The following is a 57,671-nucleotide window of genomic DNA, read 5'->3' as shown; positions in this document are numbered from 1 at the left end:
GCGGTGTAGACGCCCAGCCCGACTCCGATGATGATGGACAGGATCGTCGCGCCCAGGACCAGCTGGCCGCTGACGGCGATCCGATAGGCGACCTGGTCGTTGACGCTGCCCCCGGTCGGCGACTGGCCCCAATCGAAGTGAGTCACGATCCGGGATATCCAGTGCCACCACCGATCCATGATCGGTTTGTCTGGGTTGAGGTTGTAAAGCGCCAGCGCATGGTTGATCTGGGCTGGAGTTCGAGGCGGTCGCAACGCGGTGTAGTTCGACGCAGGTTTGAGGAATGCGTTAGCGAGGAAGTACGTGAGGTTGGTCGCGATGGCGATCATCAAAAACCAGCCGACTACTTTGCGGGCGAGGTAACGCAGCACTGTGAGCCGGCCTTTCGTGATATGAGGCGTATCGGCCCGCACATCCGGTAAGTGGCTGGACACTTGGCCGCGTTGACCGGGCGCCGGGTCGCGGGCGCTCGGACGGGACGTGCGGATCCTCGGGTGGTCAGAAAATGATTTGCGCGAAACCGCTCCGGTGTACGAGCCTGAGGTGTGCTGACGGAGCTGCACGAGTAGGCGAAGCGGGAGTGAGCAGTGCGCCGGGCATGAAGCGACAACCTCGCGTGGGAGTGAGCCAGTTCAAGGCAGCCGCATGATTCAGCAGCGCCGCTGCTGACCATTCCAACTGCCCGTGTGGCACGTCAAGGCTGGTCAGGTCGCGATCCGGTTAAGTCGAAGCCGCATATCGGTCATTTTTCAAGAAATGTTTTCAACGTCGTGGCGGACGTGCGATGAACGATGAAGCTCCGGAGGCTCCAAAAGGTGCAAAACGCGCCTTCGCGCGCATTCGCCTCTTCGTGTGTGATCCAGGACCAGGGTTCTTCCGTGAACTGTCGTTCTGGGAGCGCTGTTGGTGATCGGCCGTACGGGCGGCGTCGACCTCCTGGTGCGGGACTGCAGATCGTTCGGCGCAACTCCCGATCCACGATCCGGCGGGCATGGACGGCGGCAACTCCCGCAACGGCAAACGCTCCAAGACCGTGCGGACCGATGTCGGGCCAGTGGAGACGGCCGTGCCCCGCGACCGGGACGGCTCCTTCGAACCGAAGATCGTCAAGAAGCGGCAGAAGCGCCTGGCCGGCGTCGACGAGATGGTCATCGCGCTGGCTACCGCGCACCTCGCGCTGGGCCCGGACGCGGAGGAACGCCCGCATCGCAGTCTCAGCGCCTACTACACCTCCGGCACCTGCAGACAGGAGAGCATCGAGGGGTTCATGAGGCAGTGGGCGGACGGCGCGTTCGCTGCCCGCAAGGGCTCGGAGGTAGCCTGAAGCCAACCGCTCCCGCTCCCCAGCGCCGGGGAGGTCACATGACCACAGGTGACAGCCTCCGCCCCTGCAGGGCCGATGCGCCACGCTACATGCCCATCGCCGATCACGGCCTGATCGGTGACCTGCGCACCGCCGCCCTCGTCGGTACGAACGGCACCATCGACTGGTACTGCTGCTCGCGCTTCGACGCGCCCAGCGTCTTCGCGGCGATCCTGGACGCCGACCGCGGTGGGGCGTTCGAGCTCGCACCGGACGTACCCGCTCGGACGAAGCAGTTCTACTTCCCCGACACCAACATCTTGATCACCCGGTTCTTCGCGGACAACGGTGTCGGCGAGGTCCAGGACTTCATGCCGATCGTCGACGACTCGCGCGAGGCGGGCCGCCACCGTCTGATCAGGCGGGTCCTCTGCGTGCGCGGGTCGATGCCGTTCACCGCGCGCGTGGCTCCCCGGTTCGACTACGGCCGGCGTACGCACACAGTGTGTATGCAACACGGTCACACAGTGTTCGACTCTCCGGATCTCACGCTGGCACTGACGTCCAGCGTTCCGGTCGAAATCGACGGTCGGGACGCTGTTTCGTCTTTCACGCTGGACGAGGGAAAGGCCGCGGTTTTCGCGCTCGACAGGATAGGCGGCAGGGTGGAGCCGCGGTCCTGTCCCGTGCTGGAGGCGGAGGAACTGTTCGGCGCCACGGTGCGGTACTGGCGCGCCTGGCTGTCGCACTCCCGTTACCGGGGGCGCTGGCGGGAGATGGTGCACCGCTCCGCGCTCACCCTCAAGCTCCTCACCTACGCACCGACCGGCGCCATCGTGGCTGCCCCTACGACCAGCCTGCCCGAGCAGGTCGGCGGCGAGCGCAACTGGGACTATCGATACGTGTGGGTGAGGGACGCCGCCTTCTGTATCTACGCGCTGCTCAGGCTGGGTTTCACCGACGAGGCCGAGGCCTTCGTACGCTTCCTGTCCGGAAACATCTGCCTGAAGGAGAGCTCCGGCGGCCCGCTCCAGATCATGTACGGCATCGACGGCCGCAGTGAACTTCCCGAGCAGGAGCTCCCCCACCTGGAGGGTCACCTGGGATCGGCTCCTGTCCGGGTCGGCAACAACGCCGTCAACCAGCTCCAACTGGACATCTACGGGGCCCTCATCGACTCGCTCTACCTCTACGACAAGTGGGGACAGCCCCTGTCCAGTGAACACTGGGACACCGTCGGCACCCTGGTCGACTGGGTCTGCGACAACTGGGACCAGCCGGACGAGGGCATCTGGGAGACCCGTGGCAAGATCCAGAACTTCCTGTACTCGCAGTTGATGTGCTGGGTCGCGATCGAACGGGCGATGCGCATCGCGACCCATCGGGGTCTGCCCGCGGACATGCCCCGATGGGCCCACGCCCGCGACGCGATCTACCGGCGCATCATGCAGCGGGGCTGGTCCACCGAGCGGAGGGCATTTGTCCAGCACGAGGGCGAAGACGTCCTCGATGCCGCCGTCCTCATGATGCCGTTGGCCAAGTTCATCTCTCCGACCGACCCGAAATGGCTCTCCACCCTGGACGTCCTCGGCGAGGAGCTGGTGTCCGACTCCCTGGTCTACCGCTACGACCCCCACAGCAGTCCGGATGGGCTGCGAGGTGAGGAGGGGACATTCTCGATCTGCACGTTCTGGTACGTCGAGGCGCTCACCCGAGCCGGCCGCGTGGACGAGGCCCGGCTCGCCTTCGAGAAGATGCTCACCTATGCCAACCACGTCGGGCTGTACGCCGAAGAGATCGGCCGCACCGGCGAACAAGTGGGCAATTTCCCCCAGGCTTTTACTCACCTGGCACTCATCAGCGCCGCGTTCAACCTCGACAGGGCGCTGGGCTGAGTCCTGCCGTACCCCCGGTCCGCGGCTCGACCGAGCCGCGTGATCCGTCCGACTGCTCCGCACGCGTGGGTCACGTCCGTCGGGGCGGTGTATCGACGGCCACTGGCCGATCCCGGTGTTGAGGCTGTGTGGTCGAGCCCCGCGGGCGCACAGGTGGCCGACCGCCTCGCCGAATACGCAGAGCAAGGCATTACCGAGATGAGATCGTCTACCAGCCGACCGGACCGGACATCGCCCATGAGTTGGAGGCGTTCATCACGGCCGCCCGTACGGTGCGTACCGGCTGAACCTGGTGGGGCTCCGGGATGTTCGGCACGCCAGGCCGGCGGCCCCGGTGCGGGGCTGGCCTCGGCCTCTCCCGTCCACCACTTCCGCCGCACGGCCACGCGTGGCGTCGAACTCGGAGGCAAGCGGATCAAGGAGGGCGACAAGGTCGTCACGTGGTTCGCCGCCGGCACCGGGCCTGCGCCGTCGTCGCCGTCGTCGCCTGCGGTTGTTCGGCGCTGCTGGATCTCGCGCAGCGTCGCCCCGTCTCGGCGAGTTCCGTCGACATCGCCGTGGTCGGCCTGATCGGCGTCCTGGCCCTCGGGGTCAACCTCCTGCTGCGGCGCCAGGGCAGGGACCTCGCGAGGGCCCGGGGCATCGCGGAGGCCGTACAGCTCGCGGTCCTGCCGGACCCGCCACCACGAGCCGGACCGCTCGGCGTCGCCGCCGGATACACCGCCGCGCAGGCCGAGGCCAGGATCGGCGGCGACCTCTTCGCCGTGCAGGAGACCCCCTACGGCGTCCGCATGATCATCGGGGACGTGAAGGGCAAGGGGGTGCAGGCCGTCGCCTCGGTCTCGGTGGCCATCGGCGCGTTCCGGCAGGAGGCCGAGAACGCACCCACCCTCGCAGAGCTGGCCCGGCGGCTGGACGCCGCGCTCAGCCGGGAGGCCGAACGCGGCGGGAGCGATCTGGCCCAGGAGGACTTCACCACGGCGGTGCTGGCCGAGGTGCCCGGCAACGGTGATCTGGTGCGGCTGGTCAACCGAGGCCATCCGGGCCCCTACCTGATCCACGACGGCACGGTCGTACGGCTGGACGCCACCGCTCCGCAGCTCCCCCTGGGCATGGGCCTCGGGACGGTCGCACCACCCGACGGGGCCACGGGCACCGACGTCGTCCCGCTGCCGCCCGGCGCGCTGCTGCTCCTGATCACCGACGGGGTCACCGAGGCGCGCGACCGGACGGGCACCTTCTACGACCCCTGCGCCTCGCCCGTGCTCACCGGAGCCCGTCCCATGGACGCGGACGACCTGGTCCGCGCGGTGATCGCGGATGTCGCCCGGTGGACCGGCAACGGCCAGCAGGACGACATGGCCGTCCTGGCCGTCGTGCGCCGCGGCTCCGGCCCGGGGCCCGGCTGAGCGACACCGGCCCCGGCACCGGCGGGCGGAGCGGCCCGGTGCGGTCGTCGGCCGGGCTACGCGTCGGCCGCGGTGGTCGCGATGGCCAGCCGGTGCGCCGGCGGGTGCTCGATCGCGAGGTCGGGGCGCCAGGCGGCGAGGACCTGGGCCGAGGGGCCGAACATCCGCTCCGGCAGCGCGTCGAGCGCGGTCCACTCCCAGACGCTGATCAGATGCGGCTCCGTCACCCGCGGGCTTCCCGACTCCAGCGTCACCGCGGCGGCCATCGACACCCGGTTGATCCCCGCCACCACGTCGTGGAGCATGGCGAAGACCGTCACGTCGTCCACGCCGACCTCCAGCCCCGTCTCCTCGCGCAGTTCGCGGACGGCCGCCTCGGCGATGGACTCGTGCGTCGGGTCGACCTTGCCGCCGGGGAGCTCCCACGTGCCGCCGTGGCGCATGCCCAGCAGCACGCGGCCCTGGGCGTCCTGTACGACGATGCCCACGCCGAGCGCCGCCTGCGCCACCGGCGGGCGGGAGTCGTGGGCGGGGGAGTCGGCAGGGGTGGTGTGCATGGTGCTCCTCGGGGGCGTGCGCGGGACCGTTCGGGCACGGGGGCGCGGGGCCACGGTGCCCGGCGTCCGTCGGTCGTGCCGGGGGACAAGCCTACGTACATCGCCCGCGGCCCCGTGAACGGGCTTTGATCACGCCCGAGGTGACCGGTCGTACGGGCCTTCGACCCGGGGCGTGCCCCGGTGGCGCGGCCTCAGACGGCCAGCCGCAGCGAGGTGGCGGCGATGCCGAGGCGTACGGACTGACCCCAGGTCAGTTCCAGCGCGTCCGCCTCCATCCCGTCGCCGAAGACCACCATCCGGTCGGACTCGACCGTGAGCCGCAGCCCGTGGCCGCGCTCCAGTTCACCCGCGACCAGTGAGGTGCCGGTCGCGGGCGACGGCCACGCCTCGCGGACGAACCAGAGCAGCCGGGCGTCGGTCGGCGCGGGCAGCCACAGCCCGCTGCTGCGCTCCTGCCACAGCGAATGGATCCAGCCCGTGGCGCCGGTGCCGGTGCCGACCAGGACCCCGGAGGAAGCCTGCGCCTCGGTGGGCCCGTCGGGCGCGTCGGGGCCGAGCCGGTACCGGGCGGTCTGGTGGCCGGGCGGCCCGAGGTAGATCTCGTTGAGGGCGAGGAGGCGCTGGGTGTCGTCGGCGACCGCCTCGACCATGGTCAGGTCGTCCGTCCTGCCGCCCGGCGACACGGCCGCGCGGAGCAGGGCGGCCACGTCGGACGGGCGGTGCCGCACCAGCACCCCCGGATTGCGCCCGGGATCGGTGTCGATGCCCACGACGGGCTGGCCGGACAGGTACTTGGCGGTGTTGGCGACCAGCCCGTCCTGTCCGACGACCACCACCACGTCCTCGGGCCCGAACAGAAAGCGGTCGAGATCGGCGCGCTCCACCCGGGACCGCCGCCAATGCAACGGCACGGCCGCCGCCACGTCGTCGAGCGCCCGCCCGGTGTGCCGGTGCCGCGCGACCACCTCGCCGATGGACCGGCCCCGGCTGGAGAGGAAGAACTCGGCCTGGCCGTGCGTGCCGTGCCGGGCCAGCAACTCCTCGTACTCCGTGGTGCGGTGGACCAGCACCGCGCGCGGCGCCAGACTCATGCCCGCGGCTCCCGGCCGGTCCTGCCGAGCCTGCCGATCAGGTCGGTGAGCACGTCGGGGGAGAGGGTGAGGCTGTCGATGCGCGGCAGGTTCTCCGCCAGTCTCGTCGCCGTCAGGGCGTGCAGCGTCGCGGCGTCCACCTCGCCGTGCACCCGCAGCCAGGCGGCCTGCGACTCGGCGCGGGCGGCACCGACCTCGCGCGCCGCCTCCGCCTCCGCGCGGGCCAGCCGCACCTTGCGCGCCGCCTCCGCCTCGGCGCGCACCTTGTCGGCCGCCGCGTTCTCCTCCGCCTCGCGCCGGGCATTGGTGCCCCGCTGTTCGACCAACTGCTCCTCGCGCCGGGCCAGTTCGATCTGGCTGGCGAGCTCGTTCTCGGCGATGGCCCGTTCCCGTTCCACGGCCACGGCACGGCGCTCGTACGTGGCCCGGTCGGCCTCCTGCTGGATCTGCTCGCGGGCGGGGGTGCGCAGGGCCCGCTCCACCTCCGCCTCGGGGCGGATGGCGACCACCCGGACCGCGACCACGTCGATCCCCGTGGCGGGCAGACGGGGTTCGGCGGCGAGCCCCGTCGCGACCCGGTCGCGTACGGCCGCGACACCGTCGACCAGTGCCTCCGCCAGTGCCGTCCGGGCCAGGACGTCCAGCGTGTGCTGCTGGGCGGTCTCCGTGAGCAGGGTGGCGATCTGCTCCAGCGGTGCGCCGCGCCAGGCCCCGGTGTCCGGGTCGATGGAGAAGTCCAGGCGGGCGGCGGCCTCGGCCGGGTCGCTGATCCGGTATGTCACGGTGGCCTGCACGGTGACGTCCTGGAAGTCCGAGGTGCGGGCATGGAAGGCCATCGCCAACTCGCGGTCGTTCACAGGTACTTCGGAGAGTGCGGCGGTCAGCGGTCGGTACCAGAAGCTCAGCCCGGGACCGTCGTGGGCGAGCCGTCCGCGCCTGTGGTGGCGGATGTGGGCGGTAGGTGCGGAACGCAGATGGCACCAGCCGAGGCGCCGGGTGATGTCGGCCATGTGGAGAACCCCCTAGATTTCGTCATGGAGACGATAAGGGGGTGGGGTCGATATCGTCAAGTAGACGAGAATGATTGTCGCCGGGCATCCGTGCAGGCGGGCGGCGGCGCGCCCTATGTGCCGGGAAAGCCGCCCGCCGGGTCGCCCGGGAGCCTGCCCGGGAGTTCGTCACGGACGGCGAGGAACCTGGCCGGCACCTCGCCCCCGCCGTGCACCGCCAGGTCGGCGCCGTTGACGTACCGGGCCAGGCCGCCCGCGAGATACAGGCAGGCGTGCGCCACGTCGTCCGGCACCGCCATGCGCCGCATCGGGATCACTCCGGCCACCGCGGCGCCCTCGTCCGCCCCGTACACCGACGCCGCGCTCCCGGTGCGGACCGGGCCGGTGGTGATGTGGTTGACGCGCACCTTCGGTGCCCACTCCAGGGCCAGTGCCCGGGTCAGCGCGAGAAGGCCGGCCTTCGCCGCGGAGTAGGCGGCCGTGCCCGGCTGCGGGGTGTGCGCGGAGACGCTGCCGATGTTGATGACCGAGCCGCCCGTGCGCTGCTCCCGCATGACCCGGTTCGCGGCCTGGGCCACGTAGAACGGTGCCAGCAGATTGAGGGCGACGATCTTCTCGACGAACCTCGGTGACACTGTGGCCGCGTCGGCGTCCGGGGAGCCGCCCGCGTTGTTGACGAGAACGTCCAGCCGGCCGAACCGCTCCACCGCCCCGTCGACCAGCGCTCCCGCGGCCTGCGGATCGCGCACGTCCGCCGACAGGAAATGCGCCCGGCGGCCCCCGCACCGCGGCGGCTCGGGGGGTTCGGTGCGCCCGCACACCAGCACCTGGGCCCCGGCGGTGAGGAACGCCCCGGCGATCGCGGCACCGATGCCCTTCGTGCCGCCGGTGACGATCACCGCCCGTCCCGAGAAGTCGAAGGGTCCGTCGCTGTCCATGGTCCGTCCGCCTCTGCCGATGCCGATGGGGGAGCGCCGATCGAGGGGCAATCTACCAATCGTTTGTTCGGTGGGCGAGGGGTGCCGGAGGTGCACGCGGGGAACGCGAGATGCCGTGGAACGAGGAGCGCCGCCGGAACGCGGGCGGCCGGTGGTTCCCGAGGGAACCACCGGCCGCTCGGTTCGTACGCCGCCCCCGTCCCCACGGTGCGGCGCAAGTGGGCCGTCGTCATCCGCTCGGACGACGGTCCACGTCCTCGGGGACCGGGGCGCCGGGGGTGCCCAGTCCGAGTGCGGGGAGAACGGCGCTCTCCACGAAGCGGGTGAGATACGCCTCGTCCGCGAATCTCCCGTCCAGCAGCGGTCGTGCGCGCAGCACGCCCAGCAGCTGCGCGGAGACGTACTGTGCCGCCGCGCTGTCCGCCGGGATCTCGCCGCGCTCCGCGCCGCGCCGCACCATGAGCTCGATCGCCGCGATGTCCGGCGCGATCAGCGCCTCGCGCAGCGCGCACAGCAGGTCGGGGTTCTGCAGTGCGGCGTGGCCGAGCGCATGCATCAGCTGGGTTTCGCGGCCCGAGCCCGCGCCGATGACGCGCGCGGCCTCGCGGAGATCCTCCGCCAGCGTGCCGGTGTCGATGTGCGGGAGCTCCGACCGCCGGGTGCCGCGCAGCGCCGCCACGACGAGCTCCGGCTTCGAACCCCACTGCCGGTAGAGCGTGGACTTGCCGCAGCGCGTCCGCGCCGCGACCCCCTCCATGGTGAGGGCCTCGTACCCGGACTCCCGAAGGATGTCCAGCACGGCCGCGTAGAACTCCCGCGCGCGCTCCGGCGTGATCTTCGAGCGGCGCGGCGGGTGCGCCGGTGCGTGCGCGGTGTCCTGCGACGTCATTGAGGCGTCCTCCCGGCGAGCTGCGACGAGGTCCATCGATACGTCAGTCTACCGAAACGCGCACGTACCGATACGTAAGCGTATCGGTACACTGGCGTATCGATTTGGCGTGGGTCCGACCACGCCGCCGATACACACAGCTTCGTCAGCAAAGGGGCGCCGGGTGATGCATGCCGGTAGCGGGCCCGCGGACCGTGAGCCGGAGGGCTTCGCCCGGCCGTCGCTCGTCCGCGAGCTTCTGCTCGTCGTCGGGTTCTTCGCTCTCTACAAACTCGGCCGGCGGGTCGCGAACGGTCACGTGGAGGAGGCGTTCCACAACGCGGGTCGTGTCTGGGACCTCGAACGGGCCGTACGGCTGCCCGGCGAGGGCGTGGTCCAGGGCCTGCTGCTGCACGACGTGACGCTGGTCCGTCTCGCCGACACCTACTACGCGGTGGTGCACTTCCCGGCCACGCTCCTGTTCCTGGCGTGGCTCTACTGGCGCCGCCCGCGCCACTACGTGTGGTCGCGCCGGGTCCTCGTCGCGCTCACCGGCGCCGCGCTCGCGCTCCATCTGCTGTTCCCGCTCGCCCCGCCCCGGCTGCTGGCCGAGGCCGGGCTCGTCGACACCGGCCAGGTGTACGGACCGTCGGTGTACGGCGCGGACCCGGCGACCGACACGATGGCGAACCAGTTCGCCGCGATGCCCTCGCTCCACTTCGGCTGGGCGGTCATGGTGGCCGTCGGACTGATCGCCGCCACCCGCACCCGGTGGCGCTGGCTGTGGCTGCTGCATCCGCTCGTCACGCTCCTGGTGATCGTCGGCACCGCCAACCACTACTGGCTGGACTCGATCGTGGCCGGCGCCCTCCTCGCGGTGGCGTGCGCGGTCCTGCCGCTGCGCCGCGTCCGGTCGGCGCCGGCACGGCGTCCGTGGCGCGCGTCGGGCGGCACGCGGGCGCCCGACGCCGTGCCCCGGCCCGCCGGACCCGTCGCGCCCGAGGCCCACGCCGCCGTACCGAGCCCCCGTACCGAGCCCCCGTACGTCTCGTCAGGGGTGTGAGGCGTCCGGCCACTGCGCACGCCGAGGGCCGGACCGGCCGACGCCGTCCCGGACGTCCGACACCGCCGGGGCCGTACCCGGCCCCTCGCGCTCGTCCTCGCCCAGGGCACGGGTGAGCCACCCGATCCAGAAGTTCTCCAGATCGATCCCGCCGCGCAGCACCAGATGCCGCAAGCGGTCCGGCTCGGAATCCCGCCCGGGCGGGAAGTCCCGCTCCTCGATCTCCAGATACTCCGCCAGCTGCCGTCGGTGCAGCTCCAGATGGCGGCGCAGCTCCGCGTCCAGCCCCGGGGCGCCGACGACCGCCGCCGCCCGGATCCGCAGCAGCAACGGGTCGCGGACCTGTTTGGGGTCCTCGGAGCGGGCCACCCACGCGGCCAGCTCCTCGCGGCCCGCGGGCAGCACCTCGTACTCCTTCCTCCGGCCACGGGCAGGCTGCTCCGACGGCAGCGTCCGGATCTGCCCGGCCCGTTCCAGCTTCCCCAGCTCGCGGTAGATCTGCTGGTGCGTGGCGGACCAGAAGTAGCCGATCGACCGGTCGAACCTGCGGGTCAGCTCCAGCCCCGACGAGGGCTTTTCGAGCAGGGCGGTCAGGATCGCGTGCGGGAGTGACATGGGGTGCATCCTAGGGAGTGCCGCGCGGGCCCTCCCGCCCGCTCATGGCGGAGCCGGCTCCGTCAGAGCGCGACCGCGACCTCGGTGCCCTGGCGGATCGCGCGCTTGGCGTCCAGCTCGGCGGCCACGTTCGCGCCGCCGATCAGACGCACCCGACGACCCGCCGCGATCAGTTCCTCGTACAGCTCGCGGCGCGGCTCCTGGCCCGCGCAGACCACCACGGTGTCGACCGGCAGGACGCGCCGCTCACCGTCGACCGTGAGGTGCAGGCCCTCGTCGTCGATCCGGTCGTAGGAGGCGCCCGCGATCATCGTCACGCCCCGGTGCCGCATCTCGGTGCGGTGGATCCAGCCGGTCGTCCTCCCCAGCCCCGCACCGACCTTGCCGGGCCTGCGCTGGACGAGGTGGACGGTGCGCGCAGGTGCCGCGCGTTCGGCGGTCCGCAGACCGCCCCGCTCCCGGAGGGCGGTGTCGACGCCCCATCGCCGGAAGAACGCCTCGGGGTCGGCGCTCGCCCCGTCGCCCGGGTCGGTCAGGAACTCCGCTACGTCGAAGCCGATCCCGCCCGCCCCGATGATCGCGACACGGTTGCCGACCGGCGCCCCGTCGCGCAGGACGTCGAGGTAGCCGACCACGCTCGGATGGTCCAGGCCCGGTATCGCGGGGGAGCGGGGCGTGACGCCGGTGGCCAGGACGACCTCGTCGAAGCCTTCGAGCACCTCGGCCGTGGCCCGCGTGCCGAGCCGCAGCTCGACCCCCTCCTCCGCGAGCCTGGTACGGAAGTAGCGCAGCGTCTCGTCGAACTCCTGCTTGCCGGGAACCCTGCGCGCCACGTCGAGCTGTCCGCCGATCCCGTCCGCCATGTCGAAGAGGGTGACCCGGTGGCCGCGCTCGGACGCCGTGACGGCGCAGGCGAGACCGGCGGGTCCGGCGCCCACCACCGCGAGCCGCCTGACCGTCCGGGTCGGTGAGAGGACGAGTTCGGTCTCGTGGCAGGCGCGCGGATTGACCAGGCAGGAGGTGACCCGGCCGCCGAACACGTGGTCCAGGCACGCCTGATTGCAGCCGATGCACGTATTGATCGCCTCGGGGCGCCCCGCGGCCGCCTTCGCCACGAAATCGGGGTCGGCCAGGAACGGCCGGGCCATCGAGACCATGTCGGCCCGGCCCGAGGCCAGGATCTCCTCCGCGAGCTCGGGCGTGTTGACGCGGTTGCTCGTGATCAGCGGCACGGACACGGCCCCGCGCAGCCGCTCGGTCACCCAGGTGTAGGCGCCGCGCGGCACGGACGTGGCGATGGTGGGGATGCGGGCCTCGTGCCAGCCGATCCCCGTGTTGATGATCGTGGCCCCGGCCGACTCGATCGCGCGCGCCAGACGCACGACCTCCTCCGACGAGGAGCCGTCGGGCACCAGGTCCAGCATCGAGAGCCGGTAGATCAGGATGAAGTCGTCACCGACCCGCTCGCGGACCCGGCGCACGATCTCGACGGGGAACCGCATCCGGTTCTCGTACGAGCCGCCCCAGCGGTCGGTGCGGTGATTGGTGGCCGCGACGACGAACTCGTTGATCAGGTAGCCCTCGGAACCCATGATCTCGACGCCGTCGTACCCGGCGTGCCGCGCGAGCTCGGCGGCCCTGACGAAGTCCTCGACGGTCTCCTCGACCTCGGCGTCCGTCAGGGCGTGCGGTGTGAAGGGGCTGATCGGTGCCCGGAGCGCGCTCGGCGCCACGAGATCGGGGTGGTGCGCGTACCGGCCGAAGTGCAGGATCTGCATGGCGATCCGGCCGCCCGCCGCGTGCACGGCGGAGGTGACGACCGCGTGCCGCTCGGCCTCCGTCTCGGTGGTCATCCTGGCCCCGCCGGGCGCGGAACAGCCCCGGGCGTTCGGGGCGATGCCACCCGTGACGATCAGGCCGACGCCGCCCCGGGCACGTTCCGCGTAGAAGGCGGCCATCCGCTCGAAGCCGCCCTCGGCCTCCTCCAGGCCGACGTGCATGGAACCCATCAGGACCCGGTTGGGCAGGGTGGTGAACCCGAGGTCGAGCGGGCTCAGCAGATTCGGGTACGGGCTCATGCGGCGGCTCCTCGCGCGGTGTCGTTGCGCCAGTTGTAGACCACCGGGATGTCATTGTGCAACAAGTTGCATAATGGCGTTCGTCGCAGAGTGGTCCGTGCGCGCGTCCCCCGGACGGCGTAGTACCGGGTCACACCGGCGGCCCGCGCCGCGGAGAGTGGGAGCCGGGGCGGCCGTTCCGTCCGGGAGCTGCCGGCCCCGCTCCGGATTGCCGGACGCCGAATCCCCGAGCCCCCGCGGAGAGTCCCATGTCCCGTCCCGACCGGCGTGACCTCGGTCTGCTCGCCCTGCGCGTCGGCACCGGCGCGGTACTGGCCGCGCACGGCACCCAGAAACTGGCCGGCTGGTTCGGTGGTGGAGGCATCGCGGGAACCACCGCCGCGATGGAGGCCATGGGGTTCCATCCGCCGAAGCACAGCGCGGTCGCCGCGGGGCTCGGCGAGGCGGGCGGCGGAGCGCTGCTGGCCCTCGGTCTCGCGACCCCGGCGGCCGGAGCGGCGGCGGCCGGGGCGATGGCGGGAGCCGTGGCCGTCCACGCCCCGGCGGGGTTCTTCGCGCAGGGCGGCGGTTACGAGTACCCGGCCTTCCTCGGGTTCACCGCCGCGGCGATCGGTCTGGCCGGCCCCGGCCGGTACTCGGTCGACCACGCCACCCGTCATGTCTTCGACCGGCCGTGGACGGTCGCCCTGGCCTTCGTGGGCAGCGCGGTCGCGGCGGCGGCCGTCGTCGGCAGACGTGCCAGGGGGCGGCGGGACGTGATCGACCCCGACACGACCTGACTCCCCGTCCGCCCGCGGCGCCGGACGCGCTCGGAGGCGCCGGACGTGCTCGGAGGGGCCGGGCGGTCCGGGGAGGCAGCCGCCCGGCCCGGCGGCGCTACTTGCGGAACGTCAGCGACGCGGCCGGGGAGGCGTTCCCGTACGCGTCGACCGCGACGACCCGGGCCACGTACCGCTTGCCCGCGACCGCGCCCGGCACCGGGATGTCGAGGCTGTTCGGACGGGGCATGAAGGAGAAGTCCGAGAGGACCTTGGACGAGACGACCGAGGCGCCGGTCGAGGCGTCGGTGATGTCGACCTCGTAGTGGTGGACCATCTGGTCGTCCCGGGCCTGCGCGATCCGCAGGGCCGTACCGCCCTTCTCGTCGGACACCCGGGACAGCGGCCGGTGGGTGGTGAACTTCGGCGCCACGGTGTTGCGGGTGGCGTCCGTGTAGCGGAAGTTGTCCTTGATCTGCTGGTTCGTCGAACCCTTCAGGCGCACCGTCCAGGTGTCCCCGCTCAGGGTGCCGGCGCTCGCGTACGGCGGCTGCCAGTCCGCCGTCCACTTGCCGTCGGTGTAGATGTCGTGCTTGTCCGCGGCCATGTTCACCCGGGCGATCTCCGTGCGGTCCTTGTAGACCTCGACGAAGAGGGCCTGCGCGGTCGGCGACTCGAAGCGGTTGGCGAGACCGTCGGTCTCGACGTAGCTCATCGAGCCGTCGTTGACCGACGTGAAGTCGCGCTGGTGGATCGAGCGGTCGTCATTGATGTTCAGGTGCGAGTGACCGGAGAAGAGGATGGCCTGCGGGAAGGCGCCGAGGTCCTCCGCGAGCCGGGGGTTCGCCGCCTGCTGGCCGTCCATGGTGGTGTTGGTGGTGGGCCGGTGGCCCTGCACCAGGACGGGCCTGCCCGTGTTGGCCGGGTCGGCGGTGATCGCGGTCAGCCGCTCCTTGAGCCAGGCACGCTGGGTCGAATCGGAGTTGTAGGTCTCGGTGTTGACGGTGAGGACGTGCAGGCCCTTCACTACCGACTCGTAGTAGCCGCCGCCCGAGTCGGGGAACCACTCCCGGGGGTACCCGGCGCGTATCGCGGCCAGGCTCGCGTCGTGGTTGCCTTTGGAGATCAGCAGTTCGGTGTTCTTCATGCCCTTGCGGGCGAGGTTGGCCCGGAAGATCTGTCTCTGGCCCGGGTTCGGCGCCCGGGCGGCGCGACCGGTCATATAACGGATGAATAACCGGTCTGTACCGACGACGGTAGGGTCTGCGGGTCAGGCAGTGGTGCGACCCGGTCGACTTCCCGGTGAAGCGCTCATGAACGTCTGTCCGGAACCGCCCCCGGCGCCGCCGTTCGCCCCCGGCGCCTTCCCGGCGCTCGCACTTTCATTCGTATCCCACCTCATCAACGGCTTGTCATACTTCGCTGGCATAATCCCCGCATGTACAAGGGTGAGCCGATCGAATACCTGCGGGACGAGGCGATGGTGGTGATCCCGCCCGGCGACCCCGAGGTGTCGACGGCCTTCGCCGTCTTCGACGACTCGGTGGAGGCGCTGCGCACGTTCGTGCTCGGCCGGCTGGATCGGCTCGGGAGCATGGCCCCGGCCCCCGCGGGCGTGAAGTGCGACGCGCTGGTCCCCGTCGTGGTGAGCCTGGTGCCGCGGCCGGACAACTTGTACGACCGGCGGGCCATCTCGGTCGCCGCGCCGCCCGGGCAGGGCGGTTCGGTGCTGGACCGTCACATGGGCTACCTGTACGACAGTTTCCTTCACCACCAGGGGGCGGACATCCACCGCCTCGCCGAGGCCGCCGGCGCCGCCGTGGGCTGCCACGGCTGGATCGAGCTGAACCGCGTCGACGCGTACGAGTACGAGGAGGACGACGACCACGCCTCCGACGGGGAGGAGGACCGGCTCCCCGACCGGCGCCGGCCGTTCACGCGCGCCGAGCAGCTCGCCGCGGGCCACTGGATCGGGCGCGTGCGGCTGAACCTGCCCGACGCCGACGAACTGCGCTCGCTCGTCACGGACTTCCTCGAAGCCGGGCCCGGAGCCGCGGACACCGATCCGCAACAGGTGCCCTCCGGCACCGACGCGCCCGCCGGGCCTGCCGCCCGTGTGCCTGCCGACGTGTCGACCGGGACATCGGCGGACATCCCGGAGCCGGGCGCCGGGGCGGCGGATTCCGGCCTGCGGGAAGCTCTCCACGGGCGCCTGGCCGCACAGTTGCGCGCGGCACTCGCGGCCCGGGCCGCGTCCGGCACCTGGGGGCGGGAGACCGCCCGGGACCGGGAGCAGGCCCTCCGCGACGAACGGGCGGAGACCGAGCTGCGGACCTGGGCCCGCTACCGCCGACGCCCCCACACGTACGAGGATCTGCGGGCCGTCAGCCGTACCGTCTACGGCACGCACAAGGTCCTCGTACTGGACCGCACCGGGCTGGAGGTCGGGGAGTACCGCCTGCCGGACGGGCCGTTGACACTCATCGACGAACGGGCACGCCCCGAGGCGTTCGTCGCGCTGCGCCGGCACGGCGTCGATCCGCGGGAGCCGTCGGTGCTCGCGGGGCTCGACGAGTACCCCGACGCCACCGTGCTCCCCGGAGAGGTCTGGTCGCTCCGGCTGATCGAGGACGCGGTGGCCGTGCGCGATCTGCCGCAGGCCGGTATCTACGACCCCGCCACGGGAACCCTGACCGTCCACGCCCGCCCGTACGCCGAACCGATGACCGTGCTGCTGCGCCGGCACGGTGTCGAGCCGTCATGGGTGACATGGGCGGCGCCGGACGCGGAGACCGAGCGGCTGAACCGCCGCGACGCGTCGGGGGCGGGGGACGCCGGGCCGTTCCGGTCGCCCTGCCTGCTGACGTCCCGGGCACTGGAACTCGTCCCGCGGCCCCACCGGCAGTGGCTCAACGCGCGGACGGCGGACCCGTCCGTCGCGGCGGAACGCGCCACCGGCCCGGCGGGCGGCGACCCGTACTACCGGCGGGAACTGGAGGCGATGTTCGGCGCGCCCGTCGTGCCGGGCCGGACGGCGCCGTGCAGGCTCTGCGGGCGGCCGGCCCTGGAGGCGCGCGACCGGCTCGCGTACTGCTTCGGGTGCTGTCGGCTCGCCCGGCGCGGCGTGCTCAGGGACAACGGCACGGACGGGCCGTGGACCGACGCCGTCATCCACGCCCTGCGGCGCCTGGTCCGGATCGAGTTCTCGGGGCCGCCGTCGCTCGCGCAGCTCGACCGGGTGACCGTCACCGATCCCCGGGCGGTCGACGAGGCCATGCTGTGCCGGTTCCTGATCCCGCGCCCGGTCACCGGGCTGCTGACCGCCCGCCCCGCCCGCGCGGCGCGATCCTGGGTGCAGTGGCTGCAGTTGGCGGGGGTGCTCGACGACGGTGTGCGCCGGGCGCGCGGCACGCTGACCGTCGCCACCGACGGACACCTGTGCCGCTCCATGCTGGAGCGGCACATCGACGACTTCTTCCACCACCGGGGCGTGGAGCACGAACCCGAACCGCACTACCCCCGCCACCTCGAACTGAACACCACGGGGCTGCGGGCCGACTGGCGGCTCGGCGACGGCACGTTCGTGGAGGCACTGGGGCTCATGGAACAGCGGTCGTACTACGAAAAGGTGCAGCGCAAGACCGAGTTGGCGCGGGAGGCGGGCATCCGCCTCGTCACCCTCACGGCCGCGGACCTGGACCGGCTCCCGGAGATCTTCGCGCCCTGGCTCCCCGCCGATCGGGAGGACCCGGTGCGGCGGGCCCCGGTCCGGGAGGACTGACCGGCCGGGGTGTCACCGCCGTCGGTGCCCGCCGGGCGCCACCGGCCGCCGAAGCGCGCCGGGACGGGCGGCCCGGCGGGCGCGGACCCCGCCCGGCCGGTCCGCCCTACGTGTGGTCCGGGGCGTGCCCCGTGTCCGGCTTCGGGCCCTCGGGCCCCGTCCGGGCGACGGTCTCCCCGCGGATGACGTGACGGCCGTGGGCGTCCGCCCCGGCGTCCGCGGGCGCTCCGGCGTGCCGCTCCTCCTTCATCGCCCTCACCTCGGCCTTGAGGATGCGGGCCGACTTGCCCGCGGACCGGGCGAGTTCGGGGAGTCTCTTGGCGCCCAGGACGCATATGACCACGATCAGGATGATCGCGAGCTCGCTGATTCCGAACATCAGTCGTCACCCTCGTCCTCGTCGCCCTCGAAGAAGTCCCCGACCTCGTCGACGACTTCGGCGGCGACCATGCCGCCGACGACGCCCACCGCGAGCCCGGCCGCGCCCACCGCGACGGCGGTGCCGATGCCGGGTCCGGAGCGGTGGGTGCCGTCGTGATGGTGGGTGCCGTCATGGCCGTGACCGCCGCCGTGGTGCGGGGCGTACGGGTCGCCGTGACCGTGGGCGCCGTACGCGGGGGCGGGCGCGTACGCGGAGCGGTGCTCGACCAACTGCCGCAGCCAGCCGTCGACCAGCGCCCGCCAGTCCTGCTGGTGGACGGTGTCATGGGCGACCGTGAACCGGGTGAGCGCGTCGTGCCCGGAGGAGAAGAGGCCGCCGCGCTTGTCGGCCTCCAGGACCACGTCCATGCCGCCCGGAGTGGCGAGGAAGGTCACCTCGATCTCGTTGACCCGGTCCGCGTACTGCGGCGCCGGAGTCAGCTCGATCTCCTGGTAGAAGGGGAGTTGCTGGTGGGTGCCGCCGATGCGGCCGTACTCCAGGTCCGCGGACCTGAAGCCGAAGCCGAGCTGCCCCAGCGCCTCCAGGACGGCCTCCTGGGCCGGCAGCGGGCGGACGGCGAGTTGGTCGAGGTCGCCCTTGTCCTTGGCGCCGGCCACCGACAGTTCGGTACGGACGCCGAGGACGATGCCCAGGGCCTGCCCGTACAGTTCGGTGATCGGCGTCTCCCAGGGGAGGGCGATCGTGAAGGGGACGGAGCGCTGTTCGCCCTCGTGCAGCCGGAAGCCGCCGCCGACGGTGAAGCGCTCGAAGACCACCGCGCCTTCCCGTTCCCCCTCCTCGAACTCGGCCTCCACCCGCGCGACGAGTTCCAGCGCGATGTGCTCGATGTCGAAGCCGGCGCTGCCACCCTTGAGGTGGACCTGACCGGACAGGGTGCCGCCCGGCGCGGCCGCCCCGGCGTCGAGGACCGTGTCGACGGTGGGGCCGCCCACGCCGAGTGAGCCGAGCAGTCGTTTGAACACCATGGAGGCGTCCACTCCCTTACACGCGTACGAGGTTGCGCGGATGTCCGGAACACTGGGACGGGCATCCGCGCTCTACAGGCGTGTAGAAGCATAGAGGCGTTGGCGGGGCTTCGGGGTGCACCCGGCGACGCGGAGCGGCAAAGTCCGAAACGGATCGCCCGGTCGTCCGCGCAGGCGCTTGACGGGTCCGTTCCGTCGTGTCTCCGGTGCTGGTGCTGCGGCCGGAAAGGTTCACCGGCTCGCGACGCCCGGCACGGCATCTCGCCGCGTTGTCGCATCACCCGAGTGCGTCCCGTACGAGGGCGATCCTCCGCCTTGCGATGCACCGCACCGGACGCCGCGAGCTTCCCGGCGAACCTTTCCGGCCACAGCACCAGTGACGCGGCCCGTCGCGGAGTCGGGCGGCGGTCCGTGACCGGGAGGCCGGCGTGTTCGGTGACGGGTCTCCGGCGGTTCGCTCCCGTCGGCCTCCGCGTGAACGGGCATCCCCTTGCCGAAATGGTGTGAGGTAAGGCTAACCTTAGCCTCTGTGGCCGGCTGGTGAGGCGATCGCGAGTCGTCGGCCTGCCCTCCGCACTGTTTGCACGTCCCCGTGAACCATGGAGTCCCCATGACCCTGCCCAGTCGTCCTTCCCTGTCGCTGTCGCGCCGCGCGGTCCGGGCCGCCGCGGTGGCGGCGGCGGCCACGCTGCTCATGACCGGTTGCGGGACGGACTCCGACGACGCCAGGGGTGATGCGGGCAAGGAGCCCGCGGCATCGGCCACCCGTACCGTCAAGGACGCCACCGGCCGGGCCGTCGAGGTTCCGGCCGACCCCAAGCGGATCGTGACGCTCACTCAGGAGGACCTGGACGCCGTCCTCGCGCTCGGCCTGAAGCCGGTGGGCATCACCAACGGGCAGGGTCTCGACAAGCCGCCCGCCTACCTCGCCGACAAGGTCCGGGGCATCGACGTCGTCGGCAATCTGCTCCAGCCGGTGATGGACAAGGTCGTCGCCGCCAAGCCCGACCTGATCCTCGCCGGTGACATGCAGGACGAGCAGGTTCTGAAGCAGCTGCGCGAGATCACCCCGGCCACGCTCGTCACCACGGCGCCCACCGACGACTGGAAGCTGTCGCTCCGGGGCATCGGCAACGCCGTCAACAAGCTCGGCGCCGCGAACGAGGTCATCACCGAGCACGAGAACGCCGCCAGGGCCGCGGGCGAGAAGCTCGGCGCGAACAAGGGCGCCGAGGTGTCCATCGTCCGCTGGAACCCGGACGGCCCCAGCTGGATGGAGAACAAGCAGTTCGCCAGCGGCATCGCGCTGGAGATGGGGCTGAAGCGGCCCAAGGCGCAGAACAAGGACGGCAACGCGCACACTCCGTCGCTGAGCCTGGAGAAGATCAACGAGATCGACGGCGACTGGCTGTTCCTCTCGACCCTCACCTCCGACGGTGAGAAGGCGCTCGAGGAAGTCGAGACCAAGCCCGCGTACAAGGAGCTGAAGGCCGTCAGGACCGGCCACGCCGTGACGGTCGACGGCTCCGTCTGGTCGACCCGGGGCGGCCCGCTCGCGGCCGATGTGGTCATGAACGACATCAGCAAGGCGCTGAGTGCCTCCTGACGCCCCCTCCGGCCGGGCGGTACGGGGGTGCGGGGCGGGTGTCCCGCACCCCCGTGCGTGCTCCGGGGCGCGCGCGGCCGAGCGCGTCCGCAGGCACCCCGGTCCACCATCGTCCGTCAGGCGGGCCGGTGTCCGGCCCGGCGGGCCCATGCGAGGTCGGCGGCCGTCCAGGCCATCGCCGTCGCCCCGTCCAGCAACGCCCGTTCGGCCCTGGCCGATACGGCCGCCTCGGCGAAGGCTGCCTCGTGCGGGCCCGAGGCGCCGTCGCTGATGTCGAGCACCGGGTGGATGGACGGCACCACGTGCGAGACGTTGCCCATGTCGGTGCAGGCGAACGGCGGCCGTTCCACCGGTTCCGGACGCCCCAGCGCACGGGCGTTGGCCGTCCACAGCCGGATCAATCCGGGGTCGCCGCGGAAGTCCAGGTAGTCGGGCTCCGGGCGCTCCAGGGTCACCTCGCAGCCGGTCGCCAGCGCGCCCGCACGGAAGCACGCCTCCACCCGGTCGCGCAGTTCGGTCAGGTCCTCGGCGGCCAGCGCCCGCAACTCGTACTCGGCGCGGGCCCGGTCGGGGATCGCGTTGGGTGCGCTGCCGGCCTCCGTGGTGATGCCGTGCACCCGCCACTGCGGCGGCAGTTGCTGGCGCAGCAGCCCGATGGCCACCTGGGCCACGGTCAGCGCATCGGCGGCGTTGCGGCCCTCGTGCGGGTTGAGGCTGGGGTGCGCGGCACGGCCCGTGTACGTCACCGAGAGGGTGCCGAGCGCGAAGGATCGGAAGTCCGCCATCTCGAACGGGCACGGGTGCACCATCATGGCCGCGTCCACGCCGTCGAAAGCACCCTGACGGAGCATCAGCTCCTTCCCTGCGCCCCGTTCCTCCGCCGGTGTGCCCAGCACCCTTACGCACAGGCCCAGTTCGTCCGCCAACGGGGCCAGGCCGAGCGCGGCGCCGATCCCGGCGGCGGCGATGAGGTTGTGGCCGCAGGCGTGCCCGAGCTCCGGCAGGGCGTCGTACTCGCAGACGACCGCCACCGTCAGCGGGCCGCCGCCCGTGACGGCCTCGAAGGCGGTGTCCAGTCCATGGGCCGGGGCGGTCACCGCGAAGCCCTGGTCGCCCAGCAGTTCGGCGCACCAGGCGGCGGCGCGGTGCTCGGTGAACGCGGTCTCGGGATGGCCGTGGATCCGGCGGCTCAGGTCCAGCAGGACATCGCGCCGCTCCTCGATCCGTTCCCGTATACGGGACTTGACGTCCTGGGGTGCGGGTGCGGGTGCGGGGGTTTCGTCGTGCGGGTCGGTCATCGGCTCCTCCTCCGGTGGGTGTGATCGCGCCGCCCTGCGTCGTGAAGTTCACACGGCAGGCACACGGTGCAAGTGTTTAGCTTAGGCTTGCCTAAGTCGTTGGCGGTCCAGTGCGCGGCAAGGCTTTCACAACCGAGGAGTTCTCCCCACATGAACGAGCGTCCGGAGTCGTTCCCCCTGCTCACCGCGCAGAGCGGCATCCACTACGCGGGGCAGCTCGCCGCGGGCGGTACCGAGTTCCACACGGCGGACGTCGTGGAGATCGAGGGAGCCCTCGACGAGGACCGCTTCGAGCGCGCCCTGCGCCGTACGGTCGAGGAGGCCGAGACCCTGCGGCTGCGGTTCACCGAGGAGGACGGCACGCCCGCCCAGTACGCCGACCCGCACCACGTGTTCCGGCTGCACCGGGCGGATCTGCGGGACCTCGCGGACCCCGCCGGGGAGGCCGGGCGCCGCCTCCGCGCCGATCTGTCCCGGCCCGCCGACCTCGCGGCCGAGGACGGGCTGATGGGCCAGGCGCTGCTGAGGGTCGGCGACAGACGGTACTGGTGGTACCAGCGCGTCCATCACATCGCCGTCGACGCCTACGCGCTGACCCTCATCGGCCGCCGGGTCGCGGAGCTGTACGCGGCCGACGGCGACGCGGCGCCGGAGTGCCGGTTCGCCCCGCTGCGTGACCTCGTCGACGAGGAGCAGGACTATCTGGCGGGCGAACAGTACGCCGCCGACAGGGAGTTCTGGACCGCGCGGATGGCCGGCGCCGCCCCCGTCACGCTCGCACCGCCCACCGCGCCCGGCCCCGGCAACGGCACCGCGCCCGGCAACGGCTCGCTGCGGCACGTCGCCGACCTGCCCGCCGGCGCGCTGGACCGCCTCACCCGCGCCGCCGGGGCCGCCAAGGCCACCTGGGCCGAACTCGTCGTCGCCGCCACCGCCGTCCATCTGCACCGGCTCACCGGGACCGAGGACGTCGTACTCGGACTGCCCGTCACCAACCGTCGTGGCCCGGCCGCCCTGCGCACCCCGGCCATGGCCGTGAACGTGCTCCCGCTGCGCGTCGCCGTCCGCCCGCGCGACACCGCCGCCGAACTGCTGCGCCGCATCGTGCTGGAGATCCGCCGGGTCCGCCGCCACCAGCGCTACCCGCAGGCCGACCTGCGCCGCGACCTGGGCCTGACCGCCCCGACCGCCCCGCTCACCGGCCCGATGGTCAACATCAAGCCCCTCGACGGCGGCACGCTGGACTTCGGCGGCCCGACCGGCACCGTCCGCAACCTCGCCGCGGGGCCGGTCGAGGACCTCGCCCTCGGCGCCTGGCCGGGCCCCGACGACGGCCTCGCCCTCGTGCTGGACGCCAACACCGACCGCTACACCGGCGCCGATGCCGAGCGGCACGCGGTCACCTTCCGGCGCTGCCTGGACAGGCTGACCGAACTGCTGCTCACCGACCCGCACCGCCCGGTCGCCGCCCTCGACCTGCTGACCGGCGACGAGACACGCCGCGTCACCGCGGGGCGCTCGGAGCCGCCCCACACCGCCACCGTGCCCGAGGAGTTCGCCGCGCGCGCCGCACGCATCCCGGACGTGACCGCCGTCCGCTGCGGCAACGACACCCTCGCCTTCGCGGAACTGGACGCCGCCGCCAACCGGCTCTCCCACCACCTCGCCGCCCACGGCGTCGGCCCCGAGACACCCGTCGCGCTCGCCCTGCCCCGCTCCACCGGCACGGTCACCGCCCTGCTCGCCGTCCTCAAGGCGGGCGGGGTCTGCCAGCCCCTCGACCTCGGCCACCCGCCCGCCCGCACCCTCGCCGTCCTGGAGGACGCCCGCCCCGCCTGCGTCCTCGGCACCACCGAGGCCCTGGCCGGGCTCCCGGAGCACGGACTGCCGGTGATCGCCCTCGACGACCCCCGGACGCTCACCGGCCTCGCGCAGGCGCCCGCCGACCGTCCCGCCGCCACGCCCGGCCCGGACGACGCCGCCTACATCATCCACACCTCCGGCTCCACCGGCCGTCCCAAGGGTGTGGTCGTCACCCACGCCTCCCTCGCCAACCTGTACGCCGGCCACGGCACCGACCACATCGCCCCCGCCGTCGCCCGCACCGGACGCGCCCGGCTCAAGGTCGCCCACAGCGCCTCGTTCGCGTTCGACGCCTCCTGGGACCCGGTGCTGTGGATGGTCCACGGCCACGAACTGCACCTGCTCGACGACGCCACCTATCGCGACCCGGCCGCGCTGACCGCCTACGTCGACGAGCACCACGTCGACTACCTCGACGTCACCCCCTCCTACGCCGAGGCCCTCCTCGCCGAGGGGCTGCTCGGCGACGGCCACCACAAGCCGGCCGTGCTCGTGGTCGGCGGCGAGAGCGTCCCCGCGCCGCTGTGGGACCGCCTCGCCGCCACCGAGGGCGTCCACCCGCTCAACCTCTACGGCCCCACCGAGACCACCGTCGACGCCTGCCACTGGACCGGCCCCGGATCCGACGGCAGCCCCGTGCGCGCCACCCGGCTCTACGTCCTCGACACCGCCCTGAGGCCGTGCCCCGACGACGTCCCCGGCGAGCTGTACGTGGCCGGAGCCTGCCTCGCCCGCGGCTACCTCGGACGGCCCGACCTGACCGCGCAGCGGTTCGTCGCCGACCCCTTCGGCGCCCTGCACGGCGACCCCGGCGGCCGGATGTACCGCACCGGCGACCTGGTGCGGCGCCGCGCCGACGGCACCGTCGAATTCCTCGGCCGCACCGACGACCAGGTGAAGATCCGTGGCTTCCGGATCGAACTCGGCGAGATCCAGGCCGTGCTGGCCGCGCACCCCGCCGTCGACCGGGCCGCCGTCATCGCCCGTGACGCGGCCGGCGGCAAGCGGCTGCTGGCCTACGCCGTGCCCCGTCCCGGTGCGGACACCGACCCGGCCGTCCTGCGCGACCATCTCGCCGCCGTGCTGCCCGCGCACATGGTCCCGGCGGCCGTGACACTCCTCGACGCGCTGCCCCGCACCGCCAACGACAAGCTCGACCACCGCGCCCTGCCCGACCCCGCCCAGCTCGCCCCGCGCGCGGCGGAGCCCGACGCCACCGCCGACGACCCGCACACCGGCGCCCTCACCGCACTCTTCGCGGACCTGCTCGGCCTGGACGCACCCCCCGCGCCCGGCGCCTCCTTCTTCGACCTGGGCGGCCACTCACTGCTCGCGGCCCGGCTCGCCGCCCGGCTGCGCGAGACCTTCGGTGTACCCGCCTCCGTCGCCGACGTGTTCCGCGAGTCCACCCCGGCCGCGCTCGCCGCCCTGGTCCGCGCCCGCGACACCGACGCCCTCGGGGCCGAGGCCGCCGACGAAGCGGCGCCCGCTCCCGGCACCGGCGAGGCGCCGTTGTCACCGGCCCAGCAGCGGCTGTGGTTCCTGCACCGGCTGGAAGGGCCCAGCCCGACGTACAACATCCCGCTCGTCCTCACCGTCGAGGGACCCCTGGACGAGGACGCGCTCACCGCCGCCATCGCCGACCTGACGGCACGCCATGAAACACTGCGGACCGTCTACCCCGTCCCCGACGACGGCCCGGACAACCTGCCCCGCCAGTACGTCCTCGCCCCCGACGACCCGGCGGCCCGGCCCCGACCGCACCGCGCCGCCGACGGCGAGGACCTGACGGCAGCCGCCCGCCACACCTTCGACCTGGCCCGCGAGATCCCGCTGCGCGCCACCCTGTTCACCGAGGCCGCCAACCGGCACACCCTGCTGCTGGTCCTGCACCACATCGCCGGGGACGGCGCCTCCACCACCCCGTTGGCCGACGACCTCGCCACCGCCTACCGGGCCCGACTCGTCGGCCGGGCACCGGAGTTCACGCCGCTGCCCGTGCGATACGCCGACCACACGGCCCGGCAGCTGCGCCGGCTCGGCACCCCCGCCGCGCCCACCCCGCTCGCCGCCGCCCGACTGGACTACTGGAAGGGGGCGTTGGCCGGGCTGCCCGACCAGCTCGACCTGCCCACCGACCGGCCCCGCCCGTCCGTGGCCGGAACCGACGGCGACACCGTCCCCTTCGCGGTGGACGCCGCCGCCCACGCCGCGCTCGCCCGGCTCGCCCGCGCCACCGGCGCCAGCGTGTTCATGGCCGTGCAGGCGGGGCTGGCCGCCCTCCTCACCCGGCACGGCTGCGGCACCGACATCCCGCTCGGCACGCCCGTCGCCGGACGCGACGACGACGCCACCGCCGCGCTCGTCGGCTTCTTCACCAACACCGTCGTCCTGCGCACCGACACCTCCGGCGACCCCACCTTCCGGGAACTGCTGGCGCGTGCGCGGACCACCGCGCTGGCCGCCTTCGACCACGACGACCTGCCCTTCGACCACCTCGTCGAAGCCCTCAACCCGCCCCGGTCACTGGCTCGCCACCCCCTCTTCCAGACCATGCTGGCCTGGCAGTCGGTGCCGGACGCCGCGTTCCCGCTCGGCCCCGACGCCACCGCCCGGCTGTCCACCATGACCTCCGGCACCGCCAAGTTCGACCTCACCCTCAACGCGGGCGAACTGGCGGGCGGCGGTATCGGCGGCTTCCTCGAATTCCGCACCGACCTGTTCGACCGCTCCACCGCCCAGGCCCTGGCCGACCGCCTCGGGCGGCTTCTCACCGCCGCCGCCGAGGCCCCGGACACCCCGCTCGGCCTGCTGCCGCTGCTGAGCGCCGACGAACGCCACCGCGCCCTCGTCGACGCCAACCTTCCCGCCGCCGCGGCCGACGGCGAGCCCCCCGCCCCGGCCGCGACCACCCCCGCCACGCTCGCCGACCGCTACGAGGAGGCCGCCCGACGGCACCCCGACCGGATCGCCGTCAGCCACGAGGGCGCCACCCTCACCTACGCCGAACTCTCCGAGCGCGCCCACCGGCTGGCCCGGCTGCTGACCGACCGCCGCATCGGCCCCGGCTCCGTCGTCGCCCTCGCCCTGCCCCGCTCCCTCGACCTGGTCACCGGCCTGCTCGCGGTCTCCCTCGCGGGCGCCGCGTACCTGCCGCTCGATCCCGACTACCCGGCCGACCGACTGGCGTACATGCTGGCCGACGCCCACCCCGCCGCCGTCGTCACGAACACCGCCACCGCACCCGGACTGCCCGAGCACGACCTGCCGCTGATCACCGTGGACGGCGACGCCGTCGCGGCGTACGACGGCACCCCGCTGCGGCAGGAGGACCGGGTCCGCCCGCTGACCCCCCACGACCCGGCGTACATCATCTACACCTCCGGATCCACCGGCCGGCCCAAGGGCGTCGTGGTCACCCACCACAACGTCACCCGGCTGCTCACCGCCACCGACCACTGGTTCCGCTTCGGACCGGACGACACCTGGACCCTGTTCCACTCCTACGCCTTCGACTTCTCCGTCTGGGAGCTCTGGGGCGCCCTGCTGTACGGCGGCAAGGTCGTCGTCGTACCCCACCTGACCAGCCGAGACCCGGGCGCTTTCCTGAGGCTGCTGGCCGCGGAAGGGGTGACGGTCCTCAACCAGACACCGTCCGCCTTCCACCAGCTGGCCGCCGCCGACCGCGAGGAACCCGGACACGAACTCGCCCTGCGCCACGTCGTCTTCGGCGGCGAGGCGCTGGAACCGGGCCGCCTCGACGACTGGTACGCCCGGCACGCCGACGACGCACCCCGGCTGGTCAACATGTACGGCATCACCGAGACCACCGTGCACGTCACCCACTTCCCGCTGGACCGGGCCACGGCAGCCGCCGCCACCTCCTCCACCATCGGCGTCAACATCCCCGACCTGCGTGTCTACGTGCTCGACGAACGACTCCAGCCGGTGCCGCCCGGCGTGACGGGGGAGATGTACGTCGCCGGACAGGGCGTGGCCGCCGGGTACCTCGGCCGGCCCGACCTGACCGCGACCCGCTTCGTCGCCGACCCCTACGCCCATCTGTTCGGGGAGAGCGGCGCCCGGATGTACCGCTCCGGCGACCTCGCGCGCAGGCGGGCGGACGGCACCCTGGAGTACTTCGGCCGTGCCGACCACCAGGTCAAGATCCGGGGCTTCCGCATCGAACCCGGCGAGATCGAGGCCGTCCTCGCCGCCCACCCGCGGGTCGCGGACGTGGCCGTGGTGGTTCGCGAGGACGTCCCCGGCGACAAGCGGCTCGTCGCCTACGCCGTACCGGCGCCCGACGCCCCGAAGGACGCGGATCTCGCCGCGGCGCTGCGCGAGCACGCCGCCCGCGACCTGCCCGTCCACATGGTCCCGTCCGCCGTCGTCGCCCTGGAACGGCTTCCGCTGACCGGCAACGGCAAGCTGGACCGCAAGGCCCTGCCGGCCCCCGGCCGCCCCGCCGCCACCGAATCGCGCGCCCCGCGCGGACCGCGCGAGGAACAGCTGTGCGCGATCTTCGCCGAAGTGCTCGGCGCGGAACGGGTCGGCGTCGACGACAACTTCTTCGACCTCGGCGGCCACTCGCTGCTCGCCGTCCGCCTCGCGGCCCGCGTCAGGGCCGCGCTCGGCGCGGACGTCTCCATCGGCACCGTCTTCCGCTCCCCGACTCCCGCAGCCCTGGACGTCGCGCTCGAAGGGGCGGCGGACGGCGGACGCGGCGACGACCCGCTCGACGTGCTCCTGCCGCTGCGCCCGGCCCGCGAGGGCGACCGCGCCCCGTTGTACTGCGTCCACCCGGCGGGCGGGCTGAGCTGGTGCTACGCCGGACTCATCCGCCACCTGCCCGCCGACGTGCCGATCTACGGCCTCCAGGCACAGGGCGTCGGCCCCGCCACCTCGGGCAAACCGCTGCCCGCGACGCTGGAGGAGCTCGCCGCGCACTACGTGGCCCGGATGCGGGAGGCGCAGCCCGCCGGACCGTACCGGCTGCTCGGCTGGTCCACCGGCGGCATCATCGCGCAGGCGATGGCCACGCACCTCCAGGACCGGGGCGAGGACGTCGAACTGCTCGCCGTGCTCGACGCCTACCCCGCCGAGGGCTTCCGCGAGCTGCCCGTGCCCGACCACGCCGAGGCGATGGAGTCCCTGCTTGCGATGGGCGGCTACGGCCCCGACATCCTGGGCGGCAAGGAACTCACCACCGCCCACGTGACCGAAGTGCTCCAGCGCGAGGGCAGCCCGCTCGCCGCGCTGAACGCCCCGACGCTGGAGGCACTGGCGGAGATCTACCTCAACACCAACCACCTCGTGCGGGGCTTCGACCACCGGCGCTTCGACGGCGACGTGCTGTTCTTCCGCGCCACCGTCGACACCGTCGACGACGAACTCACCCCCGACACCTGGGCCCCGTACGTGGGCGGGCGCATCGACAACACGGACATCGCCTGCTCCCACAAGGACATGACCCTGCCCGAACCGATCGCGCACATCGCCCGCGTGGTCGCCGACCGCCTGACCGACCTGGAGAAGTGACACCACGATGGCTGTGAACGACGACGCCCCCGTCAACCCCTTCGACGCCGACGGGGAGGCCGACACCTTCCTCGTCCTCGTCAACGAACGGCGTCAGTACTCGCTGTGGCCGGACTTCGCCGACCTGCCGGCCGGCTGGACCGCGGTGCACGGTCCGTGCCCGCGCCAGGAGGCGCTGGACCGGGTGACCGCGCACGACACCGGACTGCTGACCCGGTGACCGCGTCCGACTCCCGTACCGGCTCGAAGTCCCTTACCGGACAAGGCCGTCGGTCGTCGTCGCCGCGCATCGGTCCCCGGCTCGCCGTGGTCCTCGTCTATGTGGCCGCGATGTGCATGAACGGCCTCGACTCCACCATCGTCAACCCGGCCCTCTACACCATCGCCGAGGACTTCGGACGGCCCGTCGGCGCGGCCAACACCGTCGAGACGGCGTTCCTGGTCGCGCTGGCACTCGCACTGCCGGTGGCGGGCTGGCTCGGCGACCGGTACGGCACCAAGCGGGTCTTCCTCGGCTCGCTGGCCGTCTTCACGGCCGCGTCGGCCCTGTGCGGACTCGCCTGGAACCTGCCCGTGCTGGTCGTAGCGCGGGCGGTGCAGGGGCTGGCCGGCGGCCTGCTGACCCCGGTGGGCATGACGCTGCTGTTCCGGGCGTTCACCCCGCCGGAGCGGGCGGGGCTGGCGAAGGTGCTGATCGTGCCGACGGCGCTGATGCCCGCCCTCGGCCCGCCGCTCGGCGGTCTGCTCACCGAACACCTCTCCTGGCACTGGCTGTTCTTCGTCAACGTGCCGGTCGGCGTGGCCGCCGTGCTGCTCGGCGCGGCCGGACTGCGCGAGCACGTGGAGGGCACCGCGGGGCCGTTCGACCGGGCCGGCTTCTGGCTGGCGACGCCGGCCCTGGGGCTGCTCACCTACGCGCTCGGCTTCGGCCCGGTGCGCGGCTGGTCCGACCCCGTCATCGCGGGCTGCGCGGTCGCCGGCGGTGCCCTGCTGGTGGCGACCGTGGTCCAGCAACGCCGGGCCCGCTCACCGCTGCTGGGGCTACGACTGTTCGCCGACCGGTACTACGGCCCGGCCGCCGCGCTGGCCGCCCTCACGGCCGCCGGGCTCATGGGCGTGCTGTTCGTGGTGCCGCTGCTGTTCCAGGCGGCGCTCGGCGGCACCGCGCTGGACGCCGGACTGAGCGTCTTCCCCGAGGCGTTGGGCCTGATGCTGGCCTCGCAGGTGGTGGACCGGCTGCTGCCGCGCCTGGGGCCGCGCCGGCTGGCCGTGACCGCGCTGGTCGCGGCGGCCGTGGTGTTCGGCGCGCTGGCGGTGCCGGGCACGGCGGAAAACGCGTGGGCGGTGCGGGCCCTGATGTTCCTGATCGGCCTGGTGCTGGGCACGGCCGTGCTGACCGTGCAGCTCGCCGGGTTCGAGACCGTCGCCCCGCCCGACATGGGCCAGGCGATGGGCCTCTTCCAGATCGTCCGCACCCTGGGCGGCGCACTCGGCATCGCGCTGTGCGCGGCGCTGGTCGGCGGCGGCGCGCACCCGGCGGGGGCGGCGATGGACGCCGGGCCCTTCCGTACGGCGGTGTGGGCCTCGGCCGTACTGGTGGCGCTGTCGGCGGCGCTCGCCCTGCGGCTTCCGCGCACCGCGTCCCCACCGCCGCCGCTGGACGAGGACATGGCGGAGGACGGGGGGCCGGGACCGGAATCGGCCGGGGGTGCGGAGCCGCCGGAGCGGCCCCGGGGAGTGGAGGTCCGGGAACGGGACACCGCGCCCTGACGGACGGACCGGAGGCGCCACGCGGCGGGATGTGCGTGGTGCCTCCGGCACGCCCGGGGAGAGGGCGGAGGCGTGGACGGGGGCCTGGACGCACGAGTCGCCCTGCGGGGTGCGGGTCGCACGGCACGGGCACGCGACGCACGGCGCGTGGCGCGTACGGCGCGCACCCGCCCTGCGCCGCCGTACGCCGCGGGCCCGTCGTCAGTCGCCCGCGCGCCCCAGCAGCTCCGACAGCGCGTCGGCCAGCCCGCCCCGCCAACAGGCGTAGTCGTGACCGCCGTTGAACTCCCGGTAGACGACGTCGTATCCGCGGGCCCGCAGGACATTGCGCAGCCGCCGGTTCTCCGCCAGCAGCATCCACTCCTGGAGACCCACCTCCAAGTACAGCCGGACGGGCAGCCGTGTGCCGCTCGCGTACTGCCGGGTGAGCCACTCCTCGCCCCGCTCCGGATCGTTCTCCGGCCACCAGAAGGACCCCGACTGCGACACGGCGAGGCCGAACCGGTCGGAGCGGCGGTGTGCGGCGAACGCGGCGGTCAGCCCGCCCGCGCTCTGCCCGGCGACGAGGGTCCGCTCCGGACGGGGCGTCGTGCCGAACTCGGCCTCCGCCCAAGACAGCAGGGCGTCGGCCAGCCAGTCCACGAACGCCCCGTTGCAGCTCAGGTCGTCCATCCGGCGGTCCATCGTGTCCACCAGCAGGGCCACCGTGGGCGGCAGGGCGCCCTCCGCGTGCATCCGGTCCAGCATCCCGCCGGCGTCCAGCACCGGGCCCCACATCTCCCCGTCGAGCAGCACGGCGACCGCGTACGGCGTCGCCGACGGGCCGTGCCCCGGAGGGAGATGGACGGTCACCCGTCGCCCGCCCACCTCGCGTTCCAGGGTCCTCCCGCGCGGCGGCGGAGGACCGGCGCCGTCGATAGCGACGTAGCGCTGCGGCGGCGCATCGGGCAGGGACAGGACCGAGGCGGGTTCGCGCCCGCCGTGCGCGGGCAGGACGGCCGCACCGTTCAGCGGGTCCGGCAGCGCCCGGTCCAGGGCCGCCCGCCAGGAGACCCGGTCGGTGCGCAGCAGCTCCTCGCGGGCGCCGTGGCCGGGCAGGAACTGGTACGAGGCGCGATGGTCGGCGCGCAGCCGGTGGGAGAGCGCCCAGACGCCCGTGCCGTCCACGAGGCGCATCAGATGGCGGGTCAGGTCGCCGGAGTGGCGGTCGCGGTCGGTGACCGTGTGCACCAGGAGCAGGACGTCCGAGGCGGGCCGGTCCGGGTCGTTCCGCCAGAGGAAGGTGACCAGGCGGTGCGCCGGGTCGCCCTCGGGATCGGGCTCGACGAGCGGTGTGCCCCTCCGCTCGGCGCGCAGCCAGAACTCGGCCTCGGCGCCCGGGATGCGGGCCCGGATCCCGTCGCGCAGGGCGCTCAGGACGGGGCTGGGGAGAGCGGTCATGGTCGTCCGCCTTTCGTACATCGGTCGGGAGGGAGGACCGGCCCGAGGGAGGGCCGGGGGAGTGCGCGAGGTCGACATGTGCCTCGGGGCGCGGATCCGGCGGGTCGCCGCCCGCGTCCCGGAGCGTGTCGGGTGACCTTCGACCGGAAAGCGGGCGCGGCATGGTGCGTGCGGCCCAAGGCGCCGGGACGTCCTCGGACGGGGTCTCGCCTGCTCGAACGGAGTCGAGAGCTTGGGGAAGGCGCCACGAGGGCATTACGGCGGGGCCGGAGGCGTGCGTACGGGGCGTGGCCGCCCGGTCGGAGGTCACCCGACAGGCTCTCAGACGCGGGTGGCGGCCGATCGGCCCAGCAGCACCCACAGCAGGAAGGGACCGCCGAGGACGGTGGTCACCACGCCGACCGGGAGTTCGGTGCCGGAGAAGGCGATGCGCCCCACGGTGTCGGCGGCCACCACCATCACCGCTCCGGTCAGCATGGACCCGATCAACGGCACTCTGAGCGGACCGGCGAGCCGCGCGGCGATGATGGGGGAGGCCAGCGCGACGAAGGCCACCGGCCCGCACACGCCCACCGCGAGACCGGCCAGGGCCACGGCGAGCAGCATGCACACCAGCCTGACCCGGTCCGGGCGGATGCCCACGGAGGCGGCCGTCGCGTCGTCGAAGCGCAGCACGGACAGGTGTCGGGCCATGGCGAGGGCCGCGGGAACGAGCACGGCGAGCCCGATCAGCACGGGCACCGCGACGGAGTAGCCGCGCCCGTTGAGGCTCCCGGAGGTCCACACGTAGAGGGAACCGGCCGAGCTGAGGGACCGCCGGGACAGCACCACCTGAGTGACGGCGGAGGCCAGCGCCGACATGGCGAGGCCGACCACGAGCACGCGGTAGCCGCGCTGCCCCAGCCCGCCGGAGACGGTCGTCACGACGACGACGGCGGCGAGGGCACCGAGGGGCCCGGCCCACCAGGCGCCGAAGGTGCCGGTGGCGCTGAGGGTCACGGACAGCAGGACGGCCGCGGTGGCACCGTCGTTGACGCCGAGGAGCTCGGGGGTGGCGAGCCGGTTGCGGGCCAGTGTCTGGGTCAGACAGCCGGCCAGTCCCAGGGCCGCTCCGGCCGTCAGCCCGGCGACGATCCGGCCGAGCCGGAACTTCTGCACGAGCAGCACGTCGAAGCGGTCGCCCTGGCCGAACACGGCACGGAACGTACGGCCCACACCCATGTCGCTCTGGCCCGCGTACGCCGAGAACACCACGGCCGCCACCGCCAGCGCGGCGAGCGCCAGCACGGCGAGGGCCGGGCGGCGGTGCACCAGCAGCGAGAACGGACCGCGCCGCAGCACGGCCGTCCCCGCGGAGAGCGCCTCGGTCGCCGCCGCCGGCCCGTCCTGCGCCGTCGTCCCGGTGGTGTCCGCCGGCCCGGTCGTGGTGGTGCCCGCCGTCCCGTTCGCCTCGTGGCCCGGACGGCGGCGCGGCAGAACTTTCGCCAGACGGGTGAGGAGCGGTGTCCGGCCCCGTCCGGGCGGGGCGGTGCCGGCGGCCGGTTCGGTCATGCCCATGGCCGCCAGCTGCCGCGAGCGCACGATGCCGATGAGGACCGGTGCACCGATGAGCGCCACGATCACCGACACCGGTGCCTCGAAGGGGCGCGACACCACCCGGGCCACCACGTCCGCGATCGTCAGCACCGCGGCGCCGATGAGCCCGGCCAGGACCAGCCGCGCCGCCGCCCGGGTACCGGCCAGGGCGCGGGCCACGAATCCGGAGAGGAGCCCGAGGAAGGAGATGGGGCCGGCCAGCGCGACGGCCGCGGCGGTGAGGAGGGTCACGGCCACCGCCACCGTCGTGCGGATGACCGACGGCCGGTGGCCGAGGCTGCGGGCGAGGTCGTCGCCGAGCGCGAGCGCCGACAGCGGGCGGGTCACCAGCAGCGCGACCACGAATCCGACGACGAGCACGGGCAGCAGGCGGGACAGTTCGCCGAAGCCCTCCGTCCCCGCGAGGGAGCCCAGCACCCAGAACCGGAACCGGTCGTAGGTCTCGGCGGAGTTGACCACGACGACGCTGGTGAGCCCGCCGAAGGTCGCGCCCAGCGCGGAGCCGGCGAGCACCAGCCGCATGGGGGAGCCGCCGCGACCCCGCCCGGCGATGAGCAGGACCAGCCCGCTGGCGGTCACGGCGCCGACGAACGCGCACACCAGATAGGCGTAGCCGGAATCGAGGCCCAGCAGCCCGATCCCGGCGACCACGCCCAGCGAGGCACCCGCGTTGACGCCCAGCAGCCCGGTCTCGGCCAGCGGGTTGCGGGTGACGGCCTGGAGCAGGCTTCCGGCGACGCCGAGTGCGGCGCCCACCAGAACGGCGGTGAGCGTACGGGGCAGTCGCAGATCGCCGATGACCAGGGCGAGCCGGCTGTCCGCCCGGGCGCCGTGACGATTCAGCAGGTAGTCCAGCGCCCCGCCCGCGCCGACCTCGCCCGCGCCGACGCACAGCGAGACGCCGCAGAGCAGCACCACGACGGCCGCGAACCCGGCGACGACCAGCCAGGTACGGCGGCGGGACGGTTCGGCCGAAGGGCGGCGCCCCGGTGCGGTTTCGGCCACGGCGGCGGGGGCTTCGTCGGCCTCGACCGTCAACGTCCCTGTGTTCTCGCGCACTTGGCCGTGGGGCCTTCGGGCATCGGAATCCCACATCTGCATGAAGTGAGGTTAGCCTAACCATAGGCGGGCGGGGTTGCCCCGTCGCCACCGAGCCGCGGGTGGCTGTCGACCGAGATTAAATAAGGTTAGGCTTACCTTATGAATTGGGGGTCAGGCATGTCCGACGTCAAATCCGACGATTCCGCGTCCACGACCGCACCGACGGTCCGGGACCGCTACGAACTCCTCGGCGGGGGCGGCCTCCTGGCGGACCGCCGAGCCCTGGTCACCGGGGCGGGGCAGGGCATCGGCGCCGCCGTCGCCCGCGCGCTCGCCGCCCAGGGGGCCCATGTGGCGGCGACCGACCGGCGTCTCGAGGGCGTCGGGGTGCTCGCCGCCGAACACGCCGGGTCCGCCGCGCTCGCGGGATCCACCGCGACGGCCGACGCGTCGAAGCAGGCGGGTTTCATCACGCCGTACGCCATGGACGTCACCGACGCCGCGGCCGTGCGCGACGTGGTGGACACGGCCACCACCCGGCACGGCCCGCTCGACATCCTGGTCAACGTGGCCGGGATCCTGCGCCCGGGCCCGGCGGCCGAACTGTCCGACCAGGACTGGGCGGACACCTTCGCCGTGAACACCACGGGCGTCTTCCACACGGCCCGCGCCGTCGCCCCCGGCATGGTGGCCCGAGGCGGTGGCAGCATCGTCACCGTCGGCTCCAACGCCGCCGGCGTGCCCCGGGTCCATCTCGGCGCCTACGCCGCCTCCAAGGCCGCCGCCGCGATGTACACCAAGTGCCTCGGCCTGGAACTGGCCCGCAGCGGCGTCCGCTGCAACGTGGTCGCGCCCGGATCCACCGACACGGCCATGCAGCGCGCGCTGTGGCAGGACCCGGACGCCCCGGCACGGGTCCTGGACGGCGATCCGGCGGTCTACCGCACGGGCATCCCGCTCGGCAGGATCGCCGAACCGTCCGACATCGCCGACGCGGTCCTCTTCCTCGTGTCGGACCTGGCCCGCCACATCACCATGCAGGAGCTCTACGTGGACGGCGGCGCCACCCTCCGCTGACCGGGACGGCCGCCGCAGCGGTCGCCACCGATCCGTCCGTACCCCGTGCACCCCGCCCCTTCCCCGCACACACTCCCCGCTCACCCGCACCGCACGCCCGCGCCCACCGCCGGACGTGCGAGAAACGGAGCCACCGTGTCGACGGCACCCCAGGTCGCCGCACCCCGTACCACCGCCGAGCCGGACCACCCCGCCGTGGGCGTGGCCACCGGCCTGCTCAACTCCTTCGTCCCGGGCGCCCGGTTCCTCGGCACCCCGACACGCACGCTCCTCGGCGAGGGAGTGCACGGCGAGGTGCCGCACGACGAACGTCCCCTGCCCCTGCGGGTGGCCGCCACCCTCGCAGCGGCCCGCGTCGCCGGACACGCCGCCCCCGTCGTCATGGGCGCCATACCCTTCGACCAGGACGCCCCCGCCGCGCTCGCCGTGCCGGACGTGCTGCACACCGCGCCCCCGTTGACCGCCGACCCACTCGTCGCCCTGCCCGCCGACCCGCCCTCCCCGGCCGACGCCAGCGACCTGACGGTCCGCCAGGAGCCGGCGCCCGAGGAGTACGGAGCGTCCGTGGCCGCCGCCGTCGAGCGCATGTGGAAGGGCGAGTTCAGCAAGGTCGTCCTCGCCCGCACCCTCCGGCTCGACGCCGCCCGTCCGTTCGACCTCCCGGCGATGCTCCAGCGGCTGGCCCGCCGCGACCCCTCCGGCTACACCTTCGCCCTGCCCACCGGCCCCGACCGCACCCTGCTCGGGGCCAGCCCCGAACTTCTGGTCTCCCGACACGGCACCCGCGTGGTCGCCAACCCGCTCGCCGGATCCGTACCGCGCAGCGACGACCTCGCCGAGGACGTCCGGCGCGCCGCGGCCCTCCTGGAGTCGGCCAAGGACCTCCATGAGCACGCGGTCGTCGTCAACGCGGTGCAGGAGACCCTCGCCCCCCACTGCACCGGCCTCACCGTGCCCGCCAAGCCGACCCTGGTCCGCACCGCGACCATGTGGCACCTGTCCACCACCGTCACCGGCACCCTGCGCTCCCCGGACACCACCGCCCTCGAACTGGGCTGCGCGCTGCACCCGACCCCCGCCGTCTGCGGCACCCCCACCGACACCGCCCGACGGGTCATCCGGGAGAGCGAACCCTTCGACCGCGGCTTCTTCACCGGCATGGTCGGCTGGGGCGACGCCGACGGCGACGGCGAATGGGTCGTCACCATCCGCTGCGCCGAGGCCGGACCGACCTCGCTGCGCCTGTACGCGGGCGCCGGGGTGGTGGCCGCCTCCGAGCCCGAGGCGGAGACCGCCGAGACCGCCGCCAAGTTCCGCACCTTCCTCGGCGCCGTGGGGGCCCGGCTGTGACCGCGACGACGACCCCGGCCCAGGACCCGACGCCGGCCGCGGCCGGGACGGCCGTTCAGGACCCGACCCCGACCTGGCCCGCCGCGTTCGCCGAGCGCTACCGGGCCGCGGGGTACTGGCGCGGCGAGACCTTCGGCACCATGCTCCGCGAGCGGGCCGCCGCCCACCCCGACCGCGTCGCGGTCGTCGACCCGGGCGGCGACGCCGACCGTCGCTGGACCTACGCCGAACTCGACGCCCGCGCCGACCGGCTGGCCGCCGGGCTGCTGGCCCGGGGCATCGCCAAGGGTGACCGGGTGGTGGTGCAACTCCCCAACATCGCCGAGTTCTTCGAAGTGGTCTTCGCCCTCTTCCGGATCGGCGCGCTGCCCGTCTTCGCGCTCCCCGCGCACCGGGAGGCCGAGATCCGCTACTTCTGCGAGTTCACCGAGGCCGCCGCCTATGTGATCGCCGGAGTGCACGGCGGCTACGACTACCGCGAGCTGGCCGGTGCCGTCCGCGCCGAAGTCCCCACCCTGCGGCACGTGTTCGTGGCCGGACCGGACGCGGGCGCGTTCGAGGCGCTGGACGCGGTGCACGCCGAGCCCGTCGACGTCGACGGCCCCGACCCCGGCGATCTGGCCTTCCTGCAGCTCTCCGGCGGCAGCACCGGCATCCCCAAGCTGATCCCGCGCACCCACGACGACTACATCTACTCGCTGCGCGGCTCCAACGAGATCTGCGCGGTGGACGAACACAGCGTCTACCTGTGCGCGCTGCCCGCCGCCCACAACTTCCCGCTCTCCTCGCCGGGCACGCTCGGCGCGCTGTACGCGGGGGCCCGGGTCGTGCTCTGCCCGCAGCCCAGCCCCGAGGCGGCGTTCCCCCTGATCGAACGGGAACGGGTCACCATCACCGGCCTCGTCCCGCCGCTGGCCCTGGTCTGGACCGAAGCCGCCCCCGGCACCGCGTACGACCTGAGTAGTCTGGACGTCCTGCTGGTCGGCGGCGCCAAGTTCAGCGAGCAGGCCGCCCGCCGGGTCCGTCCCGCCCTCGGCTGCACGCTCCAGCAGGTCTTCGGCATGGCGGAGGGGCTGGTCAACTACACCCGCCTCGACGACCCCGCGGAGACCGTCGTCACCACCCAGGGACTGCCCATCTCCCCGGACGACGAGATCCGTGTCGTCGACGACGCCGACGACGACGTGCCCCCGGGTGAATCCGGGCATCTGCTGACCCGTGGGCCGTACACCATCCGCGGTTACTGGCGCGCACCCCAGCACAACGCCCGCGCGTTCACCGAGGACGGCTTCTACCGAACCGGCGACATCGTCCGCCGCACCACGACCGGACACCTGATCGTCGAGGGCCGGGCCAAGGACCAGATCAACCGGGGCGGCGAGAAGATCGCTGCCGAGGAGGTCGAGAACCACATCCTCGCCCACCCCGCCGTGCACGATGCCAACGTGGTCGGCGAACCGGACCCCTACCTCGGTGAACGCAGTCTCGCCTACGTCATCCTGCGGGACGGCGCCGGACCGCTGAAGCCCGTGGAGATCAAGCGTTTCGTACGCGGCCGGGGTCTGGCCGGCTACAAGGTGCCCGACCGGGTCGAGTTCGTGACCGCGTTTCCGCAGACGGGCGTCGGCAAGATCTCCAAGAAGGATCTCCGGGCCGCCGCCGTGCGGAGCGAGCCCACCTCGCCAGAGGACCCCGGTCCGGCAGCACCCGCCGGACCGGCACCCACCGGCCCCGAAGACGCCGACCACCGGCGCCCCGCCCCCGCACAGGACTGAACGGACACCCCCATGGCCCTGCCCGAGATCACCTCCTACCCCATGCCGGACGCGGCCGACCTGCCCGCGAACCGGGTCGACTGGAAGGTCGACCCGGCCCGCGCGGTCCTGCTCGTGCACGACCTGCAGAACTACTTCCTCTCCGCCTACGACGAGAGCACGGACCTGATCCCGAGACTCCTGGCGAACGTCGCCGCCCTGCGGGCGCGCGCCCGGGACCTGGGCGTCTCCGTCCTCTACACCGCCCAGCCCGGCGGGCAGACCCCGCAGCAGCGTGGTCTGCAGCAGGACTTCTGGGGACCCGGCCTGCCCGCCGACCCGGCGGCCGGGGCGATCGCCGACGCCGTCGCGCCAGGCCCGGACGACACCGTCGTGACCAAGTGGAAGTACAGCGGGTTCGCCCGCACCGATCTGGCCGACCGGCTGGCCGGGCTCGGCCGCGACCAGATCGTCGTCACGGGCGTCTACGCCCACATCGGTGTGCTGATGACCGCCTGCGACGCGTGGATGCGGGACATCGAGGCGTTCGTCGTGGCCGACGCCGTGGCGGACTTCTCCGCCGAGGAACACGCCATGGCCCTGAAGTGGGCCGCCGGGCGGTGCGCCGTCGTCACCACCACCGACACCGTCCTGGAAGGGATCTGAGTATCGTGGCACTCACCCTGGAAGAGATGCGCAACGACATCGCCGACGTCCTCGGCGAGTCCGTCGACGACATCCCCGACGACGAGAACCTCGTCGACTACGGCCTCGACTCCGTCCGGCTGATGACTCTGGTCGGTCGGTGGCGCGAGGCCCACGGGGCCGACATAGCCGTCGCGGACCTCGCCGAGCGCCCCGCAGTCGAGGAGTGGGCCGTGCTGCTGAAGGTCACCGCCTGACCCGGCGACGGAGGACGGCCCGGGCCCGGGGCACGCGGTGAGGATCCCGGTACCGCGCCCGCGGGCCCCGGGCCGTCCCCGCGGGCTGCCCGTGCCGGCCTGCCGGCGGACCCATCGAAGTGATGGAACGTCAGCCGGGCGTCACGGCATAGCCGTCGGCCGTCCAGCCGCCGTCGCTGACCATCACCTGACCCGTGATGTTCGCGGAGACCCCGGACGACAGGAACAGTGCGAGGTGGGCGATGTCCTCCGGGCGGCCGAGGCGGCCACGCGGGGTGCGGCGGCGCAGCGCCTCCGTGTCCAGCCGCCCGTCCTCGGCGAGCCTGGCCACCAGATCGGTCTCGACGTATCCGGGCGCGAGCGCGTTGACGCGGATGCCGTACGGGGCCCACTCCACGGCCAGGACCTTGGTGAGGGCGGCGACGCCCGCCTTGGTGGCGCAGTAGGCCGCGCGCTCGGGCCCCGCGGTCACCCCGTACATCGACGAGGTGGTCAGGACGACACCCCCCTCGCCCTCGCGCATGACGCGGGCGGCGGCCCGCGCGCAGACGAAGACACCGGTGAGGTTCACGTCCAACGCCGTGTTCCAGCGGTCGAGTTCGACATCGAGGGAGGGGGCGTTCGCGGACACGCCGGCATTGGCGACCAGCACGGACAGTCCTCCCGTCCGGGCCGTGAAACCGGCGAGCGCCTCCGTCACGGCGTCCTCGTCACTCACCGGGGCCGTGGCCGTCGCGATCACCTGGTCGGGCCGTCCCGCCTCCAATCCGGGCCGGATCCGTTCCAGTTCGTCGCCGTCGATGTCCAGCATCAGCACATGGCACCCCGCGCGCGCATACGCCTCGGCCATCGCCAGGCCCAGGCCGCGCGCGGCGCCGGTGACGCACACCGACCTGCCGCGCAGGTCGGGGTAGATCGCCGCTCGTGTCGTCATCTTCTCGTCCGTTCCGTTCCTGCTCGCGCGTTTCCCCCGGTGTGTGCCCGGCCTGATCAGGCCATGTGCATGCCGCCGTTGACGTGGATGACCTCGCCCTGCACGAAGCTCGCGGCGGGAGAGCACAGGAAGGTGACGACGGAGGCCACCTCCTCCGGCCTGCCCAGACGGCCCAGGGGCGTGGTGGCGAGCGCGGTGTCGCCGCGGTCGGCCACGTAGTCGCGGGTCATGGAGGTCTCGATGATCCCGGGCGACACCATGTTGATCCGTGCCCGGGAGCCGAGTTCCCAGGCGAGGCTGCGGGAGAAGGCGAGCAGCGCGCCCTTCGTCGCCGCGTAGTGGGCGTGCCTGACGCTGCCGCGGTGACCGGCCATGGACGTCAGATTGACGATGCTGCCGCCCTCGTCGAGGTGGGGCAGGACGGCGCGGGTGAGGTAGAAGACACCGTTCAGGTTGACCGAGATGACGGTGTTCCACTGCTCGTCGGTCATGTCGGCGACCGCCTGCTCGGGGTAGATCCCGGCGGCCGGTACGAGGAAGTCGACCGAGCCGAACGCCTCGACCGCGGCGGCGACGAACGCGTTGTTGCTCTCCGGCGATGCCGCGTCGAGCACCCGGGTGATCACGCTCCCGCCGGTCGGGTCGAGCGTCGCGGCGAATTCCTCCAGCACGGCGGCGTTCAGATCGCCCAGCACCAGGTTGGCGCCCAGGGCGTGGAACTGACGGGCCACCTCGCGGGCGATGCCGCCGCCCGCTCCCGACAGGAGGAGGGTCCGGCCCTCGAAGGGGCGGGCGTCAGTCGGCCGGGCGCGCCGCGTCTCCTCGGACGTTCCTCGCGTTCCCTGCGCCTGCTGCGTCTGCTGTGTGGTCGGTGTCATGGTCGTCCTCGTTGAACAGTTCGGGGTGTTGGGCCAGTTCCAGCCGGGTGCGGCGGAGGTGGCCGGTGAGAAATCGTTCGGCGTCGACGGTGTCGCGTCGTTTGATCGCCTCGATGATCAGGCGGTGCTCGGCGTGGATCAGCTCCCAGCCGCTGTCGCCCGCGAGCCGGGTGAAGGCGCGTCGGTAGTGCTGGGTGGTGTTCCAGAACCGGTCGACCATGTCGGTGATCTGGGCGACGCGGCAGCCGGCGTAGGTGAGCAGGTGCAGCTCGCGGTCGAGGGCCAGGAAGCGGTCCACGTCGGTGGTGAGCTCGATCTGCCGTGCGATCGCCTCCAGCTCGGTGACCTGCTCGGCGGAGAGGTTCGGGATGCTCTCGCTCAGGGCGAGCGGTTCCAGGCGTTCGCGGATCTTGTAGACGCCCTCGCACTCCGCCATGTCCATCCGGGAGACCCAGGCGCCGCTGTTGGACTTGACCACGGTCAGGCCCTCGGCCGCCAGTATCCGCAGTGCCTCGCGCACCGGCAGCCGACTGGCGCCGAGCTGCGCGGCGACCTGCTCCTGCATGATCCTCGCTCCGGGGCGCAGCTCACCGCTCAGGATGGCGGCACGCAGGTGGTCCGCGACGCGCTGGCTCGCGACGGCGGCGGCGCTGGACCCGGACGAACCGGCGCCCGGCGTGCGGGATCCGGTGGACGGCTTCCGTGACATGGCTCTCCCTGGTGCGGTGCGGCGACGAGGCACGGCGCGGCGGTGCGACGGCGTGTTCAGACCGAAGGCTGCCACAGCCGTACCGCGGCACCCGATCCGTACCGCTTCCCGCCGGGGCGGGCGTATGGCGGGCCGATGTGTTCCGGGTCGGCCGGGCCGGAGAGCGCCTGCCCCTGGTCGGCCACCGAATGGATCCATTTGCTTGCCATGGGTCTCACACTGCGTCGCCGTGAGGGGCCTAGTCAATGGAAATGTCGGAAAATTGAACGTAACGTTCCAGTAACGGGTATTGGTTATGGATCCATTCGCTGCGAAAGTGCTCACCGAATCACACAGGAGAGTGCTCATGCCCACACACCGGAAACTGGCCCCCGCGTCCCCCTGGACCGAGGTGACGGCGACCAAGAAGGACTGGCACGGCGCGGATCCGCGGCTGCTGACCTCGATGTTCACCCAGACCCTGCTGATCAGGGTCTTCGAGGAGTACGTCCTCGACCTCGCGGGACAGGGCCTGGTGCACGGCCCGGCGCACTCCAGCATCGGCCAGGAGGGCGGCGCCGTCGGCTCCGTGCTCCCGCTGACCGGCGCCGACTTCGTCGGCGGCTCGCACCGCGGCCACCACCAGTTCCTCGCGAAGGCGCTGGGGTACGTCGCACCCGGCGGCATCGACCTGCGCGGTCCCGTCGACGAGGAGGTGCGCACCGTCCTGCTCCGCAGCCTGGCGGAGATCTGCGGGCTGGCCAGGGGCTTCTGCCGGGGCCGGGGCGGATCCATGCATCTGCAGTGGGCCGAGGCCGGGGCGATGGGCACCAACGCCATCGTCGGTGGCGGCGTGCCGCAGGCCGCCGGGTTCGCCTGGTCGGCGCGGCAGGCCGGCACCGACGCGGTCTCGGTGACCTACTTCGGGGACGGCGCGGTCAACATCGGCTCGGTGCTGGAGACGATGAACCTCGCCGCGGCCTGGAAGCTCCCGGTCTGCTTCTTCATCGAGAACAACAAGTACGCCGTCTCCACCCACGTGGACGAGGCGACGGCGGAGCCCCGGCTCTCGGCGCGCGGTCTGGGCTTCAACATCCCCAGCTGGCGCGTGGACGGCATGGACCCGCTCGCCGTGTACCTGGCCATGAGCGAGGCCGTGGATCACATGCGGGCGGGCAACGGTCCCACCGTCGTCGAGGCCGAGGTCTACCGGTTCTTCCACCAGAACGGCCCGTTCCCCGGCAGCGCCTTCGGCTACCGGACCAAGGACGAGGAGAAGGAGTGGCGGTCCCGCGACCCGCTGGCCCTCGTCTCCCGGCAGCTCGTCGAGAACGGGATCCTCGGCGCCGACGAGATCGAGAAGTGCACCGCGCGCGCCAAGGCGCTCATGGCCGCCGTGGGCGACGAACTGCTGGAGTCCGACCCCGACGGCAAGCCGGGCAGCCGCCGCATCAAGCCCTCCGAATGGCCCGACCCGTCCTTCCGCGACGTCGGGATACGCGGCGACCTCGGTGAGTTCGACGGGGTGCGCCTCGCCGACACCGACACCTTCGACGGACGCCTGGAACAACGGAAGTTCATCGACGTCGTGGCCGAGGTGATGAGCCACCGCATGGCCGAGGACGACTCCGTCGTCGTCATGGGCGAGGACGTGCACCGCCTCAAGGGCGGTACCAACGGCGCCACCAAGGGCCTGGCCGAAGCCCACCCGGACCGGGTCCTGGGCACGCCCATCAGCGAGAACGCCTTCGCCGGCCTCGCCGGGGGCATCGCCCTCGACGGCCGTTACAAGCCCGTGGTCGAGTTCATGTACGCCGACTTCATGTGGGTCGCGGCCGACCAGATCTTCAACCAGATCGGCAAGGCCCGGCACATGTTCGGCGGCGACGGGCAGGGGACCGGGGTACCGCTCGTCCTGCGCAGCAAGGTCGCCATGGGCACCGGGTACGGATCCCAGCACTCCATGGACCCGGCGGGCGTCTTCGCCACCGCCCCCGGCTGGCGGATCGTCGCGCCGTCCACGCCCTTCGACTACGTCGGCCTGATGAACAGCGCGCTGACCTGCAAGGACCCGGTCGTCGTCCTGGAACACACCGACCTGTACAACACGGTGGGCCAGGGTCCGGTCGACGACTTCGACTACTGCCTGCCCGTGGGCAAGGCGGCCGTGCGCCGCACCGGATCCAAGATCACCGTCGTCACGTACCTGGCGATGACCAACTACGTCCTGGAGGCCGTCGAACAGCTGGGCCTGGACGCGGAGGTCATCGACCTGCGCTGGCTGGACCGCGCCAGCCTGGACTGGGAAACCCTGGGCGACAGCATCCGCAAGACCAACAACGTGCTCATCGCCGAACAGGGCCCCGTCGGCACCTCCTACGGAGGCTGGCTGGCCGACGAGATCCAGCGGCGCTGGTTCGACTGGCTCGACCAGCCCGTCCAGCGCGTCCACGCCGGCGAGTCCTCGCCCAGCATCAGCAAGGTGCTGGAGCGGGCCGCCATCGCGCGGACCGAAGAGGTCGTGGCCGCGCTCCAGCGGGTCACCGAGAACTGACCCTCCCCGTACGACACGACACCCAGGAGGGTTGATCATGGCTGAACTGTTCCGAATGCCCGCGGTGGCCGCCGACTCGCCGACGGCGGTGCTGTCCGCCTGGCTGGTGGCCGAGGGCGCGGCGTTCACGAAGGACGACGCGCTGGTCTCCATCGAGACGGACAAGGCGGAGGTGGACGTCTCCGCCGAGCGTGACGGAGTGCTGCTCAAGGCGCTCTACGAGGCCGGCGTGGAGATCGAGGTCGGCGACCCGATCGCCGTGCTCGGCGCCGTCGGCGAACAGGCCGACGACCTCGACGCGCTGCTCGCGGGACTGGGCGTCGCTGTCGCGGCGCCCGGCGAGGCCCCGGAGGCGGTCCGCCGCGACGTGCCGGAGGAACCGGCTCCCGCATCCCCGGCGCCGACCGCCTCCCCGGCTCCGCGGCCCACCGCCGCAGCGGCGGACGAGCCCGAGCGCGGCGGACGCGTCTTCAGCAGCCCGCTGGCCCGCAGGCTGGCCCGGGAGGCCGGGCTGGACTTCACGGTCCTCACCGGGACCGGCCCCGGCGGCCGCGTCGTGCGGCGGGACGTCGAGGCCGCCGTCGCCGCCCGCAGCACCCCCCGGGCGGTGTCGCAGGCCCCGGTCCCGGCCGCCGCGCAGCCGACGGCTCCGGCCGAACCCGTCAGCACCACCGATACCACTGATACCGTCGCCACCACCGGCACCGGCGACCACGAGGACATCCCGCACAGCCGGATGCGCCGGGCCATCGCCAGGCGCCTGACCGAGAGCAAGCAGCACACCCCGCACTTCTACCTGCGGGCGACCTGCGCCGTGGACGAACTCCTCGCCCTGCGGCAGCGGATCAACGCCGTCAGCCCGGTCAAGGTCTCGGTCAACGACCTGCTGATCAAGGCCGTCGCCACGGCGCACACCCAGGTGCCGGAGATGAACGCGATCTGGACGCCGGACGCCGTCCGCCGCTTCCGCACCGTCGACGTGTCGATCGCCGTCGCCACCGAGACGGGACTGGTGACCCCGGTGCTGCGCGGCATCGAGAACCTGTCGGTCTCCACGATCGCCGCCCGCACCCGCGCGTACGCGGAACAGGCGCGCTCCGGGGCGCTGCGCCCCGCCGACCTCGAAGGCGGCTCGATCACCGTGTCGAACCTCGGCATGCACGGGGTCGAAGAGTTCGCCGCCATCATCAACCCGCCGCAGGCCGCGATCTTGGCGGTCGGCGCGGCACGCGACGAGGCGGTGGTCCGCGACGGCGCGGTCACCGTGGCCAAGGTGCTCGGCGTGGTCCTGTCCGTGGACCACCGTCCGGTGGACGGCGCCGTGGCGGCACGCTGGCTCGCGGCCTTCACCGAGGCCGTGGAGAACCCGGTCCGGCTCCTCGTCTGAAACCTTCCCGGCCGCCGTGGGCCCGCCCGTGACGGCATCGCCCCACGGGCCGCCCGCGGCCCCATCGCCCCATGGGCGGCCCGTCGGCCCCGCTGCCACGGGCCGCCCCTCTCCCGGCCCCGTCGCCACGGGCCCCGGCCCCGCTCACCTCGGCCGCAGCCCGCGCCCGTAGGCTGCCAGAGCTACCCAAAAGGACACCGATGTCTTTGATCCGCGGATCCCGCACCCCAGACGCGGCCACACCATCCGAGACCCCGAGCGACGCGCTCGGCGAGCTGGACCGCCGCAACTTGCGGCGGCTGATGCCGCTGCTGCTGGCCGCCTACATCATGTCGTTCCTCGACCGGACCAACATCGGTCTCGCCAAGGAGCGCCTGGAGGTCGACCTCGGCATCTCCGCCGCGGCCTACGGGCTGGGCGCCGGGCTGTTCTTCCTCACCTACGCGGCGTCCGAGGTGCCCAGCAACCTGATCATGCACCGGGTGGGCGCCCGCTGGTGGATCACCCGGATCATGCTGACCTGGGGCATCATCTCGGCATGCATGGCCTTCGTGCAGGGCGAGAAGTCCTTCTACGCCATGCGGCTGCTCCTCGGCGCGGCAGAGGCCGGGCTGCTGCCGGGCATCCTGCTCTACTTCACGTACTGGTTCCGCTCCGAGACCCGCGGCCGGGCCATCGGCCTGCTCCTGCTGGGCGCCTCCATCGCCAGCGTCGTCGGCAACCCCCTGGGCGGACTGCTCATGGAGATGGACGGCATCGGCGGCTGGCACGGCTGGCAGTGGATGTTCGTGATCGAGGGCGTTCCCTGCGTCTTCCTGGCGTTCGTGGTCTTCCGGTTCCTGCCCGACGGCCCGGCCAAGGCGCCGTGGCTGACGGCCGAGGAGGCCCGGCTGGTCCAGGACGCGGTCACCCGCGAGCAGAACGAGGGCGCCAAGGCGGCCGGCAACGAGTCCGGCTTCCTGCTGACCGTGCTGCGCGACAAGCAGATGCTGCTGGCCATCTTCGCCAACTGGACGCACCAGGTCGCCCTGTACTCCGTGGTCTACTTCCTGCCCGGCATCATCGGCGGCTGGGGCCACCTCTCGCCCTTCACCATCGGCCTGCTCACCGGGCTGCCCTGGCTCACCGCGGCCGTCGGCGCCATCTTCGTGCCGCCCCGTGCGACCACGCCCCGGCGCTCGCGCAACTTCGTGGTCGTCGGCCTGCTGATGATGTTCACCGGGCTCGTCGTCGCCGCGGTCGCGGGCCCCGTGATCGCCCTGCTCGGCTTCTGCTTCACCGGCCTGGCGTTCTTCGTCGTGCAGCCCCTGCTGTTCAACTTCCCCGCCACCCGGCTCGCGGGCAAGACCCTCGCGGGCGGCCTGGCGCTGCTCAACACCATCGGCATCACCGGTGGCTTCGTCGGCCCTTACATCATGGGCTACGCCGAGGACGCCACCGGCAACCACCTGTCCGGACTGTGGGTGTCCGTCGTGCTGCTGGCCCTCGGGGCCCTGGCGGCCACACGGCTGCGTTTCTCCCCGAAGTCCTGAGAGACCGGCTTCCCCCGAAGTCCTGAGAGACGGGCTTCACCCGAAGCCCTGAGCGGACGGCTGTGTCCGGCCACGACAAGGCACGGACACAGCCGTTCGTGGACTCGGGCCGCCGCGCGCAACGGTCCGGCCGGGCGGGGTGCGGCGCCACGCCCGGTCTCAGCCCTCTTCCTCTTCCCCTCCCGGGCGCAGGAACCAACGGCGTGCCGCCTCGGCCACCTCTTCCAGGGCTCCGGGTTCCTCGAAGAGATGCGTCGCCCCCGGGACCACGTGGATCCGGTGCGGAGCGCGCAGCCGTCCGGCCGCCTCCTCGTTCAACCGCAGCACCTCCTGGTCGGCGCCGCCCACGATCAGCAGCACCGGGGCGCGCACCCGGTCCAGGGCCTCCTCGGCCATGTCGGGGCGGCCCCCGCGGGAGACGACCGACCGGACGTGCCCCGGCCGCTCCGCCGCCGCCAGCAGGGCGGCCGCCGCCCCGGTGCTCGCCCCGAAGAGACCCAGCGGCAGTCCCGCCGAGTCCGGCCGGGCCGCGAGCCAGTCCACCGCCGCCACCACCCGCCGGCCGAGCAGCCCGATGTCGAACCGGTACTGCCCGGTCACCACGTCCTCCCGCTCCTCCCGGACGGTCAGCAGGTCCAGGAGCAGTGTGCCCAGCCCCGCCTCCCGCAGATACGCGGCCACCGCCCTGTTGCGCGGGCTGTGGCGCGAGCTGCCGCTGCCGTGGGCGAAGAGCACCACACCTCCCGCCCCCGGCCCGAGCGCCAGGTCACCGGCGATCACCGATCCGTCGACGGGTACGGAAACAGCCTCCGAGGCCACCATCGTCACCCACTCCTTCCCAGGAGGACCGTCGTGCCCGTCCCGTCCCGTCCCGGCTCCCGCCGCCCGTCCGCCGGGCGGCGCGAGTCGAGTCAGCGGGCGGTCAGTCCCTGCGCCGCCAGCTGACGGGCCTCCGCCGCTTCGATGCGTGCCGCCTGCGGCTCCGTGAGGACGTCGCACACCCAGTCCCAGTGCAGCGCCACCAGATCCCCGGGACCGAGCCCCGGGACCAGTGAACGGCCCCCTGTGGACCAGCGTACGGACTCCCGGAGCGGAGCCCCGTGGACCAGACGGCCGCCCGTCCAGAGCAGCGGCCGGGACTCGACCTCGGCCCGCTCGCCGCCGACCGAACGGACCACGCCCGTGCGGATGCGGCACCGGTCGAGGACGGACAGCGCCGTCGGATGGCTCGAGGCCACCAGGAGACGCGTCCAGGGGTACACCTCGAAGACCTGGAAGCTGTGGTGGGCGCGGGCACGGCCGGACGCGTCCTGCCATGTGCCTCCCCCCTGGCCGCGGAAGCGTTCGCGCAACCGGGCCAGCAGGACGGCGGGATCGGTGCGTTCCAGGAGCTCGTTGCCGATCCAGTACGCCTCGACCACCCGCTCGTCCAGGGGATCGGGGAGCCCGGCCGCCTCGGCGAGCAGTTCCAGGTAGCACCAGGCGCCCTCGAACCGGCGGGCGTGACGCTCGACGACCGCGGTGTCCTCGGGACGGAGCAGGGCGGAGGCGTCGGCGGGGCCGCAGTAGCCGAGCTCGTTGGGCGGGTAGGCGTACCGGGCGAACAGGGCGGCGCCGTGCGCGCTCACTCAGCAGATCCTCGGGAGCTGCTCGCCGACCGGCAGGCCGACCACCCGGGACCCGCCGAGGCCCGTCCTGGCCACCACCATGCCGGGATGGTCGGCCACGCACGTGCCGATCCGGCGGGCCGCGCGGCCCAGGGGGTGCGACGTGAGGGCCGACAGCACGGCGTCGGCGGACTCGGCGGGCACAAAGGCGATCAGCTTGCCCTCGTTCGCCACCTGGAGCGGGTCGAGTCCCAGCAGGCCGCACGCGTCACGCACCGCGTCCGGCACGGGCAGCTCGCGCTCGACCAGTTCGACGCCGACGTCCGAGGCGCGGGCGATCTCGTTGAGCGAGGCCGCCACCCCGCCGCGCGTGGGATCGCGCAGCACGCGTACGTCGGCCCCGGTGGCGAGCATCGCGGCGACCAGGCCGTGCAGGGGCGCGGTGTCGCTCTCCACCGCCGTACCGAACTCCAGGCCCTCCCGGCAGCTCATCACCGCGATGCCGTGCACCCCGATGTCGCCGCTGATCAGTACGGCGTCCCCCGGGCGCGCCCGACCCGGACCGATGTCGACGCCGTCGGGGATCACGCCGATCCCCGAGGTGGTGACGTAGACCCCGTCGCCGCTGCCGCGGTCGACGACCTTGGTGTCGCCGGTGACCAGCCGGACCCCGGCCGCCTCGGCCGCCGAGCCCATGTCGCGCGCGATCCGTCCGACGTCGGTCAGGGCGGTGCCCTCCTGGAGGATGAACGCGCAGGACAGGAACAGCGGCACGGCGCCCGACATCGCCAGGTCGTTGACCGTTCCGTTCACCGCGAGGTCTCCGGTGGAACCGCCGGGGAAGAACATCGGCTTCACCACGAACGAGTCGGTGGAGAAGGCCAGCCGTGTGCCGTCGCCGACGGTCAGCACCGCGGAGTCGCCCATCCCGGAGACGGCCGCCGCGCCATAGGACGGGAGGAACAGGTGCTCGATCAGTTCGGCGGACATCGCCCCGCCGCCGCCGTGGCCCATCACGACCACGGGGGTCTCACGCAGCGGGGCCGGGCAGACCCACCCCTCGAAGTCGAGGCCGGTGTCCGGGGCAGGGGCGGGGGAGTGCTTCGTCGTCTCGGTCATTTCGCGTCGACCAGCTCCAGTCGGCGGTACGCGTAGTAGGCGGAGCAGGCGCCCTCGGAGGACACCATCGTGGCGCCCAGCGGATTCCTCGGGGTGCACTCCTTGCCGAACGCCTGGCACGCGTGCGGTTTGATCAGCCCCTGGAGCACCTCGCCCGACCGGCACAGCGACGACTCCGACGTACGGATCGCCGCCACGTCGAACCGGCGTTCGGCGTCGAACTCGGCGTACTTCTCCGCCAGTCGCCAGCCGCTGTCGGGGATCATGCCGATGCCGCGCCACGTCCGGTCCGTGACCTCGAAGACGTCCCGCAGCATCTCCATGGCGGGGAGGTTCCCCGAGGCGGGCACGGCGCGGGGGTAGGCGTTCTCCACCTCGTGACGGCCCTCCTCCAGCTGGAGCACCACCCTGCGGATGCCTTCGAGGATGTCGAGCGGTTCGAAGCCGGTGACCACGATGGGGACCCGGTACTTCTCGGCCAGCGAAGGGTACTGCGAGGTACCCATCACGCTGCACACGTGCCCGGCGGCCAGGAACGCCTGCACCCGGCAGTCGGGGGACTCCATCACGGCCGCCACCGCGGGCGGCACGAGGACGTGCGAGACGAGCAGCGAGAAATTGCGGACGCCCAGCCGCTGCGCCTGATGCACCGTCATGGCGTTGGCGGGGGCGGTGGTCTCGAAGCCGATGCCGAAGAAGACGACCTCCCGGTCGGGGTTCTCCCGGGCCAGTCCCAGTGCGTCGAGCGGGGAGTACACGACGCGTACGTCACCGCCCGCGCTCTTCACCGAGAACAGGTCCCGGCCGCTGCCCGGTACCCGCAGCATGTCGCCGAACGAGCAGAAGACGACCTCCGGCCGGGCTGCGATGGCCAGCGCCCGGTCGATGATCTCCAGCGGCGTCACGCACACGGGGCAGCCGGGACCGTGGATCATCTCCACGCAGTCGGGCAGCAGTTGGTCGATGCCGTGCCGGATGATCGAATGGGTCTGGCCACCGCAGACCTCCATCATCACCGCGGGCCGGGTGGCGCTCGCGTGGATCTGGTCGAGCAGTCGCTCGGCCAGCCGGGGATCGCTGAACTCGTCCAGGTACTTCACCGGTCGGTTCCTTCCTTCGGGGACTGCTGTGCGGCGGCCGCTTCGAGGCCGTCGCCGAACTCCTCCTCCAGGAGCCCGAGCCGCTCGAAGTCGGCCAGGGTCGCCCGGGCGGAGATCTCGTCGAGCCGCTGGATCGCGAAGCCGACGTGCACGATGACGTACTCGCCGCTCACCGCGTCGGGGACGTACTGGAGACAGACCTCCTTGCGTACGCCGCCGAAGTCGACCTCCGCCATCGGGACGCCGTCGACCTCGGCGGTATGGAGCACACGCCCCGGTACTGCCAGACACATGGTGTCTTCCTTCTCTGCGGGTCATGGATGGGATTCGCTCGTGGACATCAGCGGGACGACGCCGCGACCAGTAGTTGCCCGAAGGCGAGTCCGCCGTCGTTGGGCGGCAGCAGGCGCGGGCGCAGGACGATGAAGTCCCGTGCCGACAGGGCGGTCCGGGTCGCCTCCAGGAGAACGGCGTTCTGGAAGACGCCACCGCCCAGCGCCACCACACCGATCCCGGTCCGCTTCCGGCACAGCTCGGCGAGACGGGTGACGAGAAGGGCCACGGCCGTATGGAAACGGGCTGCGACCACCTCCGCGGGCACGCCCGCCCGGACGTCGGACACCACCGCGCGGATCACCGGACCGGGGTCCGCGAGCAGCGGTTCGCCGTCCCCCGGCACGGACCGTGTGCCGAAGGCGTAGGCGTGCCCGGCCGGCTCGGGCGATGCCGCCCGTGCCAGCCCTTCCAGCGCCATCGCCGCCTCGGCCTCGTACGCCACCTCGTGCCGCACGTCGGCCAGCGAGGCCACGGCGTCGAACAGCCGGCCCATGCCGGAGGTCGGGACACAGCCGAGGCCCGTCGTCAACTGGTGGGCCAGTACCCCGCGTTCGTCCTGCGGGCAGGTCGCGACCGAAGGAATCCCCTCGTCCCAGGGGACACCCGCGGCGTGCAGGTGGGCGAGCGCCATCCGGTACGGGCGCAGCACGCTCGCGTCGCCCCCGGCCAGGGGCACGTACGCCAGGTGCGCCGCCCGCCGGTAGGACGCGTACCCGGCGATCAGCACCTCGCCGCCCCACATCGCCCCGTCGGTGCCGTGGCCGGTGCCGTCGAAGGCGAAGCCGATGACCTCGTCCTCGGGGCCGAGGCCGTGCTCGCCCATCACGGACGCGATGTGCGCGTGATGGTGCTGCACGGTGTGCACGGAACGGGCCCCGGCGCGGGTGCGGGCCCAGGCACCGCTGCGGTAGCCGGGGTGCCGGTCGGCGGCGAACCGCTCGGCCTCGACGCCGGTCAGCAGCGCGAGATGGTCGGCCGTGCGGGACAGGGCATCGATCGTCGAGAGGTCGTCCATGTCCCCGATGTGCTGGCTGACCCAGGCGTGGGAGCCCTCGCCCAGCGCGCAGGTGTTCTTGAGGTCGGCGCCCGCGGCCAGCAGCGGCGGCACCTCGAAGGGGAGGGGGAGGGGGAGCGGCGCGTATCCGCGCGATCGACGCACCGGCAGTTCGGCACCCGCGACGAAGCGGCTGACCGAGTCGTCGCACGGCACCCGGATCGGCCGGTCATGTCGCAGCCAGGCGTCGACCAGCGGGGCGAGTTCGGTCAGTGCCTTCGCGTCGTCCGTGACGATCGGCTCGCCGGAGCGGTTGCCGGACGTCATCACCAGTGCGTCGGGGCCGGGGGCGTCGCCGTCGAGGCCGAGGAGCAGGACGTGCAGGGGGGTGTACGGAAGCATGATGCCGAGGTCCGGGCTGCCCGGGGCCACGGCGTCCGCGACTCCGACGGCGCCCGCGCGCGAGCGGCGGGGAAGCAGCACGATGGGCTTCACGGCCCCGCTGAGCAGGCGCTTCTCGTCCTCGGTCGTGGTCACCAGTTCCTCGGCCACGTCGAGGTCGGCGACCATGACGGCGAAGGGCTTGCCGCCCCGGCGTTTGCGGCGGCGCAGCCGGTCGACCGCCGCCTCGTCACGGGCGTCGCAGGCGAGGTGGTAGCCGCCGATTCCCTTGACCGCGACGATCCGCCCCGCGGCGAGCAACTCCCGGGCGCGGCGCAGCGCTTCGTCGCGGTGCAGCGGTGACCGGCCGTCCTTCTGGACCAGTTCGAGCCGCGGACCGCAGGCGTGGCAGGAGATCGGCTGGGCGTGGAAGCGGCGGTCGCGCGGGTCGTCGTACTCCGCGCGGCAGGTCTCGCACATCGCGAAGTCCGCCATGGTGGTGGCCGCCCGGTCGTAGGGCAGGCCGGTGACGATCGTGAACCGCGGACCGCAGTGGGTGCAGGTGATGAAGGGGTGACGGTGACGGCGGTCGTCCGGGTCGCGCAGTTCGGTCAGGCAGTCCCGGCAGGTCGCGGTGTCGGGGGAGACCAGGGTGCGGGCCCGGCCGGTGGCGTCGGAGTCCGCGATGGTGAACCCGTCGCCCCCGCGGAGCGGCCGTTCGGTCTCCGTCACGGACTCCACCATGGCGAGCGGCGGCGGTCCGGTACGCAGCCGGTGCCCGAACTCCGCGACCGCGTCGGCGTCCCCCTCCACCTCGGCGACCACCCCGTCGCCGGTGTTGGCCACCGAGCCGACGAGGCCGAGGCCGGTGGCGGTGGCGTGGACGAACGGGCGGAAGCCCACGCCCTGCACCACGCCGCGCACCTCGAAACGGCGGCGGACCCGCTCCTGGCGGCGGTCCGCCTCGCCGTCGTCCCGCGGGCCGCTGCCCATCAGTTCCAGCCCCGACAGCGCGGCTGCCGCCTGGGTCTCGTCGATGACCTGCGTGGCGAAGCCCATGTGGAGCAGCACCCAGTCGTCGCTGGCCGGCGGCGCTTCGAGCATGCCGATGTTGACGCGGCGTCGGGCCCCTTCCACGTCGACCAGGGCGAGCTGGCCCGCGAATCCCTCGACGATCTCCACGACGCGTCCGGGAATGCCGAGACACATGATCAGGACCTCCGGAGCGGGTCGGGCGCGGTGGCCGGTTCCTGGCCGGGCGCGGTCGCGGACAGCCGATGGACCAGCGCCCGCACGGTTTCCACCGCCCGGGGGACGGCCGCGGCGACGGCCTCGCTGAGACCGATGCCCTCGTCGACGTCGGCGGGCATGCAGCCCACGACGTGAGTCAGCGGAAGCGTACCGCCTAGTTGGTCCAGATTTGCCAGCACTGCAACCGGATTCATGCCATGTGCGTCGAATTCACCGGATCCGAGATCGTCCGGTCCGACCTCCAGAACCGTCAGCTCACCAGGCGCTCCGCCGCCGGGACAGGCGTCGACCAGCACCAGCGCGTCGTATCCGTCGAGCAGGTCGTACGCGAGGTGCATCCCCCGGATGCCGTAGTCGACGACCCGGACGCCGGCCGGGAGCGGCCTGCCGCAGGAGTCGGCGGCGAGCCGGCGCACGACCTCCGGGCCGAAGCCGTCGTCGCCGAGGAAGAGGTTGCCGACGCCGGCCACGAGCACTCCTGCGGACACGTCAGAACCCCTCCCCGGCGCGTGACGCACTCACATGGAGCGCATTCTGAGATACCTGCGGATGTCGGGGATCGACCGCACGCCGACGACGACGGCGACCACGGCGAGCGTGGCGACCACCCCCGTGGTGACCAGTCCGAGCGATTTCACGATGGGTTCTCCTTTGGGGACTCCGATGGACCGGGGACGCCCCTTCCGGGACCGCCGACGGGCAGCGGCTCCAGTTCGTCGGGGGCGAAGTAGAAGGAGCGGCCATACCATTCGTGCAGGTCGGCCGCCGGGTCGTCGACGAGGACGAGGGCCACGTGCGTGCGTTCGTCGACATCGCGCAGCACAGCCGTCACCCGCGCCACCCGACCGGCGAAGAACAGGTCCTGGGCGTCGGCGCGGCGGGCCGGACGCACCCGCACGAGGCTGTCCCTGGCGACGCGCACCCCGTCGATCACGACAGTCTCGGACCCCGGCGGCGCGCCGGCGTCGTCCGTTCGATCCCACCACGGCGCGCCGCCGCCCGCAGGACCGTCCGGCACGGTCTCCGGCCTCCTCCCGAACCGGTTTGCGACGGGCACCTCCCGGCACGCCGCCGGGGTGTCGGGAGACCGGATCAGGCCGTGCAGCTGCCGGAGGTCCTCCGGCGCCATCGCGTCGCAGCGGTCCACGATCTCGCGGGCCCGCGGATCGGTGGCCCGGGCCTCGGCCTTCTCCTCGTCCGTCATCGTCATGATCCGGAGCGTCAGGATCTCGTCGATCTCGGTCGAGTCGAACAGGGCGCCCGGGCTCTGCTCGGCGATCTCCGGATGGTCGTAGAGAATGATCGGCGCGCCGAGCACCGTGTCCGTGGAGCCCTTCGGCCCCGCCAGGACCGGCCAGCACCGCCGCTGCTCGCACCGCGACACCGCGGCGGCCGCCTCGTCCGGCGGCTCGCGCAGGGAGACGAACTCCGCGCCGTGCGGGGCCCGCAGCAGCAGGTGCGTGCCGAGCAGCGAGGCACGGACCGCGGACTCCTTGTCGGCGGCCGTCATGGAGTGCTCGTTGTCCACCGACACCGACAGCCGCAGGAATCCGTCGTCCTCCGTCGTACGGGTGCGGACCCTGGCCAGCAGTGGCTCGCGACGGCGAACGATCCGACCCACCGTCACTCCCCGTGCGTCCGTGATCGGTTCGCACTCCTCGCCGCCGGGCACGGAGCAGAGCCGATCGGTCGAGCCGCTCAACGGTACCGGCCCCGGGTCCACCTCCCGCTCCACCGCCTCGTCCCAGCTGAGGAACGCCACGCCGTCCACGGTGAGTTCATCGACGTCGGTGTGGCCGCCGTCCGCCTCCCGCCTGCGCACCTGACGCACCTGGTGCTGGAGGAAGCGCAGCCGGACCGTCACGTCGCCCGCGGGCGGCGGGCCGGGCGGGACGGACAGCAGACACTCCATCGCCATGCCCGGATCCTCGGCGAAGCTCGCGGGCGCAGCCAAGGGCGGCCCGAGCACACCGAACTGCCAGCGGGACCGGTTCTTGTGGGAGCCGGCGCGGTACGGGTACAGCAGATAGCCCTCGTACAGCACCGCGTCGGCGATCCGGCGCACCGGATCGTGATCCGCCGGAGCCGTGGGATTCGTCCGGGTCACTGGACCACCTCGTCGAGGTCATCGGCGGCGCCGCCGCCCGCTTGCGACAACAACGTGCGAACCGTCTCGTCCCAGCTGATCAGCCCGCGCCGCTCCCGGAATCGGGCGAAGTCGGCGAGGACGTCGTGATCCAGCCTGATCCAGCCGGAGTGCGGGAAGTGGGACGCGATCACCTGACGCCACACGTCGACCGGCAGGTGATAGCGCGCCTCGCAGTCCCAGGGAACCTGCCGTACACCGAATCCGGCGCGGCCTCCTCCCGAGGTGAAGACGGTGCCCGAGAAGAGCAGACCGAGCGGCACCGCCCCGTCCCCGAGCGCGTGCAGATATCGCGAGCCCACGACGTCGAAGTCGTAGCTGCACGGCAGCGCGAGGTCGGTCTCGGTGGAACCGGTGAACCCCTGCACCGTTGTGTCGCACCGCATCCACAGGAACGGGCGCAGCGTGCTCGACCACCGCTCCCGCCCGCCGAACAGGCCCTGGAGCGCGTCCTGTTCGGCCCGGTCGTAGGGGCGGCGCTGCGGTTCGATGCGGACCTGGCAGCGCAGCACGATCGCGTGGATCCGCTCGCCCGTGCCGTCCTCGATCCTCAGCCGTGCCGTCAGCTGCGGCGCCGCCGTGTACGGCTCGGCGACGATGTCGCGAACCGAGAACGCCAGTCCGCCGGACGCGGGCCCGTTCACGAGGGACCACCCCTGCCCGCGGGCCCGTTCACGAGGGACCACCCCTGCCCGCGGGCCCGGAGGCCGTCCTGTCCGTGCTCACCGGCCTGCTGCGGGCGTCGACCCGTTC

At 72.9% G+C, this 57,671-nt stretch carries 46 protein-coding genes and 1 pseudogene (2 of these 47 only partly in view); 18 read left to right on the top strand and 29 right to left on the bottom strand.

Annotation, left to right across the window (positions count from 1 at the left end):
- A protein-coding gene (locus AMK22_RS01205) for an ABC transporter permease (RefSeq protein WP_242433785.1) crosses the window boundary here: on the bottom strand, positions 1–146 show its 5' portion. 613 nt of this gene lie to the left of the window's left edge; only the first 146 of its 759 coding nucleotides appear in the window; its start codon is at positions 144–146; the stop codon falls past the left edge of the window.
- A gap of 830 nt (positions 147–976) precedes the next feature.
- Here AMK22_RS01205 and AMK22_RS01200 point away from each other — a divergent pair.
- From AMK22_RS01200 to AMK22_RS01190, 3 genes and pseudogenes are all read left to right on the top strand, one after another.
- Positions 977–1,183: pseudogene (locus AMK22_RS01200) on the top strand (transposase); the annotation flags it as partial.
- A 179-nt stretch (positions 1,184–1,362) separates the two neighbouring features.
- The gene (locus tag AMK22_RS01195; protein WP_073781291.1) at positions 1,363–3,198 is read left to right on the top strand and encodes a glycoside hydrolase family 15 protein; all 1,836 of its coding nucleotides are present in this window, start codon (positions 1,363–1,365) and stop codon (positions 3,196–3,198) included.
- Positions 3,199–3,638: 440 nt separating this feature from the next.
- The gene (locus tag AMK22_RS01190) at positions 3,639–4,607 is read left to right on the top strand and encodes a PP2C family protein-serine/threonine phosphatase (RefSeq protein ID WP_073781290.1); all 969 of its coding nucleotides are present in this window, start codon (positions 3,639–3,641) and stop codon (positions 4,605–4,607) included.
- A gap of 56 nt (positions 4,608–4,663) precedes the next feature.
- Here AMK22_RS01190 and AMK22_RS01185 read toward each other — a convergent pair whose 3' ends face one another.
- The 5 genes from AMK22_RS01185 to AMK22_RS01165 form a co-directional block, all read right to left on the bottom strand.
- Positions 4,664–5,164 carry a nucleotide triphosphate diphosphatase NUDT15 gene (locus AMK22_RS01185; protein WP_073781289.1) on the bottom strand — a complete coding sequence of 167 codons (501 nt, stop codon included), beginning with the start codon at positions 5,162–5,164 and terminating at the stop codon, positions 4,664–4,666.
- A 191-nt stretch (positions 5,165–5,355) separates the two neighbouring features.
- The gene (locus tag AMK22_RS01180; RefSeq protein WP_073781288.1) at positions 5,356–6,255 is read right to left on the bottom strand and encodes a hypothetical protein; all 900 of its coding nucleotides are present in this window, start codon (positions 6,253–6,255) and stop codon (positions 5,356–5,358) included.
- Positions 6,252–7,265 (bottom strand): SPFH domain-containing protein, encoded by a 1,014-nt coding sequence (locus tag AMK22_RS01175; protein ID WP_073781287.1) that lies wholly within the window; start codon positions 7,263–7,265, stop codon positions 6,252–6,254. Before AMK22_RS01175 ends, AMK22_RS01180 begins: the two co-directional genes overlap by 4 nt.
- A gap of 113 nt (positions 7,266–7,378) precedes the next feature.
- Positions 7,379–8,203, bottom strand: a complete 825-nt coding sequence (locus AMK22_RS01170) for an SDR family oxidoreductase (protein WP_073781286.1) — start codon at positions 8,201–8,203, stop codon at positions 7,379–7,381.
- 229 nt (positions 8,204–8,432) lie between these two features.
- Positions 8,433–9,092, bottom strand: coding sequence for a TetR/AcrR family transcriptional regulator (locus tag AMK22_RS01165; protein WP_073781285.1), 660 nt, complete (start codon positions 9,090–9,092; stop codon positions 8,433–8,435).
- A gap of 166 nt (positions 9,093–9,258) precedes the next feature.
- Between AMK22_RS01165 and AMK22_RS01160 the strand changes: the two genes are divergently transcribed.
- On the top strand, positions 9,259–10,134 hold the full coding sequence (locus tag AMK22_RS01160) for a phosphatase PAP2 family protein (protein ID WP_443333261.1): 876 nt from the start codon (positions 9,259–9,261) through the stop codon (positions 10,132–10,134).
- Here AMK22_RS01160 and AMK22_RS01155 read toward each other — a convergent pair.
- Together AMK22_RS01155 and AMK22_RS01150 are read right to left on the bottom strand one after the other, a co-directional pair.
- Positions 10,123–10,749 (bottom strand): PadR family transcriptional regulator, encoded by a 627-nt coding sequence (locus AMK22_RS01155; RefSeq protein WP_079185852.1) that lies wholly within the window; start codon positions 10,747–10,749, stop codon positions 10,123–10,125. The genes AMK22_RS01160 and AMK22_RS01155 overlap by 12 nt on opposite strands.
- 62 nt (positions 10,750–10,811) lie before the next feature.
- Positions 10,812–12,827, bottom strand: coding sequence for an NADPH-dependent 2,4-dienoyl-CoA reductase (locus AMK22_RS01150; protein ID WP_073781283.1), 2,016 nt, complete (start codon positions 12,825–12,827; stop codon positions 10,812–10,814).
- 248 nt (positions 12,828–13,075) lie between these two features.
- Here AMK22_RS01150 and AMK22_RS01145 point away from each other — a divergent pair, with 248 nt between their 5' ends.
- Complete coding sequence (locus AMK22_RS01145; RefSeq protein ID WP_073781282.1) at positions 13,076–13,606, top strand: DoxX family protein; 531 nt, start codon at positions 13,076–13,078, stop codon at positions 13,604–13,606.
- Positions 13,607–13,703: 97 nt separating this feature from the next.
- On the opposite strand, the gene AMK22_RS01140 is transcribed toward AMK22_RS01145, so the two are convergent.
- A complete protein-coding gene (locus AMK22_RS01140) occupies positions 13,704–14,807 on the bottom strand; it encodes a metallophosphoesterase family protein (protein WP_107430443.1) in 1,104 nt (367 codons plus the stop codon).
- Between the two features lie 216 nt (positions 14,808–15,023).
- Between AMK22_RS01140 and AMK22_RS01135 the strand changes: the two genes are divergently transcribed.
- Positions 15,024–17,366 carry a hypothetical protein gene (locus AMK22_RS01135; protein WP_073781281.1) on the top strand — a complete coding sequence of 781 codons (2,343 nt, stop codon included), beginning with the start codon at positions 15,024–15,026 and terminating at the stop codon, positions 17,364–17,366.
- Between the two features lie 106 nt (positions 17,367–17,472).
- On the opposite strand, the gene AMK22_RS01130 is transcribed toward AMK22_RS01135, so the two are convergent.
- Positions 17,473–17,745, bottom strand: a complete 273-nt coding sequence (locus tag AMK22_RS01130; RefSeq protein WP_073781280.1) for a twin-arginine translocase TatA/TatE family subunit — start codon at positions 17,743–17,745, stop codon at positions 17,473–17,475.
- Positions 17,745–18,773 carry a sporulation protein gene (locus AMK22_RS01125; protein WP_073781532.1) on the bottom strand — a complete coding sequence of 343 codons (1,029 nt, stop codon included), beginning with the start codon at positions 18,771–18,773 and terminating at the stop codon, positions 17,745–17,747. Before AMK22_RS01125 ends, AMK22_RS01130 begins: the two co-directional genes overlap by 1 nt.
- 610 nt (positions 18,774–19,383) lie before the next feature.
- On the opposite strand from AMK22_RS01125, the gene AMK22_RS01120 reads away from it, so the two are divergent.
- Positions 19,384–20,379, top strand: a complete 996-nt coding sequence (locus AMK22_RS01120) for an ABC transporter substrate-binding protein (protein ID WP_073781279.1) — start codon at positions 19,384–19,386, stop codon at positions 20,377–20,379.
- Positions 20,380–20,495: 116 nt separating this feature from the next.
- On the opposite strand, the gene AMK22_RS01115 is transcribed toward AMK22_RS01120, so the two are convergent.
- On the bottom strand, positions 20,496–21,677 hold the full coding sequence (locus AMK22_RS01115; RefSeq protein WP_073781278.1) for a M20 family metallopeptidase: 1,182 nt from the start codon (positions 21,675–21,677) through the stop codon (positions 20,496–20,498).
- Positions 21,678–21,827: 150 nt separating this feature from the next.
- Here AMK22_RS01115 and AMK22_RS01110 point away from each other — a divergent pair, with 150 nt between their 5' ends.
- From AMK22_RS01110 to AMK22_RS01100, 3 genes are all read left to right on the top strand, one after another.
- A complete protein-coding gene (locus AMK22_RS01110) occupies positions 21,828–29,081 on the top strand; it encodes an amino acid adenylation domain-containing protein (protein WP_073781277.1) in 7,254 nt (2,417 codons plus the stop codon).
- Positions 29,082–29,088: 7 nt separating this feature from the next.
- Entirely contained in the window at positions 29,089–29,301 is a 213-nt protein-coding gene (locus AMK22_RS01105; RefSeq protein ID WP_073781276.1) for an MbtH family protein, read from the top strand.
- Positions 29,302–29,369: 68 nt separating this feature from the next.
- On the top strand, positions 29,370–30,851 hold the full coding sequence (locus tag AMK22_RS01100; protein WP_242433807.1) for a DHA2 family efflux MFS transporter permease subunit: 1,482 nt from the start codon (positions 29,370–29,372) through the stop codon (positions 30,849–30,851).
- A 201-nt stretch (positions 30,852–31,052) separates the two neighbouring features.
- Here the strand turns inward: AMK22_RS01100 and fes are convergent, their stop codons facing one another.
- Positions 31,053–32,291: an enterochelin esterase gene (gene fes / locus AMK22_RS01095; protein WP_242433784.1), complete on the bottom strand. Its 1,239-nt coding sequence runs from the start codon at positions 32,289–32,291 to the stop codon at positions 31,053–31,055.
- Between the two features lie 321 nt (positions 32,292–32,612).
- Complete coding sequence (gene fhuB, locus AMK22_RS01090) at positions 32,613–34,982, bottom strand: Fe(3+)-hydroxamate ABC transporter permease FhuB (protein WP_079185876.1); 2,370 nt, start codon at positions 34,980–34,982, stop codon at positions 32,613–32,615.
- A 123-nt stretch (positions 34,983–35,105) separates the two neighbouring features.
- Here fhuB and AMK22_RS01085 point away from each other — a divergent pair, with 123 nt between their 5' ends.
- The 5 genes from AMK22_RS01085 (at position 35,106) to AMK22_RS01065 (ending at position 40,011) form a co-directional block, all read left to right on the top strand.
- Positions 35,106–36,005 (top strand): 2,3-dihydro-2,3-dihydroxybenzoate dehydrogenase, encoded by a 900-nt coding sequence (locus tag AMK22_RS01085; protein WP_079185850.1) that lies wholly within the window; start codon positions 35,106–35,108, stop codon positions 36,003–36,005.
- 135 nt (positions 36,006–36,140) lie between these two features.
- Positions 36,141–37,355, top strand: a complete 1,215-nt coding sequence (locus AMK22_RS01080; RefSeq protein WP_073781274.1) for an isochorismate synthase — start codon at positions 36,141–36,143, stop codon at positions 37,353–37,355.
- Positions 37,352–39,130 (top strand): (2,3-dihydroxybenzoyl)adenylate synthase, encoded by a 1,779-nt coding sequence (locus tag AMK22_RS01075; RefSeq protein ID WP_079185849.1) that lies wholly within the window; start codon positions 37,352–37,354, stop codon positions 39,128–39,130. The genes AMK22_RS01080 and AMK22_RS01075 overlap by 4 nt, the downstream gene beginning before the upstream one ends.
- Positions 39,131–39,142: 12 nt before the next feature.
- The gene (locus tag AMK22_RS01070; protein WP_073781273.1) at positions 39,143–39,775 is read left to right on the top strand and encodes an isochorismatase family protein; all 633 of its coding nucleotides are present in this window, start codon (positions 39,143–39,145) and stop codon (positions 39,773–39,775) included.
- Between the two features lie 5 nt (positions 39,776–39,780).
- The gene (locus AMK22_RS01065) at positions 39,781–40,011 is read left to right on the top strand and encodes a phosphopantetheine-binding protein (RefSeq protein WP_073781272.1); all 231 of its coding nucleotides are present in this window, start codon (positions 39,781–39,783) and stop codon (positions 40,009–40,011) included.
- A 130-nt stretch (positions 40,012–40,141) separates the two neighbouring features.
- Here AMK22_RS01065 and AMK22_RS01060 read toward each other — a convergent pair whose 3' ends face one another.
- Genes AMK22_RS01060 through AMK22_RS39375 form a run of 4 tightly spaced genes read right to left on the bottom strand, consistent with a single transcriptional unit; the run spans position 40,142 to position 42,741 of the window.
- Complete coding sequence (locus AMK22_RS01060) at positions 40,142–40,945, bottom strand: SDR family NAD(P)-dependent oxidoreductase (protein WP_073781271.1); 804 nt, start codon at positions 40,943–40,945, stop codon at positions 40,142–40,144.
- 56 nt (positions 40,946–41,001) lie between these two features.
- The gene (locus AMK22_RS01055; RefSeq protein WP_079185848.1) at positions 41,002–41,823 is read right to left on the bottom strand and encodes an SDR family NAD(P)-dependent oxidoreductase; all 822 of its coding nucleotides are present in this window, start codon (positions 41,821–41,823) and stop codon (positions 41,002–41,004) included.
- Positions 41,741–42,532: a GntR family transcriptional regulator gene (locus AMK22_RS01050; RefSeq protein WP_073781270.1), complete on the bottom strand. Its 792-nt coding sequence runs from the start codon at positions 42,530–42,532 to the stop codon at positions 41,741–41,743. The genes AMK22_RS01055 and AMK22_RS01050 overlap by 83 nt, the downstream gene beginning before the upstream one ends.
- A gap of 56 nt (positions 42,533–42,588) precedes the next feature.
- On the bottom strand, positions 42,589–42,741 hold the full coding sequence (locus AMK22_RS39375) for a hypothetical protein (RefSeq protein WP_158072019.1): 153 nt from the start codon (positions 42,739–42,741) through the stop codon (positions 42,589–42,591).
- A 137-nt stretch (positions 42,742–42,878) separates the two neighbouring features.
- On the opposite strand from AMK22_RS39375, the gene AMK22_RS01045 reads away from it, so the two are divergent.
- The 3 genes from AMK22_RS01045 to AMK22_RS01035 all read left to right on the top strand — a co-directional run bounded on the left by AMK22_RS01045 (position 42,879) and on the right by AMK22_RS01035 (position 47,984).
- Positions 42,879–45,065, top strand: coding sequence for an alpha-ketoacid dehydrogenase subunit alpha/beta (locus AMK22_RS01045; protein ID WP_073781269.1), 2,187 nt, complete (start codon positions 42,879–42,881; stop codon positions 45,063–45,065).
- A 37-nt stretch (positions 45,066–45,102) separates the two neighbouring features.
- The gene (locus tag AMK22_RS01040; protein WP_073781268.1) at positions 45,103–46,452 is read left to right on the top strand and encodes a 2-oxo acid dehydrogenase subunit E2; all 1,350 of its coding nucleotides are present in this window, start codon (positions 45,103–45,105) and stop codon (positions 46,450–46,452) included.
- A 200-nt stretch (positions 46,453–46,652) separates the two neighbouring features.
- Complete coding sequence (locus tag AMK22_RS01035; RefSeq protein WP_079185847.1) at positions 46,653–47,984, top strand: MFS transporter; 1,332 nt, start codon at positions 46,653–46,655, stop codon at positions 47,982–47,984.
- Between the two features lie 159 nt (positions 47,985–48,143).
- On the opposite strand, the gene AMK22_RS01030 is transcribed toward AMK22_RS01035, so the two are convergent.
- From AMK22_RS01030 to AMK22_RS00985, 11 genes are all read right to left on the bottom strand, one after another.
- Positions 48,144–48,806: a dienelactone hydrolase family protein gene (locus AMK22_RS01030; protein WP_107430442.1), complete on the bottom strand. Its 663-nt coding sequence runs from the start codon at positions 48,804–48,806 to the stop codon at positions 48,144–48,146.
- 89 nt (positions 48,807–48,895) lie between these two features.
- The gene (locus AMK22_RS01025; protein ID WP_073781267.1) at positions 48,896–49,612 is read right to left on the bottom strand and encodes a DUF6390 family protein; all 717 of its coding nucleotides are present in this window, start codon (positions 49,610–49,612) and stop codon (positions 48,896–48,898) included.
- Complete coding sequence (gene hypE / locus AMK22_RS01020) at positions 49,613–50,710, bottom strand: hydrogenase expression/formation protein HypE (RefSeq protein ID WP_073781266.1); 1,098 nt, start codon at positions 50,708–50,710, stop codon at positions 49,613–49,615. It abuts the gene before it with no gap.
- Positions 50,707–51,810 carry a hydrogenase formation protein HypD gene (gene hypD / locus AMK22_RS01015; RefSeq protein ID WP_073781265.1) on the bottom strand — a complete coding sequence of 368 codons (1,104 nt, stop codon included), beginning with the start codon at positions 51,808–51,810 and terminating at the stop codon, positions 50,707–50,709. The genes hypE and hypD overlap by 4 nt, the downstream gene beginning before the upstream one ends.
- Complete coding sequence (locus AMK22_RS01010; RefSeq protein WP_073781264.1) at positions 51,807–52,103, bottom strand: HypC/HybG/HupF family hydrogenase formation chaperone; 297 nt, start codon at positions 52,101–52,103, stop codon at positions 51,807–51,809. The genes hypD and AMK22_RS01010 overlap by 4 nt, the downstream gene beginning before the upstream one ends.
- A 47-nt stretch (positions 52,104–52,150) precedes the next feature.
- Positions 52,151–54,730, bottom strand: coding sequence for a carbamoyltransferase HypF (hypF, locus tag AMK22_RS01005; RefSeq protein WP_073781263.1), 2,580 nt, complete (start codon positions 54,728–54,730; stop codon positions 52,151–52,153).
- Between the two features lie 2 nt (positions 54,731–54,732).
- Positions 54,733–55,260 (bottom strand): hydrogenase maturation protease, encoded by a 528-nt coding sequence (locus tag AMK22_RS01000; RefSeq protein WP_073781262.1) that lies wholly within the window; start codon positions 55,258–55,260, stop codon positions 54,733–54,735.
- Positions 55,261–55,290: 30 nt separating this feature from the next.
- Complete coding sequence (locus AMK22_RS42210; protein WP_384412561.1) at positions 55,291–55,410, bottom strand: DUF6893 family small protein; 120 nt, start codon at positions 55,408–55,410, stop codon at positions 55,291–55,293.
- Positions 55,407–56,879, bottom strand: coding sequence for a hypothetical protein (locus tag AMK22_RS00995; RefSeq protein WP_073781261.1), 1,473 nt, complete (start codon positions 56,877–56,879; stop codon positions 55,407–55,409). The genes AMK22_RS42210 and AMK22_RS00995 overlap by 4 nt, the downstream gene beginning before the upstream one ends.
- Positions 56,876–57,562, bottom strand: coding sequence for a DUF6084 family protein (locus tag AMK22_RS00990; RefSeq protein ID WP_242433782.1), 687 nt, complete (start codon positions 57,560–57,562; stop codon positions 56,876–56,878). Before AMK22_RS00990 ends, AMK22_RS00995 begins: the two co-directional genes overlap by 4 nt.
- Before the next feature lie 28 nt (positions 57,563–57,590).
- Positions 57,591–57,671 carry the 3' portion of a DUF5947 family protein gene (locus tag AMK22_RS00985; protein WP_073781260.1) on the bottom strand. It continues 618 nt past the right edge of the window, so only the last 81 of its 699 coding nucleotides appear in the window; its start codon lies beyond the right edge, outside the window — the gene reads right to left on this strand; it ends in the stop codon at positions 57,591–57,593.

Origin of the sequence: Streptomyces sp. CB01580 (assembly GCF_001905795.1) — a bacterium.
In the GTDB taxonomy this organism is placed as follows: domain Bacteria; phylum Actinomycetota; class Actinomycetes; order Streptomycetales; family Streptomycetaceae; genus Streptomyces.
Note: the sequence above shows the minus strand (reverse complement) of the source record. Positions and strands in the feature narration are given on the sequence as shown.

Coding starts and splice junctions, on each gene's coding strand:
- AMK22_RS01195 (WP_073781291.1), top strand. CDS start 1,363: ATGACCACAGGTGACAGCCTCCGCCCCTGCAGGGCCGATGCGCCACGC.
- AMK22_RS01185 (WP_073781289.1), bottom strand. CDS start 5,164: ATGCACACCACCCCTGCCGACTCCCCCGCCCACGACTCCCGCCCGCCG.
- AMK22_RS01180 (WP_073781288.1), bottom strand. CDS start 6,255: ATGAGTCTGGCGCCGCGCGCGGTGCTGGTCCACCGCACCACGGAGTAC.
- AMK22_RS01175 (WP_073781287.1), bottom strand. CDS start 7,265: ATGGCCGACATCACCCGGCGCCTCGGCTGGTGCCATCTGCGTTCCGCA.
- AMK22_RS01170 (WP_073781286.1), bottom strand. CDS start 8,203: ATGGACAGCGACGGACCCTTCGACTTCTCGGGACGGGCGGTGATCGTC.
- AMK22_RS01165 (WP_073781285.1), bottom strand. CDS start 9,092: ATGACGTCGCAGGACACCGCGCACGCACCGGCGCACCCGCCGCGCCGC.
- AMK22_RS01160 (WP_443333261.1), top strand. CDS start 9,259: ATGCATGCCGGTAGCGGGCCCGCGGACCGTGAGCCGGAGGGCTTCGCC.
- AMK22_RS01155 (WP_079185852.1), bottom strand. CDS start 10,749: ATGTCACTCCCGCACGCGATCCTGACCGCCCTGCTCGAAAAGCCCTCG.
- AMK22_RS01150 (WP_073781283.1), bottom strand. CDS start 12,827: ATGAGCCCGTACCCGAATCTGCTGAGCCCGCTCGACCTCGGGTTCACC.
- AMK22_RS01145 (WP_073781282.1), top strand. CDS start 13,076: ATGTCCCGTCCCGACCGGCGTGACCTCGGTCTGCTCGCCCTGCGCGTC.
- AMK22_RS01140 (WP_107430443.1), bottom strand. CDS start 14,807: ATGACCGGTCGCGCCGCCCGGGCGCCGAACCCGGGCCAGAGACAGATC.
- AMK22_RS01135 (WP_073781281.1), top strand. CDS start 15,024: ATGTACAAGGGTGAGCCGATCGAATACCTGCGGGACGAGGCGATGGTG.
- AMK22_RS01130 (WP_073781280.1), bottom strand. CDS start 17,745: ATGTTCGGAATCAGCGAGCTCGCGATCATCCTGATCGTGGTCATATGC.
- AMK22_RS01125 (WP_073781532.1), bottom strand. CDS start 18,773: ATGGTGTTCAAACGACTGCTCGGCTCACTCGGCGTGGGCGGCCCCACC.
- AMK22_RS01120 (WP_073781279.1), top strand. CDS start 19,384: ATGACCCTGCCCAGTCGTCCTTCCCTGTCGCTGTCGCGCCGCGCGGTC.
- AMK22_RS01115 (WP_073781278.1), bottom strand. CDS start 21,677: ATGACCGACCCGCACGACGAAACCCCCGCACCCGCACCCGCACCCCAG.
- AMK22_RS01110 (WP_073781277.1), top strand. CDS start 21,828: ATGAACGAGCGTCCGGAGTCGTTCCCCCTGCTCACCGCGCAGAGCGGC.
- AMK22_RS01105 (WP_073781276.1), top strand. CDS start 29,089: ATGGCTGTGAACGACGACGCCCCCGTCAACCCCTTCGACGCCGACGGG.
- fes (WP_242433784.1), bottom strand. CDS start 32,291: ATGACCGCTCTCCCCAGCCCCGTCCTGAGCGCCCTGCGCGACGGGATC.
- fhuB (WP_079185876.1), bottom strand. CDS start 34,982: ATGTGGGATTCCGATGCCCGAAGGCCCCACGGCCAAGTGCGCGAGAAC.
- AMK22_RS01085 (WP_079185850.1), top strand. CDS start 35,106: ATGTCCGACGTCAAATCCGACGATTCCGCGTCCACGACCGCACCGACG.
- AMK22_RS01070 (WP_073781273.1), top strand. CDS start 39,143: ATGGCCCTGCCCGAGATCACCTCCTACCCCATGCCGGACGCGGCCGAC.
- AMK22_RS01060 (WP_073781271.1), bottom strand. CDS start 40,945: ATGACGACACGAGCGGCGATCTACCCCGACCTGCGCGGCAGGTCGGTG.
- AMK22_RS01055 (WP_079185848.1), bottom strand. CDS start 41,823: ATGACACCGACCACACAGCAGACGCAGCAGGCGCAGGGAACGCGAGGA.
- AMK22_RS01050 (WP_073781270.1), bottom strand. CDS start 42,532: ATGTCACGGAAGCCGTCCACCGGATCCCGCACGCCGGGCGCCGGTTCG.
- AMK22_RS39375 (WP_158072019.1), bottom strand. CDS start 42,741: ATGGCAAGCAAATGGATCCATTCGGTGGCCGACCAGGGGCAGGCGCTC.
- AMK22_RS01045 (WP_073781269.1), top strand. CDS start 42,879: ATGCCCACACACCGGAAACTGGCCCCCGCGTCCCCCTGGACCGAGGTG.
- AMK22_RS01040 (WP_073781268.1), top strand. CDS start 45,103: ATGGCTGAACTGTTCCGAATGCCCGCGGTGGCCGCCGACTCGCCGACG.
- AMK22_RS01035 (WP_079185847.1), top strand. CDS start 46,653: ATGTCTTTGATCCGCGGATCCCGCACCCCAGACGCGGCCACACCATCC.
- AMK22_RS01030 (WP_107430442.1), bottom strand. CDS start 48,806: ATGGTGGCCTCGGAGGCTGTTTCCGTACCCGTCGACGGATCGGTGATC.
- hypE (WP_073781266.1), bottom strand. CDS start 50,710: ATGACCGAGACGACGAAGCACTCCCCCGCCCCTGCCCCGGACACCGGC.
- AMK22_RS01010 (WP_073781264.1), bottom strand. CDS start 52,103: ATGTGTCTGGCAGTACCGGGGCGTGTGCTCCATACCGCCGAGGTCGAC.
- hypF (WP_073781263.1), bottom strand. CDS start 54,730: ATGTGTCTCGGCATTCCCGGACGCGTCGTGGAGATCGTCGAGGGATTC.